This window comes from Sphaerisporangium sp. NPDC005288 (assembly GCF_040607475.1).
Lineage (GTDB): Bacteria > Actinomycetota > Actinomycetes > Streptosporangiales > Streptosporangiaceae > Sphaerisporangium > Sphaerisporangium rhizosphaerae.
Window position 1 is genome coordinate 1 of record NZ_JBEXGT010000021.1, and the last position, 56,838, is coordinate 56,838.

At 70.7% G+C, this 56,838-nt stretch carries 52 protein-coding genes, 2 tRNA genes and 3 pseudogenes (1 of these 57 only partly in view); 36 read left to right on the forward strand and 21 right to left on the reverse strand.

The genetic code is table 11. The features are described 5' to 3' along the window. From ABZU32_RS20585 to ABZU32_RS20600, 4 genes and pseudogenes are all read left to right on the forward strand, one after another. Window positions 1–332: pseudogene (locus tag ABZU32_RS20585) on the forward strand (hypothetical protein); the annotation flags it as partial. 12 nt (window positions 333–344) lie between these two features. Then, a pseudogene (locus ABZU32_RS20590) lies at window positions 345–713 on the forward strand (hypothetical protein); the annotation flags it as partial. Between the two features lie 51 nt (window positions 714–764). Continuing rightward, window positions 765–1,025 (forward strand): helix-turn-helix transcriptional regulator, encoded by a 261-nt coding sequence (locus tag ABZU32_RS20595; protein WP_354924274.1) that lies wholly within the window; start codon window positions 765–767, stop codon window positions 1,023–1,025. A gap of 779 nt (window positions 1,026–1,804) precedes the next feature. Continuing rightward, complete coding sequence (locus ABZU32_RS20600; protein ID WP_354924276.1) at window positions 1,805–2,164, forward strand: hypothetical protein; 360 nt, start codon at window positions 1,805–1,807, stop codon at window positions 2,162–2,164. A 111-nt stretch (window positions 2,165–2,275) separates the two neighbouring features. On the opposite strand, the gene ABZU32_RS20605 is transcribed toward ABZU32_RS20600, so the two are convergent. Next, the gene (locus tag ABZU32_RS20605) at window positions 2,276–3,196 is read right to left on the reverse strand and encodes a hypothetical protein (protein ID WP_354924277.1); all 921 of its coding nucleotides are present in this window, start codon (window positions 3,194–3,196) and stop codon (window positions 2,276–2,278) included. Next, window positions 3,168–3,542 (reverse strand): hypothetical protein, encoded by a 375-nt coding sequence (locus ABZU32_RS20610; RefSeq protein WP_354924279.1) that lies wholly within the window; start codon window positions 3,540–3,542, stop codon window positions 3,168–3,170. Before ABZU32_RS20610 ends, ABZU32_RS20605 begins: the two co-directional genes overlap by 29 nt. Before the next feature lie 548 nt (window positions 3,543–4,090). Between ABZU32_RS20610 and ABZU32_RS20615 the strand changes: the two genes are divergently transcribed. Next, window positions 4,091–4,163 (forward strand) — tRNA-OTHER (locus ABZU32_RS20615). A 1-nt stretch (window position 4,164) separates the two neighbouring features. Here the strand turns inward: ABZU32_RS20615 and ABZU32_RS20620 are convergent. Next, window positions 4,165–4,659 (reverse strand): hypothetical protein, encoded by a 495-nt coding sequence (locus tag ABZU32_RS20620; RefSeq protein ID WP_354924281.1) that lies wholly within the window; start codon window positions 4,657–4,659, stop codon window positions 4,165–4,167. A 90-nt stretch (window positions 4,660–4,749) separates the two neighbouring features. On the opposite strand from ABZU32_RS20620, the gene ABZU32_RS20625 reads away from it, so the two are divergent. Beyond that, a tRNA-Leu gene (locus ABZU32_RS20625) sits at window positions 4,750–4,822 on the forward strand. Window positions 4,823–5,425: 603 nt separating this feature from the next. Here ABZU32_RS20625 and ABZU32_RS20630 read toward each other — a convergent pair. Both ABZU32_RS20630 and ABZU32_RS20635 read right to left on the reverse strand, forming a co-directional pair. Continuing rightward, window positions 5,426–5,626 carry a hypothetical protein gene (locus ABZU32_RS20630; RefSeq protein WP_354924283.1) on the reverse strand — a complete coding sequence of 67 codons (201 nt, stop codon included), beginning with the start codon at window positions 5,624–5,626 and terminating at the stop codon, window positions 5,426–5,428. Further along, a complete protein-coding gene (locus ABZU32_RS20635) occupies window positions 5,619–6,098 on the reverse strand; it encodes a zinc ribbon domain-containing protein (RefSeq protein WP_354924285.1) in 480 nt (159 codons plus the stop codon). Before ABZU32_RS20635 ends, ABZU32_RS20630 begins: the two co-directional genes overlap by 8 nt. On the opposite strand from ABZU32_RS20635, the gene ABZU32_RS20640 reads away from it, so the two are divergent. From ABZU32_RS20640 to ABZU32_RS20675, 8 genes are all read left to right on the forward strand, one after another. Then, entirely contained in the window at window positions 6,056–6,427 is a 372-nt protein-coding gene (locus ABZU32_RS20640) for a hypothetical protein (RefSeq protein ID WP_354924287.1), read from the forward strand. The two genes, ABZU32_RS20635 and ABZU32_RS20640, sit on opposite strands and share 43 nt — an antisense overlap. 293 nt (window positions 6,428–6,720) lie before the next feature. Then, window positions 6,721–6,993 (forward strand): hypothetical protein, encoded by a 273-nt coding sequence (locus ABZU32_RS20645; protein WP_354924289.1) that lies wholly within the window; start codon window positions 6,721–6,723, stop codon window positions 6,991–6,993. Between the two features lie 998 nt (window positions 6,994–7,991). After that, a complete protein-coding gene (locus tag ABZU32_RS20650; RefSeq protein ID WP_354924291.1) occupies window positions 7,992–8,204 on the forward strand; it encodes a hypothetical protein in 213 nt (70 codons plus the stop codon). A gap of 219 nt (window positions 8,205–8,423) precedes the next feature. Then, window positions 8,424–9,701 carry a ParB N-terminal domain-containing protein gene (locus ABZU32_RS20655; RefSeq protein ID WP_354924293.1) on the forward strand — a complete coding sequence of 426 codons (1,278 nt, stop codon included), beginning with the start codon at window positions 8,424–8,426 and terminating at the stop codon, window positions 9,699–9,701. After that, window positions 9,698–10,198 (forward strand): hypothetical protein, encoded by a 501-nt coding sequence (locus tag ABZU32_RS20660; RefSeq protein ID WP_354924295.1) that lies wholly within the window; start codon window positions 9,698–9,700, stop codon window positions 10,196–10,198. The genes ABZU32_RS20655 and ABZU32_RS20660 overlap by 4 nt, the downstream gene beginning before the upstream one ends. A gap of 202 nt (window positions 10,199–10,400) precedes the next feature. Next, the gene (locus ABZU32_RS20665) at window positions 10,401–11,168 is read left to right on the forward strand and encodes a DUF2637 domain-containing protein (protein WP_354924296.1); all 768 of its coding nucleotides are present in this window, start codon (window positions 10,401–10,403) and stop codon (window positions 11,166–11,168) included. A 163-nt stretch (window positions 11,169–11,331) separates the two neighbouring features. After that, window positions 11,332–11,514 (forward strand): helix-turn-helix domain-containing protein, encoded by a 183-nt coding sequence (locus ABZU32_RS20670; protein WP_354924298.1) that lies wholly within the window; start codon window positions 11,332–11,334, stop codon window positions 11,512–11,514. Between the two features lie 4 nt (window positions 11,515–11,518). Beyond that, window positions 11,519–12,844 (forward strand): site-specific integrase, encoded by a 1,326-nt coding sequence (locus ABZU32_RS20675; protein ID WP_354924299.1) that lies wholly within the window; start codon window positions 11,519–11,521, stop codon window positions 12,842–12,844. Here ABZU32_RS20675 and ABZU32_RS20680 read toward each other — a convergent pair. Both ABZU32_RS20680 and ABZU32_RS20685 read right to left on the reverse strand, forming a co-directional pair. Further along, window positions 12,822–14,048 (reverse strand): acyl-CoA dehydrogenase family protein, encoded by a 1,227-nt coding sequence (locus ABZU32_RS20680; protein WP_354924301.1) that lies wholly within the window; start codon window positions 14,046–14,048, stop codon window positions 12,822–12,824. The genes ABZU32_RS20675 and ABZU32_RS20680 overlap by 23 nt on opposite strands. Window positions 14,049–14,379: 331 nt before the next feature. Next, window positions 14,380–15,795 (reverse strand): hypothetical protein, encoded by a 1,416-nt coding sequence (locus ABZU32_RS20685; RefSeq protein ID WP_354836564.1) that lies wholly within the window; start codon window positions 15,793–15,795, stop codon window positions 14,380–14,382. 184 nt (window positions 15,796–15,979) lie between these two features. On the opposite strand from ABZU32_RS20685, the gene ABZU32_RS20690 reads away from it, so the two are divergent. Beyond that, complete coding sequence (locus ABZU32_RS20690) at window positions 15,980–16,615, forward strand: DUF305 domain-containing protein (protein WP_354924303.1); 636 nt, start codon at window positions 15,980–15,982, stop codon at window positions 16,613–16,615. Between the two features lie 109 nt (window positions 16,616–16,724). Beyond that, window positions 16,725–17,768: a nitronate monooxygenase gene (locus tag ABZU32_RS20695; RefSeq protein WP_354836011.1), complete on the forward strand. Its 1,044-nt coding sequence runs from the start codon at window positions 16,725–16,727 to the stop codon at window positions 17,766–17,768. A gap of 90 nt (window positions 17,769–17,858) precedes the next feature. Here ABZU32_RS20695 and ABZU32_RS20700 read toward each other — a convergent pair whose 3' ends face one another. Next, on the reverse strand, window positions 17,859–18,653 hold the full coding sequence (locus ABZU32_RS20700) for a sulfite exporter TauE/SafE family protein (RefSeq protein ID WP_354924305.1): 795 nt from the start codon (window positions 18,651–18,653) through the stop codon (window positions 17,859–17,861). Window positions 18,654–18,934: 281 nt separating this feature from the next. Between ABZU32_RS20700 and ABZU32_RS20705 the strand changes: the two genes are divergently transcribed. The 6 genes from ABZU32_RS20705 (at window position 18,935) to ABZU32_RS20730 (ending at window position 24,915) form a co-directional block, all read left to right on the forward strand. After that, window positions 18,935–19,057 (forward strand): hypothetical protein, encoded by a 123-nt coding sequence (locus ABZU32_RS20705; RefSeq protein ID WP_354924307.1) that lies wholly within the window; start codon window positions 18,935–18,937, stop codon window positions 19,055–19,057. Between the two features lie 14 nt (window positions 19,058–19,071). Further along, window positions 19,072–19,398 carry a hypothetical protein gene (locus ABZU32_RS20710; RefSeq protein WP_354836017.1) on the forward strand — a complete coding sequence of 109 codons (327 nt, stop codon included), beginning with the start codon at window positions 19,072–19,074 and terminating at the stop codon, window positions 19,396–19,398. Window positions 19,399–20,855: 1,457 nt separating this feature from the next. Continuing rightward, window positions 20,856–21,290 (forward strand): hypothetical protein, encoded by a 435-nt coding sequence (locus ABZU32_RS20715; RefSeq protein ID WP_354924309.1) that lies wholly within the window; start codon window positions 20,856–20,858, stop codon window positions 21,288–21,290. Window positions 21,291–21,588: 298 nt separating this feature from the next. Beyond that, window positions 21,589–23,121 (forward strand): glycosyl hydrolase 53 family protein, encoded by a 1,533-nt coding sequence (locus tag ABZU32_RS20720; protein WP_354924311.1) that lies wholly within the window; start codon window positions 21,589–21,591, stop codon window positions 23,119–23,121. 186 nt (window positions 23,122–23,307) lie between these two features. Then, a complete protein-coding gene (locus tag ABZU32_RS20725) occupies window positions 23,308–24,153 on the forward strand; it encodes a class I SAM-dependent methyltransferase (RefSeq protein ID WP_354924313.1) in 846 nt (281 codons plus the stop codon). A 72-nt stretch (window positions 24,154–24,225) separates the two neighbouring features. Further along, a complete protein-coding gene (locus ABZU32_RS20730; RefSeq protein WP_354924315.1) occupies window positions 24,226–24,915 on the forward strand; it encodes a helix-turn-helix domain-containing protein in 690 nt (229 codons plus the stop codon). Window positions 24,916–25,014: 99 nt separating this feature from the next. Here ABZU32_RS20730 and ABZU32_RS20735 read toward each other — a convergent pair. Further along, window positions 25,015–25,074 (reverse strand): annotated as a pseudogene (locus tag ABZU32_RS20735) (hypothetical protein); the annotation flags it as partial. A gap of 226 nt (window positions 25,075–25,300) precedes the next feature. Here ABZU32_RS20735 and ABZU32_RS20740 point away from each other — a divergent pair. Beyond that, window positions 25,301–26,326 (forward strand): methyltransferase, encoded by a 1,026-nt coding sequence (locus ABZU32_RS20740; RefSeq protein ID WP_354924317.1) that lies wholly within the window; start codon window positions 25,301–25,303, stop codon window positions 26,324–26,326. A gap of 224 nt (window positions 26,327–26,550) precedes the next feature. Here ABZU32_RS20740 and ABZU32_RS20745 read toward each other — a convergent pair whose 3' ends face one another. Both ABZU32_RS20745 and ABZU32_RS20750 read right to left on the reverse strand, forming a co-directional pair. Further along, on the reverse strand, window positions 26,551–27,537 hold the full coding sequence (locus tag ABZU32_RS20745; RefSeq protein WP_354924319.1) for a glucosyl-3-phosphoglycerate synthase: 987 nt from the start codon (window positions 27,535–27,537) through the stop codon (window positions 26,551–26,553). 92 nt (window positions 27,538–27,629) lie between these two features. Then, window positions 27,630–29,099: a helix-turn-helix domain-containing protein gene (locus ABZU32_RS20750; RefSeq protein WP_354924321.1), complete on the reverse strand. Its 1,470-nt coding sequence runs from the start codon at window positions 29,097–29,099 to the stop codon at window positions 27,630–27,632. Between the two features lie 333 nt (window positions 29,100–29,432). Here ABZU32_RS20750 and aceA point away from each other — a divergent pair, with 333 nt between their 5' ends. Then, the gene (aceA, locus tag ABZU32_RS20755) at window positions 29,433–30,725 is read left to right on the forward strand and encodes an isocitrate lyase (RefSeq protein ID WP_354836031.1); all 1,293 of its coding nucleotides are present in this window, start codon (window positions 29,433–29,435) and stop codon (window positions 30,723–30,725) included. Between the two features lie 54 nt (window positions 30,726–30,779). On the opposite strand, the gene ABZU32_RS20760 is transcribed toward aceA, so the two are convergent. The 3 genes from ABZU32_RS20760 to ABZU32_RS20770 form a co-directional block, all read right to left on the reverse strand. Further along, window positions 30,780–32,429 (reverse strand): serine/threonine-protein kinase, encoded by a 1,650-nt coding sequence (locus ABZU32_RS20760; RefSeq protein WP_354836033.1) that lies wholly within the window; start codon window positions 32,427–32,429, stop codon window positions 30,780–30,782. A gap of 396 nt (window positions 32,430–32,825) precedes the next feature. Beyond that, window positions 32,826–33,947 (reverse strand): alpha/beta hydrolase, encoded by a 1,122-nt coding sequence (locus tag ABZU32_RS20765; protein WP_354924323.1) that lies wholly within the window; start codon window positions 33,945–33,947, stop codon window positions 32,826–32,828. Window positions 33,948–34,080: 133 nt separating this feature from the next. Further along, the gene (locus ABZU32_RS20770; protein ID WP_354924325.1) at window positions 34,081–34,494 is read right to left on the reverse strand and encodes a MarR family transcriptional regulator; all 414 of its coding nucleotides are present in this window, start codon (window positions 34,492–34,494) and stop codon (window positions 34,081–34,083) included. 156 nt (window positions 34,495–34,650) lie between these two features. Between ABZU32_RS20770 and ABZU32_RS20775 the strand changes: the two genes are divergently transcribed. From ABZU32_RS20775 to ABZU32_RS20790, 4 genes are all read left to right on the forward strand, one after another. Continuing rightward, window positions 34,651–35,556: an LLM class flavin-dependent oxidoreductase gene (locus ABZU32_RS20775; protein ID WP_354924327.1), complete on the forward strand. Its 906-nt coding sequence runs from the start codon at window positions 34,651–34,653 to the stop codon at window positions 35,554–35,556. A gap of 105 nt (window positions 35,557–35,661) precedes the next feature. Next, the gene (locus tag ABZU32_RS20780) at window positions 35,662–36,570 is read left to right on the forward strand and encodes an ABC-2 family transporter protein (protein ID WP_354924328.1); all 909 of its coding nucleotides are present in this window, start codon (window positions 35,662–35,664) and stop codon (window positions 36,568–36,570) included. A 6-nt stretch (window positions 36,571–36,576) separates the two neighbouring features. After that, window positions 36,577–37,374 (forward strand): ABC-2 family transporter protein, encoded by a 798-nt coding sequence (locus ABZU32_RS20785; RefSeq protein WP_354924330.1) that lies wholly within the window; start codon window positions 36,577–36,579, stop codon window positions 37,372–37,374. A 5-nt stretch (window positions 37,375–37,379) separates the two neighbouring features. Further along, window positions 37,380–38,156 carry an ATP-binding cassette domain-containing protein gene (locus ABZU32_RS20790; RefSeq protein ID WP_354924332.1) on the forward strand — a complete coding sequence of 259 codons (777 nt, stop codon included), beginning with the start codon at window positions 37,380–37,382 and terminating at the stop codon, window positions 38,154–38,156. Between the two features lie 126 nt (window positions 38,157–38,282). On the opposite strand, the gene ABZU32_RS20795 is transcribed toward ABZU32_RS20790, so the two are convergent. Then, window positions 38,283–38,795, reverse strand: a complete 513-nt coding sequence (locus tag ABZU32_RS20795) for a hypothetical protein (RefSeq protein ID WP_354836047.1) — start codon at window positions 38,793–38,795, stop codon at window positions 38,283–38,285. Between the two features lie 407 nt (window positions 38,796–39,202). Here ABZU32_RS20795 and ABZU32_RS20800 point away from each other — a divergent pair, with 407 nt between their 5' ends. Next, complete coding sequence (locus ABZU32_RS20800) at window positions 39,203–39,781, forward strand: MFS transporter (RefSeq protein ID WP_354924334.1); 579 nt, start codon at window positions 39,203–39,205, stop codon at window positions 39,779–39,781. A gap of 759 nt (window positions 39,782–40,540) precedes the next feature. Further along, the gene (locus tag ABZU32_RS20805; RefSeq protein WP_354924336.1) at window positions 40,541–41,299 is read left to right on the forward strand and encodes a YcnI family protein; all 759 of its coding nucleotides are present in this window, start codon (window positions 40,541–40,543) and stop codon (window positions 41,297–41,299) included. 159 nt (window positions 41,300–41,458) lie between these two features. Here the strand turns inward: ABZU32_RS20805 and ABZU32_RS20810 are convergent, their stop codons facing one another. From ABZU32_RS20810 to ABZU32_RS20820, 3 genes are read right to left on the reverse strand one after another with little or no spacing between them, the layout of a single operon-like run. Beyond that, window positions 41,459–42,691 (reverse strand): ABC transporter permease, encoded by a 1,233-nt coding sequence (locus ABZU32_RS20810; protein ID WP_354924338.1) that lies wholly within the window; start codon window positions 42,689–42,691, stop codon window positions 41,459–41,461. Next, window positions 42,678–43,694, reverse strand: coding sequence for an ABC transporter ATP-binding protein (locus ABZU32_RS20815; protein ID WP_354924456.1), 1,017 nt, complete (start codon window positions 43,692–43,694; stop codon window positions 42,678–42,680). Before ABZU32_RS20815 ends, ABZU32_RS20810 begins: the two co-directional genes overlap by 14 nt. A gap of 2 nt (window positions 43,695–43,696) precedes the next feature. Then, window positions 43,697–44,848: a DUF2092 domain-containing protein gene (locus ABZU32_RS20820; RefSeq protein ID WP_354924339.1), complete on the reverse strand. Its 1,152-nt coding sequence runs from the start codon at window positions 44,846–44,848 to the stop codon at window positions 43,697–43,699. A gap of 262 nt (window positions 44,849–45,110) precedes the next feature. Between ABZU32_RS20820 and ABZU32_RS20825 the strand changes: the two genes are divergently transcribed. From ABZU32_RS20825 to ABZU32_RS20840, 4 genes are read left to right on the forward strand one after another with little or no spacing between them, the layout of a single operon-like run. After that, window positions 45,111–45,785, forward strand: a complete 675-nt coding sequence (locus tag ABZU32_RS20825) for a response regulator transcription factor (protein WP_354836057.1) — start codon at window positions 45,111–45,113, stop codon at window positions 45,783–45,785. Next, window positions 45,775–47,160: an ATP-binding protein gene (locus tag ABZU32_RS20830; RefSeq protein WP_354924340.1), complete on the forward strand. Its 1,386-nt coding sequence runs from the start codon at window positions 45,775–45,777 to the stop codon at window positions 47,158–47,160. The genes ABZU32_RS20825 and ABZU32_RS20830 overlap by 11 nt, the downstream gene beginning before the upstream one ends. Before the next feature lie 55 nt (window positions 47,161–47,215). Then, window positions 47,216–47,845, forward strand: coding sequence for a helix-turn-helix domain-containing protein (locus ABZU32_RS20835; RefSeq protein WP_354924342.1), 630 nt, complete (start codon window positions 47,216–47,218; stop codon window positions 47,843–47,845). 58 nt (window positions 47,846–47,903) lie between these two features. Beyond that, a complete protein-coding gene (locus ABZU32_RS20840) occupies window positions 47,904–49,328 on the forward strand; it encodes an aspartate aminotransferase family protein (protein ID WP_354836063.1) in 1,425 nt (474 codons plus the stop codon). Here ABZU32_RS20840 and folP read toward each other — a convergent pair. After that, the gene (folP, locus tag ABZU32_RS20845; RefSeq protein ID WP_354924344.1) at window positions 49,319–50,170 is read right to left on the reverse strand and encodes a dihydropteroate synthase; all 852 of its coding nucleotides are present in this window, start codon (window positions 50,168–50,170) and stop codon (window positions 49,319–49,321) included. The two genes, ABZU32_RS20840 and folP, sit on opposite strands and share 10 nt — an antisense overlap. Before the next feature lie 86 nt (window positions 50,171–50,256). Beyond that, the gene (locus ABZU32_RS20850) at window positions 50,257–51,126 is read right to left on the reverse strand and encodes a LysR family transcriptional regulator (protein WP_354924346.1); all 870 of its coding nucleotides are present in this window, start codon (window positions 51,124–51,126) and stop codon (window positions 50,257–50,259) included. A 967-nt stretch (window positions 51,127–52,093) separates the two neighbouring features. Between ABZU32_RS20850 and ABZU32_RS20855 the strand changes: the two genes are divergently transcribed. Then, entirely contained in the window at window positions 52,094–53,068 is a 975-nt protein-coding gene (locus ABZU32_RS20855) for a neutral zinc metallopeptidase (protein WP_354924347.1), read from the forward strand. Window positions 53,069–53,706: 638 nt separating this feature from the next. Beyond that, the gene (locus ABZU32_RS20860; RefSeq protein WP_354924349.1) at window positions 53,707–55,260 is read left to right on the forward strand and encodes an LCP family protein; all 1,554 of its coding nucleotides are present in this window, start codon (window positions 53,707–53,709) and stop codon (window positions 55,258–55,260) included. Between the two features lie 123 nt (window positions 55,261–55,383). Here the strand turns inward: ABZU32_RS20860 and ABZU32_RS20865 are convergent, their stop codons facing one another. Next, window positions 55,384–56,838, reverse strand: partial view of a spermidine synthase gene (locus ABZU32_RS20865; RefSeq protein ID WP_354924350.1) — the 3' portion only. 594 nt of this gene lie beyond the right edge of the window; the window shows 1,455 of its 2,049 coding nt (coding positions 595–2,049); its start codon lies off the right edge, out of view; the stop codon is at window positions 55,384–55,386.

A 56,838-nucleotide genomic window follows, 5' to 3' on the forward strand; every position in this document is an offset into this window, starting at 1 on the left:
CGAGGACGCTTCTTCTTCCCCATGCTCTCCATCATGGACATCCTTCCGGGGACGAACCCCTGATCTCAGATGTCCGTCAAACCGGATCAAGCCCATTCGCCTTCTGGCGCGAGATGAGCTCGAAGATGTGGATGCCGCTGGATGCGCACTGCGAACCAGGTCTGGAAGGCACGTTTCAAGCTCACGTCGCTCTCAGCGGGCTCGGTCTCGTGCAGGCGACCTTGCTGACCGCGCCGTCGCTGACGATCCAGCGTACGCCCCAGCTGATCCGCCGCTCTGACCCCGAAACCTTCTTCGTGACCTGCACCGTCCGGGGTCACGCCATTGGATAACAAGCCGGCCGGCGGGCGGAACTGCGCGTCGGAGATCTGATGCTCCGCGACAGTTCGCATCCCTATCGGACCATGTTCGAGTCGAGGGACCCCAGGGGCGGCCAGGTGCTGTCGCTGCAGTTCCCGCGCTCCTTGCTGCCCCTGCCCGAGCGGGGCCTGCGGGAGCTCAACTCGGTGCCGATCCGGGGTGAGCGGGGCATGGGTGCGCTGGCCTCGCAGTTCCTGCTCCAGTTGGCCCGGCATCTGGAGGAGTTCAGCCCGGCCGAGGCGGCGCGGGTCTCAAGCCTGACCCTCGACGTTCTGACCGCCGCGCTGGCCGGCGCGCTGGACGCCCACAGCGCGGCACCGCCGAGCAGTCGACAACGGGCGTTGCTCGCCTAAATTTACGCCTTCGTCCAGGCGAACCTGGGCGAGGCGGACCTGACTCCGGCCGTGATCGCCGCGGCGCACCATATCTCCCTGCGGTATCTGAACAAGCTGTTCCACGCCGAAGGGCGCACCGTGGCCGGCTGGATCCGCGAGCGCCGTCTGGAGCAGTGCCGGCGTGACCTCGCCGAGCCGCTTCTGGCCGGCTACCCGATCAACGCGATCGCGGCTCGGTGGGGGTTCACCAGCCCGGCGCATTTCAGCCAGGCGTTCCGCAGCGCCTACGGGCTGTCGCCGCGCGATTTCCGCTGGCGGTCCACGAGATAGTGCCCGCAGACTAAACGGGTGTGCGTTCAGCTGTAAGGACAAGTCCGGCCATTGCTTGCATTCTTGGCAATGGAAGCTCGACAAGGCGAGCGTGCGCTATTCAGGCGAAATGTCCGCGTAGTGCCCTGCCGCTGACCTGGCTACTGTCCAGCCAGTGGCCGACCCTTGGGCGAGCGATTGACCGGGGCTGAGTCCCCTCGTCGAAAGGATCAACAATGTTCCGATTTCGGCTAGCAGCCGCTCTTGTCGCCGCGCCCCTGCTCCTCCTCGGCAGTGCGTCCGCCGCGTCTGCGGACCGGTCGCCCGAGGCGAACGGGTGGACCTGCGACGGCGATGTCTGCTTGAGGTACACCCCCGAGGGCGTCGCAGCTCCGCTGGACGCCCATGGGTGCAGCGTCGATACCTGCATCGACGTGTTCGGCGGCGCCTCAAGCTACTCCGTAACCGGCTACGCCGACGACGCGTGGTACGGCCACATGGACGTGTGGGGTCCGGGCATCCCCATTGGCAGCAGCGGAGATGCTTACATGCCCCACACAGGCAGAAGTGGCCGTGGAGCCGGCCAAGTGTGTGCTCAAGGATGGATGGCCCTGGGTGGGGGCCGCTACACGTCGAAGGGCCTCCCCTGCAAGACCGTGAGCTGACCATCGCACGGGCGCCAACTGAGGCTGCTGGCCGACATAGGCTTGGGCCTCGAAGATCGTGCAGGCCGCTGGCGTGTTCGTCCAGCGGCCCCGCACGTCACCCACAACGGCGGCGCGGGCGGGCACGCGGTCCTGATGTACTCCACCTTCGACGGCGCCACCACCCTGACCGCTGCGCTGCCGCGTGACGGCTCGACGGTCGGCGGGTGGGTCGTGCCGCGTGGCGAGAAGCTCGACCACTGGCAGATCGCCATCCTGCACGCCCGGTACGTCGCCCCGCCGCAGACACGGCCCTACCTCGACGGATGGCGCCAGCAACGCCACGCCACGATCCGGAACGAGATGCGCGCCTACCACGTCGACCTCGCCGGCCGGTTCACCCTGCCCGACCTGATGGGCATGCTGTTGTTCCAGGTCCCGCCCGTCCGCTGGTGGATGCTCCGCCCAGCGGACCCCGACAGCTTGCGCAAGTACGAGAAGTACCTGGCACCTTGATCCGCCTGAGCATCGGGGCGCCGGGAAACCGCAGGTCGCACCCGTACCAGTCAGTAACCTTACGAGATAAACCGTGGTGGCCCGACTGGGCAGCCTCCTGGCACAGACCGGTCACGTGTGGACCAGTCCGGCATCTTCCCGCTCGTTGCCGCCGACCACCTGATACACGCCCGGGCGAATCTCGTGAGAACGCGCCCGTATCTCCGCAGTGATCTCGACTGGCCAGATCGTTTCTTGCGTCCATATGACGCCAACAAGTAGGTCCAGATAGGGCACTTGTAGGTCTGACAGGTCCATGCCGGACGCATCGACGGCAGCTTCGTCGAGAACTCGGGTGAGGGCTCTGGCATGGGCCACGGCGCGGGCGATGGCGTGATCGAACTCCCTGGCGGCGGCGCGGGCACCGCTGAAATCGCTCGCGTTGGCGTGGGCGCCGCCGAGGAGGCGGTCGCGGGAGCGGAAGCCGATGCGGTCGAGCTCACGAACGAGGCGGCGGATGAGGTCGAGGTTAGGGAAGAGCATACGGTCGAGGCTGGGAGCGAGGCCGCGGACACGATCAAGGTCGTGGGTGAAGACGATAACGCTGTCATGGAAGCTGACGAGTTCAAGGTCGAAATCGAGGTCGTGTACGACGGCGTTGACGAAGTGGCTGGTGGGAACGCGGACGCGGGCGAGGGCGTGAAGGAGGCCGCGGGTGTAGGCCCGGGAAGTGATTATTGCAGCAACGAGCGAAGCCCCCTCCGAGTGAAAGTCACCAGTTCTCCTGATCGGAGGCTCCAGCACAAGGCTGCCCGTCGTTGCCGCATCCACCGCGAGCACCCCGGCGCTTTCCCATCTAGGTGCGGCGGGCGTGGCTCGGTCGGCGATGAAGTTGACCGTCATGCTGTCGGCAGTGCGTCGCGCTCCGGCTGCCACCAGCAAGCGCGCCAACCAGGGGGAGACCGTCACCCGCAGCCACGGCTGGCCAGGTGCAGCAGCACGGGCGAGCTTTCCGAGCAGGCTGTCAGCTCGCGCCTTCACCACTGTCACCACCCCCAGGGGCAACCTCGGTCGGCTTCTCTTCCGAAACCTTTACCTCGGCTAGCTTGTCGTCCTTTCGTTCAACCACTTCGACGCGGGAAAGCAATCCCCGCACGATCGATGGCGCGCCGAGCCCCATGATGAACGCTGGCCAAGCCCCGGTCATCGCCCCGTGATTAGCGCCGGCAACGAGCGCACCGAGGAGCAGGCCGCATCCGATAACGAAGAACTGCCCCCACACCTGTTCGCGTTCCCAGGGCCAGCGGAAGCTGGCCTCGCTCACCGCGACCATCAACGTCAGCAGCCCAGCGGCCAGCCCGCCGGCCACACCCCAGGCACCCGCCTCCATCAGCCCCATGCGCAGACCGTAACGCCCCCAAAGCTGGCTGTCAGGACACAGCGCGCAACTCGTGACGGCCACGCGTCGAAAGCCGGCCACCTTCAATGGCTATGAGCCGGGAACGTCACGTTCAGCGCGATGGCTGATCCACAGCGGCCCGCGCCTCAACCGCCCGTACCTCGCATACCAGAGCGATGTCGGCCCATTGGCCAGGCGGAACTACCGCGTAACGCCGCTGGACCGGTGCGCGGCGCCGCTCTACCGTTCAAAGAACAAACAGCACAATCTCCTCCGTCACCAGGAACCGACATTGAGTACGTATGCCGTGAACCTGCGGCGCGGCGTCGGTTTTTGGTCACCCTCAGGTCGGAGGATTTTTGTCGACGATAGGGGAGGTAGTGCGGGGCCTTAAATACAGATAGATCACGTTTGGGAGACTCATCCGTTATGCGTAGATCGTCCCGATTGCCGTGTAATTACTTACATACTTTTGCGTTCGCCCTGGAGTAGGCACCATACGCGTAAGCGGCGCACGAGGCACGAGGAGCGTCGCCAGTGGCAACCACACGCTTCTAGCTCATGTCGGGAGAGCGCCCGTCTTAAAACGGGAGGTGCCAGGTTCGAGACCTGGGAGGCGTACCTAATGTTCTTCGATACCTGGAACAGCCAAGGCGCTGACGTCAGCACTTGAATCGACGCGTGCAGCGAACAACGACATGAGGGATATAAGTGCGAGTAGGCCAAGTAGAACGACAAACAGCATGAGGACGAGATCAAGCCAATCTCTAGCCGTGACGATTAGCCAGAAAAAGGAGGGCTCGATGATCTGCCCGGGGAGGTAGAGCCTCAATCTCGTCTCACGATATGTATTGTCACTAAAGCTAAAGAAGATGAAATAGGGCACGGCTAGTACGGGGCCGATCCCGCATAAAATAGCTGCGCCATTCATGGCGAATTCCGGCACGGCCGAGGCATTTCCGCTGATCAGCTTCCACAGTGAAGCGAACCATGGGCCTGACACTGGGTCTGAGATCACAAATTGCCACAGGGAGATCATGAATGCCGTGACTGCCATGAAAGCCTGGGTCCGTTTCCAGCCTTTACGCTCTTGCCTCCTCCGGCGCCGCTCGCTCATGCTCTCAAGTCTGCCTCACGTATGCCGCTCGCACACATCCTTCACCGCTTGTTACCAAACAGCGGCAGAGTGGAGCATCGATTGTTACAAGCCGCTCTAGCCCAATGGCAGAGGCAACGCGCTTAGAACGCGTTCGGTCAGGGTTCGGATCCCTGGGGCGGTACTGGCGGCTGCGAGCATCTCGTATGTATCAAAAGGCCCCTGCCCCTCTCCCGCATCGGAGAGGGGCCGTATCGCCTAGCGTTCTAAGGATTCGGCCTATTCACGCTTCCTTAGCTCTCGCAACCATCTTCGCCATGCGGGTAACTCTGGAGGTTCATTCACCTCCCCGCCTGGCTCGTTCTCCGATTTTTCCGCACTGTCGTCGGTGCGGTAGGTCAGCGCTAGCTCACCAAGAAATCGGTTCTTCCAGCTCATCTTCGCCACGCCGTGAGCGTTGCCCATCTGTATAACTAGAAGGACCCCTAGAAATGTCACCGCGATGACTACGACTACTGGGAGAAGCCACTTCGCGGGGGCGCTGACCGCTTCTGCGATCGCGGCCCCCATGGTGCGCTAGGCCCGGCCGAGGTTCAGAGATCTGATCATCTCTGCCCTTTCTTCTCGTTCCGACCTCTTACAGAGCTGGAGGTTTCCGTTAGCGGCCTAGGGAGCGCCCGGAATCGAGTTCACAGCCCCGGGATGCGGCGCTGGGGATCGCTCCCCCACCGCCTCTCCGGCGTAGGGCCCCTGCAAAGAAAACCCTCCGGAGGTGCATGGGGCCAGGCTACAGGCGCGGCGAACAGCTCACGGCAGAAGTGGCGAGGGTTTCCCCGGTCCCCTGCCACTCGATGCCCGCCGGGCGCATGGGGAGCGATGCGAGATGCTTCCGCCGCTCCACGAGGCTGCTCACGCGGGCCTTGTACTCGTCTTCGCCTCTGGGGTAGTCGTACAGCCCTTGCTCGCGCTCGTCTCGCATGTCAGCCATAGCCTTTGCGACTTGCGTCAACTCGGCGGAGTGGGTCCTCCCCCGGCACGTGGACCTTCACAACACGTTCCAGGTGACCGATCTCGCCGAGGAGCGCGTCCTCTACGTGGGCTTCGAGGTCGGCAGCTTTGATGCTGCCGTTCCCACACGAGACGCTCGTCTCGGCGCGGGAAGCACACCGGTAGGAGAAAGCGCCGTTCCGGCCAGGGTTGCGGTACATGGCCCGGTCGCAGACGGCACAGAAGACGATCCGCAGTAGCGGGGAACCGCACCTACGGTTCCCGGCCCGCTTGTTCGAGTTGCCCTCTAGGGCCGCCTGTAGCCGCTCCCAGTCAGTCAAAGACACCAGGGGTTCGGGCCCGCTGCAACGGCAGCCCGTCAGCGCGCCGTACCACCTTCTTAGCGCCGTCCTTGCCGACGGAGCTGCCCGTGGTGTACATCGACGGCGCCGTGCCGCGGGTGCTGGAGTCACTCTCGCGGGTGGTCGTCAGCACGGCGGAATCTCGCCAGGCGCAAACCTGTGCCGAGGCCGTGCGCGCGTTCACCACGATCGTGGCACGCCTTCGCACCAGCCAGGACAGGGCCTGCTTCGACGAGGCCCTGGACACCGTCCTGCCGGCGGTCATCCAGCATGCCGAGCTGCCGACCCTGCGTGCCGCGCTGGCCGAGCTTCGCGCCGCCATGGACGAGCACGGCCGACACAGCACCCGTGTCACTCAGACCCAGGACCTGTTGACCCTCGCGACGCAACGCCTGCTGCCCAAACCGTCGGACGAGCCGGAAGCCGCCCACCCTCGGTGACTTCACGCAGAGGTGACCGGCATGGCAAGGATCGAGCATCGCTCCCGCTACGGCACCGAGCGCATCGGCTGTCCAGGAGACGGCAGGAAGTCACTAAAGGCGCCCGCGCGGGCGCCGTGGTCAGATCGGCGCCTCATTGCCAGAAACTCCGGCCGGCCTCAGGACTCCCCTACTCTTGAGCTCCTTGTTCGTCGGCTTCCGCCTGGCGCTGGTGTTGGGCCGCGCGGTCACGGTGGAGTTCGACGTCGCCGACACCGGCGTCGGCCATCTGTTGATGCAGGGCGGCGGCGCGCATGGGCGGCATGCAGCCGTCCGGTGCGGGCATCGGACTCCGCCTCCGCCGCCGCCTGGCGTGCCTGCTCGACGCGGGCGATGGCTTGGTGCGCGTCCTGCGCCGTGGAGCCGCCGCCTTGCTCGGCGAGTTCTTCGGCGCGCTGAACGGCCTGGCGGGCACGTTCGCCAGCACGCACGCCCCGCCGATGAGCTTGATCCACCCGCCGGCCCGGCTCTTTGTTGTGCTCGGGAATACGGTTGTCCTACCCCTGCAGTCTCCGCATAGGCGCTGATTGCTGAGTGCTTATAGGGCGCGCCCCTGGCGGCCGGTCCTGGCCGCTCCACCAGGAAGTAATGGAACTCAAGCCGCCGGCCGCCACCATGGCGATGACAGGTGAGCAGGACGGGGGGACGGCCCGCCTGGCCGAGGGGTCCTGCAGCCGCTGGTCGGCTTCGGCTGTACCCATCTGCCCATCGACGACGTCAAGTGACGTAGCCAGGCCCGAACCTTGTGCCAGGGGTCCACATCCTGCATTGAGCCGATCGTCATGCACATGGGAGTGAGGTTCGTGCGTCTTGTCAGGACGGTCTCATTGACCATGCCATATACATGAGTATAAATTATCGCAAGTCAGGAATTCTGGTATACGTGTGGAGTCGTGGCGAAGACGGGCGGTGAGCCCGTCTACCTGCTGTCGAGGATGTCTAGTAGGCAGTCGGCGTGCGGCTTCGCTGTGGGGCAGGGTCCCCATCGAAGAAAAGAGCTTCTGTCAGCATGAGCGCATCCCCCATCGACTGTTCGACGTTTCACTCTCGTGGCCGCCAGCAGGGGGTCACGTACAAGATCTGGATCTGCGGCTGGATCAGCCGTCATGAGGGTCGGCGCGGACCAGTACACCGGGTGTGCTGGACCGTGGCAGGCCACCGGAGAGTCCGGCTGTTTCACTCCCTCGCACTGGCCAGGGACTTCCGGGAACAGCTCCGGGCGGCGGTGATGACGGGCCAGCCCTTCGACCTGAGGAGTGGGTTGCCTCTGGCCCTCGCTCCTCAGACTTGTACCGGTGTGCAGGTGCATCGATCCCGCCGACGCGGAGGTGGAGGAGCGCATGATTGACCTCTCCTTCGACCACATCCGAAAGCAACTGGCCGAGTGCAGCGACGGCGAGGCGCTGCTGGCCGACGGCCTGGAGGACGCGCTGATCGGCACGGTCGAGGGCTGGTCGGCAACTCCCGGCGGGTCGTCGCCCTGTATGACCTGTCGCTCTGTGTCCGGGTCCTCATGGGCTGGGGCATGGACGAGGAGGAAGCCGACGAGTACATCGGTTACAACGTCACCGGCGCCTACGTCGGTCCCTCCACTCCCGTCTTCGCCGTGATTCACCGGCAGCCGCTGATCGTCTCGTGCGATGACCGGGACCTTAGCGCGGAGCAGGGGAACCCGCCGTCATCGGGCTTCCCAGGCGATGTCCCTTCCCATCCCGCCAGCCAGAGCATGCGCCGGTGAGCCCGGGTCCCCTGCCCGGCTTGTGAGGCTGCGACGCTCTTGCCGCGCCCGCAACCGACTCTCGCTGCGCTCGCCCCGGCACGGCCCGCCGGGTTGCGTTCCCGGCCGCGCGCGTCGCGGAGGTCTCGAGCCGGGCAGGGGCCGGATCTCATGTCCCCCGGCCGCCGCGAGAAACAGTGGCGGCCGTTCGGCCCGGCTCCAAGAGCCTGTGGAGGGCGCATGAACGAAGTGGCCGTCAATCTCAACACAGCGGATGCCCCGGTCACCGATGTCGACATCCCGGCCGCGCCTATCGCTGATGCCGAGGGCCTGCAGGGCGGGGAAACCGTCTATACCGAGCGGCCGATGATCCCGGTCGACCTGCTGGTGGCTCATCCGGGCAATGTCCGCCAGGACCGGCAGGCCAGTGAGGAGTTCTGCCGGTCGGTGGCCGCGGCGGGGATCATCACCCCGCTGGAGATCACCGTCGAGCCGGACGGTGGGTACCGGGTGGTGGACGGCAACGTCCGTCTGGACGCCGCGCTGAAGATCGGCCTGCTGGCCGTGCCGTACTTCTTCTCCACAGACACCGCCAACGACGAGGGCCTGCAGTACCTGCACATGCTCATCACCAGCAGGTTCCGCACCAGCCTGTCGGTGCACGAGGAGGCCCATGCCCTGTTCTCGGCCTCGCAGGCCGGGATGACACGGACCCAGATCCGCAGAATGACCGGCCTATCCTCCCGCGAGGTCAAAGCCGGGGTACGCGCCGGCGGTCTCAACGGCGCGGCCAAACACTTGGCCGCGAGGATGGACTACGAGTGGACACTGGAGGAGCTGGCGCTGCTCAAGCCGTTCGAGGACGACCCCGAAGCGCTGGAAGCCATCCACCGCAGGTGGTACGGGCCGCTCAAGTACACCGTGCAACGTCTGCTGGACGAGCGAGAGGCCAAGTCCTGCCGCGCCAAGATGATCGACGATCTGGAGCAGTCCGGGATCACGATAACCGCCGACCTGCCCGACGGCGCCATGCCGCTGCGCCGGCTGATGAACGGTGACCAGGAGATGGACCTCGACGCGCACGCGAGCTGTCCGGGCCGGGGCGCCTGGATTGCCCCATGGACCGGCGCCTCCCCCAATCACTACTGCCTCGACCCGGTCGCGTACGGTCATGTGTTCGCCGAGACCGGCACCATCACCCCGCCGCCCCCGGCTGAACCCTCGCCCGCCGCGCAGGCGGCGGAGCCGGCCGATCGCAAGATCGTGATCGAGGGGAACAAGGCGTGGGCTGCCGCCGGCACGGTACGCCAGCAGTGGTTGCGCGAGTTCTTGTCGCACAAGACTCCACCCAAGAACGTCGCCGCCACCATCGCCCGTTTCGTGACCGAGCAGCTCGTCACCATGCCCGAGCCGTTGTGCCGCGCACTGGCCGGAGCGCGCCACTCGGAGTTGTTCCAGACCTTCGGCGACCCTGCCGCTCAGACCGTCGCAAAAGCAGCCAGCAGGGCCTGTGGATGATCTCGCTGGTACCGATCGCGACCGCCTACGAGCGTGAGATCACCGGAGACGGTGAACGGCGTAACACCTGGCGCGAGGACAAGTACTCCCCCTGCACCCGAACCGACGCCGGGGTCTGGCTGCGGTTCATCACCGAGATCGGCGCCTCACACGGCTACGAACCCAGCCCGATCGAGAAGGCCGTCGCCGACGGCGTCCCCTACCGCGGTGACAACCCCGCCGATGCCCCCTCCAGCGAAGCCGACACCGAGGAGATCGGCTCTGCGGCGGCACCCGCCGCACCGGAGTCATATAACGAGCCCGACGACCCGACCTCAGGCATCTCCGAACCGGCCCCAGGCGCAACCGATGTGTCCGACCGCTCCTCGGATCTAGACCGATTCTCAGCACCGGGCACCGCTGCTGAACCGGACGCCGCCACGGATCCCGACGTCGCGACAGCCGAGGTCCGGTCCGACGGAGCCGGCACCGCTGACCTGCGGGCGAAAGTCGCATAACTCCACATGCCTCGCCGGCAGAGAGCGGTACCGCCCCAAGGGCCGTCCTCTGCCGCCGGGCTCTCCCCGTCGTCCGATTCCGAGCCGTCCTCCGGCGCAGAGCTCGTCGCGACGCGTTCCCCGCCCCGATCCCGAACACGCCGTCAACCGCTCCCGGCTCGCCAGGAGCTTCCCCCCTGTCCCGAACACCTGGAGCGCCTGCTTGACCAACGACCCCGCACAGCCCGCCCAAGCCGTCCCAACCGCAGAACCGGTGCTCCCGCGCCGCGACACCGCCACTGAGACCGCCGGAGACCGCCTGATCCGCTGGGGAGCGGCGTTCTCGGTACTCGTAGTGACCGGAATCGCAGCTGTCATCAGCTACGGACACGCCTACCGGCTCGTCACCCACTACGGGGAGATCGGCACCACCGCCCAAGCCCTGCCGCTCACCGTCGACGGCCTGGTGGCCACCTGCTCCCTAGTGATCCTGCACTACACCCGAAAGAGACGCCGGGCACCCTGGCACGCCTGGGGCCTGCTGATCATCGGCGTGTGCGCCACCGTCGGCGCCAACGTCGCCAACGGTCTCGGGCACGGCATCGTCGGAGCCATCGTCGCCGGCTGGCCAGCCCTGGTAGCGGTCGGCTCCTTCGAGCTGCTGATCCGCCTTCTGCGCGACGGCCGCCCAACCTCCATACAGCGGCCAACCGACCACACGCCGGTCACCAAAACCGCGGAAGACCATGCTCCGACGCACTCATCGGACGGCGGTACGGCAGCCGCGCCGCCGCCGATCCACGACCCGGATGTCCGCGCGGCGATCGCGCTCTACACCGACGAGCTCAGCAACGGCGAGATCCCTTCCATCCGCCGGATCAAACGCGACCTGCGAGTCGGCCATCCCAAGGCGACACGCATCTACACGGCCCTGGCCCAGCCCACCAACACCACCTCCCAGAACGGACATACACATGCCACATACATATGAGTATTTCCAACGGCCATCCATACACGCCAGCACACCGGAGGCTGTCAGCTTGACCGACCACCGCACCGACCCCACCCCGACACCCCTTCCATCGCCGCCTCGCACCCATCGTCGCCACCTTCACGCTCAACCCGACAGATCAATCGCCGGCGGCGGGGTACCCGTGATCACGACCTTCTCCGAGCGGCTGTGGGGTGTCGAGGAGGTGTCCAACTTCCTCGGTGTGCCCGTCGCCACGCTCTATGTGTGGCGTCATCGGCGTCAGGGGCCGAAGGGCCGGCGAGTCGGGCGTTTCCTGCGCTACGCGCCTGAGGACGTTCGCGCCTGGTTCCTGGAGCAGGAGTAGCCGCTTGGCCTTCGTCAAAGACCTCTGGATGAAGACCGTTCGCCTGCCTGACGGGCGCAGCACGAAAGTCAGATCCGCCCGTCACGGCAAGGGCAAGCGCTGGTTGGCGGTATGGGAAACCCCGGACGGTCGCGAGCAGTCCGAAGCCTTCGACCGCAAAGCCGATGCCGAGAAGAAGGTGTCGGTCATGCAGGCCGACATCGCTCGAGGGGACTACATCGACCCCAACGCCGGAAAGCAGCTCCTCGGCGACTTCGGGGGCCGATGGCTCAGCTCGCGGATGGTCGATCCCTCCACCGCCATCCGGTACGAGTACATCTACCGTCTTCACGTTGAGCCGGTGTTCGCCCGGCGCCAGATCAGAAGCATCAAGCCGTCCGAGATCCAAGCCTGGATCAGTGACCTGAGCCAGCGCGTCGGCACCTCCACCATCCAAACCTCCTTCCTGGTCCTGCAAGGCATCTTGGATCTGGCCGTGGCCGACGAGGCGCTGAAGAGGAGCCCGGCGAAGTCGCCGATCGTCCAGGTGCCCAAGCGCGCGACCGAGGAGATCCACGCATGGAGTGATCAGCGGGTGCGCGCGATCATCGACGCCCATCCTGATCTGCTGCGCGCCCTGCCGATCGTCGCGGCCGGCTGCGGCCTACGGCAGGGCGAGCTGTTCGGCCTCGCGCTAGAAGATCTGGATTTCGGGGAGAAACTCGTCCGGGTGCGGCGGCAGATCAAGAAGCTCGGTACGCAGTACGTCTACGCGCTGCCGAAGAACGATCGCGAGCGAGTGGTGCCGCTGCCGGATTGGGTAGCGGAGGCGCTTCGCGTGCACATCCACAAGTACAAGGCGTTGGTGTGCTCCCTGCCGTGGGAACAGCTGAACGGCAGGCTGCGCACACATAACCTGCTGTTCCGCTGGACGGATGACCAGTTCATCAAGGCGCGGAGCTACAGCGAAACCGTCTGGAAGCCTGCCCTGGTCGCCGCCGGCGTCATTCCTGTCCCCGACAAGGACCCCAGGTCACGGCGGCGGTTCGAGACCACGCGAAAGGAAGGGCTGCACCAGCTTCGGCACTACTACGCCAGCATCGCCCTCGTCGGCGGTGTCTCCATCAAGGAACTCGCCGAGTACCTCGGGCATGCCGATCCGGGCTTCACTCTGCGGACCTACGCGCACCTGATGCCCGGCTCACACGACCGCGCCCGGCGAGCCGTCGACGACCGGCTGTTCCGCCCCCGCACCGTGTCTGACGGAACAGCGACGGAACAGCGACGGAACAGGGGGTCGACGCGGGATGCTCGCCGGCAGGCCGGAGTCACTGAACCTGCAGGCCAGTGACGGCGCGGCCTATCAAAAGGCGCTGGATTTCGGACGTGCCCTCGAAGATGGTGTAGATCTTGGCGTCGCGGTGGAAGCGTTCGACGGGGTGGTCGCGGGTGTAGCCGGCGCCGCCGAGGATCTGGATGGCCTGTTCGGTGACCCACACCGCGCTCTCCCCGGCGACCAGTTTGGACATCGAGCCCTCCGCCTGGTCGAAGGGGCGGCCGTTGCGGGCCATCCAGGCGGCGCGCCAGGTCATCAGGCGGGCGATGTCCACGCGCGTCGCCATCTCGGCGAGCAGGAAGGCGACGGCCTGGTTCTGGCCGATCTTGCGGCCGAACTGCTCGCGCTCGCGGGCGTAGTCGCGGGCGTATTCGTAGGCGGCGCGCGCGATGCCGACGGCCATGGCGGCGACGGTGGGCCTGGTGGTCTCGAAGGTGCGCATGGCGGCCTGCTCGCCGCTGCGGCCGCCCTCGCGGACGCGGGCCAGGCGGGCGTCGAGCTTCTCCTTGCCGCCCAGCAGGCAGCGGCCGGGCACGCGCACGTCGGAAAGGACGACCTCGGCGGTGTGGGAGGCGCGGATGCCGTGCTTCCTGAACTTCTGCCCCTGCGACAGCCCCGGGGTGCCGGGCGGGACGACGAAGGACGCCTGGCCGCGGGTGCGCAGGTCAGGGTCGACGGAGGCCACGATGACGTGGACGTCGGCGATGCCGCCGTTGGTGGCCCAGGTCTTGACGCCGTTGAGCACCCACCCGTCCTTGGCCTGGTCGTACACGGCGCGGGTGCGGATGGCGCCGATGTCGGAGCCGGCGTCGGGCTCTGAGGCGCAGAAGGCGCCGAGCTTGACCTCGTCGGCGGTGCCGAACATCTGGGGCAGCCACTCCCCCATCTGCTCGGAGGTGCCGTTGGAGGCGAGCGCCGCGGCGGCCAGGCCGGTGCCGACGATGGACAGCCCGATGCCGGCGTCACCCCAGAAGATCTCCTCAAAGGCGACCGGGATGCCGAGACCGCTCGGCTCGAACCACTGCTGGGCGAAGAAGTCGAGCGAGTACAGCCCGATCTTCGCGGCCTCCTGGATGATCGGCCAGGGGGTCTCCTCGCGCTCGTCCCATTCGGCACCGGCGGGACGGATCACGGTGGCGGCGAAGTCGTGGACCCAGTCGCGTACCTCGCGGAGGTCCGCGCTCGGTTCCGGGCAGAAATCGCTCGCGCTCTCAGCCATCGTGACAACTCCTCAGGGCAACGGACCAGACGATCGGTGTCGCGGACGTATATTCCCACGACAGCGGGCGTTACCAACGGTAACATCCGAGCGCTGTCACCCTACCCGCATCCCGCCGCCCGGCCGGTGCGAACGGCGGCCGGCTCGGGCATGCCGAAGGACGGCCAGGGCTGGTCCGCCCGGGCCGTCCTTCGGTGGATGCGTCTTCGCGCCGCGGCGCGCGGGGCGACCCCCGTGCGCCGGGACGCCGGCGGGCGGGCCCGCGCGCACGGCGCGACGCCCGCGCAGGGCGCGGGACGCCCGGAGGCGTCCCGCGCGTCATGCCGGCCGGTCAGTCCTCGTCGGCGCTCCAGATCCAGTTGCCGTGGCCGCGGTCGCGGTACGAACCCTGGGTCTGCACGTTGAGGCGGTCGACGTGGACGCCCTTGGCGGGGTTGGTCCGCGGGTCGTCGATCTTGATGACGTCGAAGCCCCTGTTGAAGTCGCTGGCGTAGATGTAGCCGTTGTAGTAGTAGGCCGACCAGAAGCCGCCCGAGCCCTCGGCGGCGGGCCCGCGCTCGAAGTAGCCGATCTCAGCGGGGTGGGCCGAGTCGGTGAAGTCCCAGATCGAGGCGCCGCCCTGGTACCACGCCTGCACCATGATGTCGCGGCCCTTGACCGGGATCAGCGAGCCGTTGTGCGCGACGCAGTTCTCGGTGTCGGCCTGGTAGCGCGGGATCTTGTAGTAGTTCTTGAAGACCAGCCGGCCCCCGACGATGTCGTAGATCGCGTCCGCGCCGCGGTTCGGGCCGACGACCGCGTTGCAGGTGGCCGCGCCGCCGCCGCCGAGCTCGTCGGTGAACACGACCTTCGTGCCGGCGTTGTTGAAGGTGGCCGAGTGCCAGAAGGCGAAGTTCGGGTCGGTCACCCGCGCGGTCACCTTGGGGTTCTCCGGGTCCCTGATGTCGAACAGCACGCCGTCGCCCATGCACGCGCCGGCCGCGATGCCCTTCTCGGCGTAGACGGTGATGTCGTGGCAGCCGCTGGTGGGGACCAGCAGGCCCGGCTGGGTCTCGTTGCCGCCGTCGGGGAACACGACGGGCGTGGCCACCACCGAGGCGGACACCGGGTCACGCAGCGGGACCTTGACGATCGAGATCTTGTCGTGCGGCGGCTGGCAGTCGGGGTAGGTCGCCGACGGGCTGTAGGAGGAGATGTACAGGTAGACGTTGCCGCGCCGCTTGTCGGGCACCAGCGTGTGGGTGTGCGACCCGCAGTTGGTCTCGACCGACTTGATGTACCTGGGGTTGGCCTTGTCGCTCACGTCGAAGATGCGGATGCCTTCCCAGGACTCCTTCACCGACGCCGGCTGCGCCGCGCTGTTGCAGGAGTCGTCCGAGCGGGAGGAGTCGACCGAGGCGAACAGCAGGTTCCCGTAGACCGACAGGTCCATCTGGGATCCCGGGCACACCACCGAGCTGACCACGGAGGCCTTCTTGGGGTTCTTGATGTCGTAGATGGAGAAGCCACCGTAGTTGCCGACGAAGGCGTAGTCGCCCTGGAAGGCGATGTCGGTGTTGATGGTGGCGGCGATGGCCGCGGGTTTCGGGACGTTCGCCACATGCTGGACGTTCGGGCTCATGACGATCTGGTCGGTGCCCGGGATGTCCGCTGCCTGGGCCGGGACCGTCGCCAGCAGCATCGCCGCGACCGAGCCCGCCAGGACGAGGAACCGGCCGGTCAGGCCGCCTCTGCGGGGGGTGGACAACACCTCAGGACCCTCCTTGGTGCTTTTTGCCAGAGGTGAACACAGTTGAGGAGATCATGTCCCAAACTCCGCGGTGTTGCCATAGTCCACTTTGTCAGCAAAATGTGCCAACATTCCGTCTTTACCCCAAACTCCGCGCTGGGTTAGGGTGCAGCCGCACAGCAGAGATCTTCAAGGAGGCCGGGTGCGCTTCGCGCTCCTCATCGCCGCCGGTGTGGCCGCGCTCACCGTGACCGGCTGCTCGGGAGGCTCCGCGACGCCGGTCGCGACCTCCACCGTCCCCGTCATCGTCCCCGGCAAGCCGGGCGAGGCGGCCAAGACCCTTCCCCCGGGAGCGACCGTCACCGCCGTCCCCTCCCCCACGGCCAACGCGGCGGACGTGGTCTTCATGCAGGACATGGTCGTCCACCACCGCCAGGCGCTCGACATGAGCGCCCTGGCCGCCACCCGCGCGGCGTCCGGGGAGGTGAAGCGCATCGCGGCCCGGATATCGGACACGCAGGGGCCGGAGATCAACGCGATGATCCGATGGCTCCAGCAGCAGGGCCAGCGCGTCCCCGACCACCACACGGCCCACCACGACGCCATGCCCGGCATGGCCACCGAGCGGCAGCTCTCCGACCTGCGGGCCGCCTCCGGCGCCGGCTTCGACCGCCTCTACCTGCAGCTGATGACCGCCCACCACATGGGCGCCGTCACCATGGCCGCCGGCGAGATGGAGAAGGGCTCGCACATCACCGTGCAGGAGCTGGCCGAGGACATCTCGGTCACCCAGACGGCCGAGATCCAGCGCATGCGCCGCATCCGCCCCGGCGGGTGAGCCTCGGCGTATCCGCCGGGACGGGTGAGCCCCGGCGTATCCGCGGGATGTGACCCATCTCTCCGGGGCGGCCGGGGAGGCCCGGACGACCCGCGGTTAGAGTGATCAGGTGGACCTCGCGGCTCTCGCCCTGCCCATCGTGCAGGCTCCTCTCGCCGGCGGCCCCTCGACTCCGGAGCTGGCCGCCGCGGTCTCGTCGGCCGGCGGCCTCGGGTTCCTGGCCGCCGGTTACCGCTCCTCGGACGATCTGCGTTCCGACATCGCCTCCGTGCGCGCCCGCACGGACGCGCCGTTCGGCGTCAACCTGTTCGTCCCCTCCAAGGGCGAGGTCGACCGGGCGGCCGTCGACGCCTACGCCGGGCGCCTGCGCGGCGAGTCCGAGCGGTACGGCGTGGCGCTCGGCGTGCCGGCGGACGACGACGACGGCTGGCAGGCCAAGCTCGCGGTCGTCACCGCCGAGCGGGTGCCTGTGGTGTCGTTCACCTTCGGGCTGCCCGCGCGCGAGGTGATCGACGAGGTGCGCGCCGCCGGTGCGCGGGTCATCGTGACGATCACCACTCCCGAGGAGGCGTCGGCCGCGCACGACGCCGGAGCGGACGCGCTGGCGGCCCAGGGCATCGAGGCCGGCGGTCACCGCGGCGGCTTCACCGACGACGGCGGGGACTACGGCCTGCTCGTGCTCCTGAGGCTGACCCTGCGCGCAACGCCGCTGCCCGTGATCGCCGCCGGGGGCATCGCCGACGGCGCCGGCATCGCGGCCGTCCTGACGGCGGGCGCCGTCGCCGCCCAGCTCGGCACCGCCTTCCTGCGCACCCCGGAGGCCGGCACCAGTCCCGCGCACCGCCAGGCGCTGAGCTCCTACGACCGCACGGCCGTCACCCGGGCGTTCACCGGCAGGCGGGCCCGGGGGCTGGTCAACCGCTTCCTCCAGGAGCACTCGGGCGAGGCGCCCTCGGCGTATCCGCAGGTCCATCACCTGACCGCGCCGCTGCGGGCGGCGGCGCGCAAGGCCGGCGACGCCGACACCATCAACCTGTGGGCGGGGCAGGGCTTCCCGTTCGCCGAGGAGATCCCCGCCGCGGAGCTCGTGCGCCGGCTCGCCTCGGAGGCCGAGGAGGCCCTCAAGCGCGCCGCCCGCCGCTCCTTCGGCTGACGGTTCGCCGGTCGCGGTCCGCCGGAGGCGTCCAGGCCGACTCGGAGGCCTCGGTCACCGGAGGCGTCCAGGCCGATTCGGAGCCCTCGGTCAGCGGTAGGCGTCCAGGCCGAGTTTGGCGGCGACGAGCAGGCCGCAGACGGCGGCGGCGTAGCGCAGGCTCGCCCCGGGCAGCCGGCGGGCCAGCACGGGGCCGAGCCGCCCTCCGACCAGGAATCCCGCCGCGAGCGGCAGCACGGCGGCCCACTGAACCGGTCCGAACACGGCGAACCCGATGGCGGCCACGGCGTTCGCCAGCCCGGACAGCACGTTCTTGAAGGCGTTGAGCCGGACCGGCGCCTCGCGCACCATCGACGCGAGCACGGCGAACATCAGGATTCCGCCGGCCGCCCCGAAATATCCGACGTACATGGCGACGGCGAACACCCCCGCGCGCAGCAGCCGGTTCCCTCCTCCGCCCGGCGCGTCCGCTGACCCGTCCGGCCTCGGCGGACGGAACAGCAGCAGTGACGCGGCGGCGATCAGGCAGGGAGCGATCATCTCGAACATCCGGGACGGCGTCACCAGCAGCAGCGCCGCGCCGACGACCCCGCCCGCCATCGACATGGTCCCGAGCGGGAGCAGCCGCCCGCTCTGACCGGCGAGTTCGGGTCGCGACCCGGCCGCCGCGCCGAGAGCGGTGAACACCAGCGAGACGGTGTTGGTGACGTTGGCGCTCAGCGGCGACAGCCCGAACGCCAGCAGGGCCGGGTAGGAGACGATCGACGCCAGGCTCACCACCGTGCTCACCAGACCGGCCGCCACCCCGACCGTCACCAGCCCCAGCGCGTCCGTGATCGTCACGGCCACCACCCAACCACGGCCGGCGTGACCCTCGACCGCCACCCCCACCTCCTCGGCCTTCCCGCCTCCTCGGCCTCCGGTTCGCCGGGTCCTCGGCTCCTCGGTGGCCCGGACCGGTGACCGGCGAGGCCGGACGGCGCGGGCCAGGTGCGCCGGCGCGAGGTCCGGCGCGGCGCCGGGCACGGTGTCCAGTGCGGATTGTGGCAGGAAACGGTCAGCCGACGGCAGCTTACTGCCTTTCATTTCTCTGTTCCGCGGCCCGGAGAAAGCGCAGAGTTGGTGGTGCGAGAACAAATCCCCAGACCACGGAAAAGGAACCGGAAATGCAGAGCCAGACTCCCTTCCCCGCGAACGGCGCACCCGCCGCGGCCGCCCCGCACGGGCGCGTCCGTCGCCTCGCCGCACCCGTCCGAACGCTCGCCGCGGCGGGCACCACCTGGGACTGAAGGGAGGAACGGCCATGCTCGTCGTGCTGACGATGCGCCCGGCCCGAGGGCGCAAGATGGACGCGAACGTCGACGGGAAACGACTGCTGGCGCTGCTGCCGAAACAATGGGAAAAGGAGTTCAAACAGGCCGCCGGTTTCGTCGCCATTCGCATCGAGACCGATGAGAACATCAGGTCCGCGCAGATCCACGCGCAGGTGGTGTCGGTGCTCACCAATCCCGAACTCGGCCCCTGGCGGCTGGTCTCCTACGAGACGCTGCTCCGCGACCACCGCCCGCCCCGGGCGACCGTACCGGTGGCGCCGGCCCGAAGGGCGGACCAGCGTGCCCAGTGGAACTGACCGCGGCCCGCCGGGCCCCACGACCTCACCGGCCATCGGACACGGTACGCGGCGACCCGGCCGAAAGGAGGCGGCCACGCGGCGACGAGCCCCGTTGAAGCCCACGACCAGGAACAGGAGAAGCACCGGCGACTGACGGATCCGACGGAAAGTGAGGGATGAACCGGACGGGCGGCGCACGACCAGGAACGGAGTCACGACCGGACGACGAGGGACGAGACAGATCATCCGCGGGCATCGACCGATCCCCGTACATACGACTAGAGCATTTGGAGGTGGTTCGCGGAACCGGCGACACGGCCATGAGATGAAGGCCGGAGGCCCAAGGCCGGTCCGCCGGGAGGACATCACATCGCGCGTACGAGGTTCACCCCGCACAGCGAACGTCAGGTCGCGACCACAGGCGGCGTCACAGGCGCAAGATCGGATTGCCCGGGCGCATGAACTCACATGGTCGGCACGAGAACGTCGCGAGCGGAAGCCGAGTCGCGAACACACGAGAAAATCCGGCGGATCACGAACGACAGGAGGCGGGCACAAGCGCGAGGTCATCACATGTGCGAGATGAACCTGGGAGGCACAACGTCAGACCTTCCCCCGAGCAGGTCGCCGGCATGAAACGCATCGACACACGAGATCAGAACGGGAGACACAACGCCCGACTTTCTTCATCCGAGCAGGTCGCCGGCATGAGAACGGAGCGCGCACGCGAGATCAGACAGGGAGATGGAACGTCAGGATTCGATCATCTGAGCAGGTCGCCGACATGAGATCAGGAACGCACACGTGAGATCACCCTGAGAGGTACGAGGTCAGGTTTCGATCACCCTGGCGGTTGGCCGGTATGAGGTCGGATTGCGAGCAGGAGTGACGGCGAAAGGAGCATTCGCGAGGTGGGTCCCGGCGCCGCCCTGGCAGGTCCAGCGGCGATCGCCGGGGCCCGGGCAGACCGACCCGCACGCTCGGACCAGAAGCACTTCCCCCTTACGACGAATGTGATGGATGACAATGATCTTCGCGGTTATCGATGAGAACCACCGTCGAGCGGGGAGCCTCCTCGCTTCTCGCGACCGGCGCGCCGGACGGGCGTGGAGCACTCGCCCGTGGGCGCCTCATGACGCGCGGCGACGTCACGGCCGGCACCCTCGGCTGTGCGGGAGGCGTCCCCGCCTCTGGACGGGCCACGCACGAGGCCGCGGCCACAGTGGACGGCTCTTCGCCCGCCCCGGGCGCGTCCGCGGCCGCGTCCTGCGACTGCTGGGGCGGCGCACGAGAGTCCGTATCCCGCGACCCCGCGGCCGGCGCTCACGACCACGGGGAGGGTTCTAACGGCCGACGCGGGCGGCGCGAACACGACGGGGATGGCAAGCCGGCATGCCCAGTGAAGCCGGGTGAGCCGGGCGAGCAAGATGAGCGGAGTGAGCGGATGATGCCGAGAAAGGGGTGCGGCGGAGCATATGAACGGTAGCGCCGCGGCGGTCGCGAGTGCCGTCACCTTCCTGTGGCTGGGAATGGTCCTGGCCATCTCCTTCCTTGAGGCGCCGCTGAAGTTCCGCGCTCCGGGGGTGACGCTGCCGCTCGGCCTGGGCATCGGCCGCCTGGTGTTCCGGGCCCTGAACCGGGTCGAGGCGGCGCTGGCGGCGGCGCTGGTCGTGGCGGGCGTGACAGGCCGTCCCCCGGTGACGCCGGCCGCCGCCGGGCTGGTCGCGGTGGCGGCGCTGGCCGTCCAGCTCGCCGCGGTGCGACCGGGGCTGAACCGCCGTTCCGACCGGGTGCTGGCGGGCGAGGAAGCTCCCCGCTCCCGGGCGCACCACGCGTACATCGCGCTGGAGCTGGTCAAGGTCGTGGCACTGCTGGTCCTGGGGGTGTCACTGCTCGCGGCCCTGTCCTGATCGCCGGCGTCATCGGCCGAGGATGCACCGCCGACTCGGCGTGCCACCGGCGCGGGCCCGTTGCGAGACACCGGACGGGAGCTCGCGGCGACAACGTCCGCCCCACCTCCGGTGGCCGACATCGACCAGGTCTTCTGTGAACGTACACAGATGGAAATGCCCGCCAGAAGCCCGTCAGGCCGCTGACGTCGTGGTTAGCGCGGGCGCTGACCTGACTGTTTCCGGACGTCTTCCCAAGCTCGTCGGGGCACATTACCGTGCACGTTCACAGAATCGTCCTTTCCCTGACGGAGGACCTATGAGAAGGACGTTGGCGGCGGTGTCGTGCGGCGCCGCGCTGCTGTTCCCGATGGTGGCGGTGACGCCGGCGCGGGCCGCGACGACGGTGACGAACGGAGGGTTCGAGTCCTCCGGCACCGGGGTGGCGAGCCCTCCGGGATGGACGACGTCCGGCACGGCGTCCGCCGACTACACCGAGACCGGCGGGCGTTCCGGCTCCTACCGGCTCACCCACTGGTCGTCGTCGGCGTACACGGTGAAGACGTCGCAGACGCTCACCGGCCTGGCCGCCGGCCCCTACACGCTCAGCCTGTACGTCAAGAACGGCGGCGGGCAGGGGTCGGTGTACGCGGGCCTGGAGAACTGCGGCGGTCCGGCCGCGCAGACGGCGCTGCCGGTGACCGCCGACTGGCTGAAGCTCGTCGTGTCGGCGAACGTCTCCGGCGGTTCCTGCACGATCAGCCTGTACTCCAGCGCCTCGGCCGGGAACTGGGCCAGTTTCGACGACGTCTCGTTCGCGGCGGGCGCGAGCAACCTGTCCATCAAGGGGGCGGACGTCTCGACGCTGGCCAAGTCCGAGGCGTACGGCGGCGTCTACTACGGGTCCGACGGGGCGAGGCGGGACGCACTGTCGGTGCTGAGGTCCTCTGGCGCGAACTACGCGCGGCTGAAGGTCTGGGTGCGCCCGGCGGACGGCTACAACGACAAGGCGCACGTGCTGGCCATGGCGCGGCGGGTGAAGGCCCTGGGCATGGGCCTGCTCGTGGACTTCCACTACTCCGACCGCTGGGCCGACCCCGGCACGCAGACCAAGCCCGCGTCGTGGGCCTCTCTGCCGTTCGACCAGCTCAGGCAGGCCGTGTACGACCACACCTACGACGTGCTGAACGCGCTGAAGGCACAGGGCACGACGGCCGACATGGCGCAGATCGGCAACGAGATCAACGACGGCATGCTGTGGGAGGACGGCCGGGCCTCGGCGAACTTCGGCAGGCTCGCCCAACTGCTCAACGCCGGGTCGGACGCGGTCAGGGCCGTGTCGTCGTCGACGAAGGTGGTCGTCCACCTGGCCGAGGGCGGCAACAACTCGCTCTTCCGCTGGTTCTTCGACAACGCCAGGAACAACGGCGTGCGCTACGACGTCATCGGCGCCTCCTACTATTCGTACTGGCACGGCACCCTCGCCGCCATGCAGGCCAACCTCCTCGACATCAGGTCCAGGTACGGCAAGCCGGTGTTCCTCGCCGAGACGGCCTACCCCTTCACGACGGGCAACGACGACGGCGAGCCCAACATCATCACGGCCGCCACCCCCTACACCGGCTACCCGGCGACGCAGGCGGGCCAGGCGGCCATGTTCCGCGACGTGCTGAGCACGGCGCAGGCGGCGGGCGCGCTCGGCGCCTTCTACTGGGAGCCGACCTGGACGGCCGTCACCGGGAACGGCTGGGACCCCGAGAACCCCGGCTCGGGCAACGGCTGGGACAACCAGGCCCTGTTCGACTTCAACAACCGGCCGACCGCCGCCATGGCCCAGTTCGCCCATCCCTGACCCGGCCGCGCCGCCAGAACCCCGACACGTCGAGCCGCCGCCGGCGGGAGCCCATGAGGCCCCGCCGGCGGCGGCTCGCGCCGTTTCCGGATGCTACAGTCATGAACATGCGTTCATGAACGATCGTTCATGACCGGGTGGCCGGGAGCACAGGAGCTTCCGGGCCGACGGGAGGGACGTACGCCGATGACCTCGATCGTCAACACCGCGCAGGCCGAGGCGTGGAACGGGTACGAGGGCTCACACTGGGCCGACAACCACGACCGCTACGACGCGGTCAACAACGGCTTCAACGACCATCTGCTCCGTGCTGCCGCCATCGGTGAGCACGACCAGGTGCTGGACGTCGGCTGCGGCAACGGCCAGGTGACCCGGCTGGCCGCGCGGCGCGCCCCGCTGGGCGCGGCCACGGGGCTCGACCTGTCGGCGCCGATGCTCAGGCGGGCACGAGCGCTCGCCGACACCGAAGGCGTGCGGAACCTCACATTCGAGCAGGGGGACGCCCAGGTGCACCCCTTCCCCGAAGGCGCCTACGACGTGGCCATCAGCCGGTTCGGCGTCATGTTCTTCGCAGACCCGGTGGCGGCGTTCGCCAACATCGGCCGTGCACTGCGCCCGGGCGGGCGCGTCGCCTTCCTCGCCCTGCAGACGATGGACCGGAACGACCTCGGCCGGGTCTTCGCCGGACTGCGGGCTCTGCTCCCCTCGACCGCCGCCGTCGAGGAGGCCCACGGCCCGGGGCCCGACTCACTCGCCGACCCGGCGCGGGTGCGGCAGATCTTCACCGCCGCGGGCTTCTCCGACGTCGCCTGCACGCCTGTCGAGGCTCCCCAGGTCTGGGGACGCGACACCGAGGACGCGGCCGCGTTCCTCGGCGACTGGGGCCCTGTGCACCATTGGCTCGGCCAGGTGGACGCCGCGGCGGCGGCCAAGGTACGCCGGGCGCTCGCCGAGGCGCTGGCCCCCTTCGAGCAGGACGGCGCCGTCCGCCTCAACGGCGCCGCCCTGCTCATCACCGCCCTCCACCCCTGACCCGTCCCCGATCCGACACCCCGCGCCGCCCCCGATCACCGGCGGGGGCGGCGGTCAATACGATGTGGCGTGATGTCTCCGAGAAAAGCGGCCGTGCTGCGTGACGGCGGCGGGCAGAGCCTGCGCGACCACCTGATCGCCACCGCCGAACGCCTGATCGCCGAGGGCGGCACCGCGAGCCTCACCGTGCGCGCCATCGCCCGGGAGGCGCGGGTCGCCGACGGCGTGCTGTACAACCACTTCGCCGACAAGGAAGAGCTGCTCGCGCTCGGCCTGCACGCGCACGTCCGCAGCGTCGAGACGGCGCTGGGCGAACCGCCGCGCACGGCCGGTGAGGGCACGGTGGCCGCGAACCTGCGCGCCTACATCGCCTACAGCCTGGCGCTGCACATCGCGATCATGCCTGCCTTCGCCGGTCTGCTGGGCCGTCCTCAGGTGCTGGCGAATTTCGAGCGGCTGTCCAACCCGATGGCCGGCGGGCGCGGCCTGCGCGCCGACCTGGCCGGCTACCTGCGCGCCGAGCAGCGCCTCGGCCGCCTGTCCCCCGGCGCCGACGTGGACGCCGCCGCCACGATGATCATCGGCGCGTGCCACGACCTGGTCCTCCCGCGCCTGTTCACCGGCGCGCCGGCGACGCCCGTCCCCGACGACCTCATCGACGCCCTCGTCACGACCATCATGCACGGCATCACCCCCACCCCCTGCCGCCCCTCACCCGACGCCACGACCAAGGACGGCGAGCGCGACAACGAAGCGACGTGACTCCTGGGCCCCCCGCGTAGAGGGTGGTGGGTCAGGCCACGAATACGGCCGGCTTCGGAAATCGTGGTCCGCGACTTCTACTCGGCACGGCCGAACCGGTCACCTTTCACCCCCGTCGATGAAGGCGTCCCACTCAGCGTGAGCGAAGAACAACTTTGGACCGTCCGGATCCTTGGGATCACGAACGGCGACCCCCCGGAATGATCGGCCTCGTGGCCGGTACCAGCGGCGGCACCCTTCAGTTCCGCGATCTCAACGCAGTCACCGCCATTGTCGCCAGAGAAACCGGACGGTTATCCCTCTGTCGACGACGCCTCACGGCTCGCACAATGATTGCGACGACGATCGCGCCGTCCACGTGCCGGGGACGAATCGGAGGCGTTTCATGGCCGCCAGTGATGACCACCACGCCGCGCTCGATCGACAGACGGGGCCCTTCGACACACTGACCGCGGCGCTCGGGGGCCTGTTCGTCGGGCACTGTCTGGGCGCCGTGGCCAGGTTCAGCGTCGCCGACGCGCTCGACGACACGCCGCGGACGGCCCAGGAGCTGGCCGAAGTCACCGGGGCGAATCCCGAGGCCCTCAGTCGTGTGCTTCGCCTCCTCGCTGCCCATGGCGTCTTCGCCGTCGGCGACGACCGCTTCACCCACACCGGCGCGTCGCGAATGCTCCGTTCCGACCATCCCCAGTCTTGGCGTGACTTCGTGGCAACATTCGGAACCGAACGTACTGCGAAGCAACTGGGTTACTTCGACTACTCACTCCAGACTGGACTCCCGGCCACGAACAAGCTGAATCCGGACGGGTTCTTCGCCATCCTTCAGAGTGATCCCGAGGCGGGCCGGGTCTTCGACGCCGCGATGGTCTCAAAGGCGCGTATCCAGGTCGCGAGTGTCCTGGCCGCCTACGACTTCTCGGACTGCGGAACGATCGCCGACATCGGCGGCGGCCAAGGACACCTACTGCGGGCGGTGGTGGACGCGGCCGAGCGAACCACGGGCATCCTTTTCGACCTGCCCCCGGTGATCGAGCGTGCCGCGGAGATCGCCTCCGATCGGCTCACGCTGCAAGCCGGCGACTTCTTCAAGGACCCGCTGCCGGTCTGCGACACCTACATGCTCATGGACGTGATCCACGACTGGGACGTCGAGCGGGCCACGGCGATCCTGGCCGCCGTACGGAAGGCCGCTCCGCCGCATGCGCGGCTGTTGTTGGTGGAGAGCGTCATCCCCGACGACCCTGGGCCCGACTGGTCCAAAGCCATGGACATCATGATGCTCATCCACACCGGGGGCAGGCAACGCACCCGCAGCGAACACGAGTCGCTGTTGCAGACCTGCGGTTTCCGGCTCGAGCGGGTCGTCGCGACGACATCAGATATGTCGATCCTCGAGGCGGTGTGTGCCTGACCGGGCACTCATTTTTGGTCCGCGTCGAGCGGGATCCTGGCCGATCCCTTGGGAGGGTCGAAACCAGCCAGATCGGGGTGTTCCTCGGCTACGCCTGCGCGGCCGGTCGGGCGCTGCCGGATGTCCGGCTCTGCCTGCCGCGGTTCCTGGGTCGCCGACCGGGCCGGTGTGCGGCCGCCGGTATCCCCGCCGATATCGAGTTCGCGACGTTGTCGGGGCCGCGGTTATGGGGGTGTCGGGCGGCAGGTGAGGAGGTTGGGGAGGTGGGAGGCGGCGTATTCGGGGATCTCGGCCATCGGAGGGCGTTCGGGGGCGGCGACGTCGCGGTCGATCGGCAGGTGGCCGGCCTCGCCGCGGCGGAACTGGGTCAGCCCGGAGGCGGGGACGTGCATGGGCACGATCTTGCGCTGGCGTTCCAGGCGCGCCCACGCCGTGTGCATGATCTGCCCGGCCATGACGCCCAGGGCCTCGGTGGACTGGTGGGAGTGCACCCGCCTTCCGAGGTCCACCTGGGCGAGCGCGTCCAGGCCGGCGTACTCCAGCAGGTCGACGAGCAGGCCGAGTTCCACGCCGTACCCGGTCGCGAACGGCACGCGTTCCAGCACCTCGCGGCGACCCGCGTACTCCCCCGCGAGCGGCTGGACGAAGCCGGCGAGCAGCGGCCAGTGCAGATTCAACATCGGGCGGGCGACCAGCTCGGTGACGCGCCCGCCCCCGCTCTGCGCCTCGCGTAGCGGCCGGTCGTAGCACCCCTTTACGTACACCACGGACGGGTCGGCGAGCAGGGGGCCGAGCAGGCCGGTGACGAAGCCGGTGCCGAACTCGCGCAGGTCGGCGTCGATGAACACCAGCAGGTCGCCGGAGGTGACGGCCAACGACTTCCACAGCACGTCGCCCTTGCCGTCCATCGGCGCCACGGCGGGCAGGATCTCGTCCTGGGCGAAGACCTTGGCCCCCGCCTGCACGGCGCGGGCGGCGGTGTCGTCGGTGGAGCGCGAGTCGATGACGACGAGCTCGTCGACGAGCGGGACGTCCTCCACCAGGTCGCGGCGGATCGCCGAGACGATCTCGCCGACGGTTGCGGCCTCGTTCCTGGCCGGGAGGACGACGCTGATCCTGGTGTCGCCCTTCGCGGCGATCAGGTCGCCGACCGGCCAGTCGGCCGATGCCGTCGTACGGTCGCGCAGCCACGTCTTCACCTCAGGCAGCACGCGATCCCCCCGTCGCCTCCCATCACCTGACGTATCACTTTAAGCGGCGCGATCGCCTCCTTTGGCGGCGCGGCCGTACCGGCGCCGCCGGGTCAGGGGCCGGCGTGGCGTTCGAGGAAGGAGTAGACGTCGGCCTCGTCCACGCCGGGGAACGAGCCCGGGGGCAGGGCCGCCAGCACGTGGGAGTTGCCCCGCGCCGAGGGCCAGGCGTAGCCCTCCCAGCGCTGGGTCAGCTCGGCCGGAGGGCGGCGGCAGCAGTCTCCGGACGGGCAGTTCGACTTGGTCCTGTTGGTGGTCTCCCGGCCCCGGAACCAGCGGGACTCGCGGTAGGGCACGCCGAGCGTGATGGCGAAGTCACGCTCGCGCGAGGGGTCGACGTGGGCGATGCAGAAGTAGGTGCCGGTGGGCGAGTCGGAGTACTGGTGGTACACCGAGAAGCGGTCGGGTGACAGGAAGACCTGGCGCCCTGACCAGCGCAGGCACATCCGCTGCCCCTCTATGGCGCCCTGCTCGTCGGCGGGGAAGACGATGCCGTCGTTCTCGTAGGCCTTGTAGATGATGCCGCCCGCGTCGTTGCGGACGAAGTGGCACGCCAGGTCCAGGTGGTGGGTCGCCAGGTTGGTGAAGCGGTGCGCGGCCATCTCGTAGGAGACGGCGAACACGTCCCGCAGGTCCTCCACCGACAGCGCGCGGTCGCGCTTGGCCTCCTGCAGGTAGGGGACGGCGGCCGTCTCGGGCACCAGGACGGCGGCGGCGAAGTAGTTGGCCTCGGTGCGCTGACGCAGGAAGTCGGCGAAGTCGCGGGGCTTGTGGTGCCCGAGCGCGAGGTGGCCGAGGGTCTGCAGCAGGATCGTGCGCGGAGTGTGCATGCCGAGCTGCTCGTGCTGGACGTAGATGCGCCGGTTGCGCAGGTCGGTGATCGACCGCACCGAGCGGGGAAGGTCCTGCGCGGTCCGCACGGTGAAGCCGAAGTGGGTCACCAGCGCCTGCACGGTGCCCTGCGACAGCGCGCCGGTGCGGTAGCCCACGGCGGCCAGCGCCTCGGCCGCGGCGGTCTCGATCTCGGCGAAGTAGTTGCCCTGCTCACGCTGCTTGCGCCGCAGCTCGGCGTTGGCCGCCCTGGCCTCCTCGGGGGTGGCGGTGCCCTTGGCCTCGCGCGAGCGCAGCTCCTCGTACAGCCCGACGATGTGCTCCAGGACGTCGCTCGGCACCCGGGCGGAGACCTTCAGCCGGGGCAGGCCGATCGAGGCGTAGACGGGGTCGCGCTGCGCCTCCTCCAGGGCGATCTCGAGCTGCGCGCGGCGGCTCGGAGCCTGGCGGCGCAGCAGTTCCTCGACCGGGACGCCGAGCGCGACGGCGAGCGCCTTGAGCAGCGACAGCTTGGGCTCGCGCTTTCCGTTCTCCAGCAGGGAGAGCTGGCTCGGGGCGCGCCCGACGCGTTCGCCGAGCTCCGACAGGGTGAGCCCGCGCTGCTTGCGCAGGTGCTTCAGCCGCTGGCCGAACGCGAGGAGGTCGAGCTCCTGCGTCAAAGACAGCGGTTCTTCTCCCACCAAAGACGCCATAGCACGATCCTAAACGCAAATTCCACCGTTCTTCCAGCCTTACCCGGGTACCTGGGCCGCTCGCGCCGCGGCCGTGCGCTCCTGTCCCGTTCGCGCCGCCACCCGACCGCTCCCGCGCGGGCCAGCGGCGGACCCGGCGACCGCGACAGTGATCCAGAGCGGATGGATTGGTCTAGTCCATAGTGAAAACTTTGCGTTTCTTGCCACGTGAATACTGCCGAGTATTCATCAGATCCGAAAATTCTGACAGCTTTCACGCGATCACTCTTGTTCTGGCGGCTCGAACCATCGCAGACTCGAACCAAGCCCCCAGAGGACGCCGAAGGAGTCAGAATGGAAGATCGCCTCAAGGGAGCTGCAGATGAGCTGCGGCGCGACTGGGAGAGCGACCCGCGCTGGAAGGACGTCGAGCGGACCTACACGGCCGAGGACGTCGTCCGCCTGCGCGGCACCGTGCAGGAGGAGCACACTCTCGCCCGTCTCGGCGCCGAGCGGCTGTGGTCACTCCTGCGGACCGACGAGTACGTGCACGCACTGGGCGCCCTCACCGGCAACCAGGCCGTGCAGCAGGTCAAGGCGGGCCTGAAGGCCATCTACCTGTCCGGCTGGCAGGTCGCGGCGGACGCCAACCTCGGCGGGCAGACCTACCCCGACCAGAGCCTGTACCCGGCCAACTCGGTGCCCGCCGTGGTGCGCCGGATCAACAACGCGCTGATGCGCGCCGACCAGATCACCTGGTCGGAGGGCGAGGCGGACGCTCCGCACTGGATGGCCCCCATCGTCGCCGACGCCGAGGCCGGCTTCGGCGGCGTCCTCAACGCCTTCGAGCTGATGAAGGGCATGATCGCCGCGGGCGCGGCGGGCGTGCACTGGGAGGACCAGCTCGCCTCGGAGAAGAAGTGCGGCCACCTCGGCGGCAAGGTGCTGATCCCGACCGGCCAGCACATCAAGACCCTCAACGCGGCCCGCCTCGCGGCGGACGTGTGCGACGTGCCGACCCTGATCATCGCGCGGACCGACGCCCAGGCCGCGACGCTCCTGACCAGCGACGTCGACGCCCGCGACCAGGCGTTCACCACCGGCGAGCGCACTCCCGAGGGCTTCTACCGCGTGCGCAACGGCGTGGACGCCTGCATCGCCCGCGGCCTGGCCTACGCCCCGTACTCCGACCTGCTGTGGATGGAGACCTCCACACCCGACCTGGACGTGGCGCGGCGCTTCGCGGAGGCGATCAAGGACCGCTTCCCCGACCAGATGCTCGCCTACAACTGCTCGCCGTCGTTCAACTGGAAGCAGCACCTGGACGACTCGACCATCGCCAAGTTCCAGCGCGAGCTCGGCCACATGGGCTACCGCTTCCAGTTCATCACCCTGGCGGGCTTCCACTCGCTGAACTACTCGATGTACCACCTCGCGCGCGGCTACGCCGAGGAGGGCATGCCCGCCTACGTCGAGCTGCAGGAGGCGGAGTTCGCCGCCGAGCGGCAGGGCTACACCGCGACGCGCCACCAGCGCGAGGTGGGCACCGGCTACTTCGACCTGGTCAGCACCGCCGTCGCACCGGACTCCTCGACGGTGGCGCTCAAGGGCTCGACCGAGGCCGAGCAGTTCGCCCGCCCGCACTAGGTTCGGGCGGCACGGGGCGGTCAGGCCGGCAGGGCGGTAGGACGGCGCGGGCGGTCAGGCCGAGGGGGAGGAGTCGCTGAGGGTGGGAGTGGGCTGCGGCGGCGTCGGCTCCGGCGACTCGCCGTCCCCCCACTCCGGGACCTGGCTGATGCTGATCGTCGGCTTGGGGCTCTTGGTGGGCTTCGGATCGCCGGTGCCGCCGGGCGGACGCGGGCTGGGCGGGCACGGCTTCTCCTTGCCGCGCTTGTTCCGGCACGGCTGAGGCTCGTCGGGCACCTGGGGCCGGGGCGTCGTGCGCTTGGGGGACGGCGACGGCGGCGGCGAGGGGACGGGGGTCTGCCAGGTGGCCGTCGGCGCCCCCTCCGGTCCCTCGGTGCGGCGCGCCGAGGGCGACCCCGGCGGGTTCGGCGTGGTGGTGAACGCCGGCGGGCGCCCGGGGGCGGTGGCGGTGCCGGACGGGGACCCGTAGTCGGTGCCGCGCACGACGGGCCCCGAGGTGTCCAGCACCTCGACCGGGACGCGCGACCCCTGGATCGGCACGGCGACCGGCACCCTGCCGGGGCGGTTCGCGCTCTCGTCGATGCGGGTCGCGCCGGTGCTCGCCGCCACGACAGTCACCGCGGCGATCGACACCGTGGCGAGCGCCGCGAAGCCGGCGTGCGAGGCGTGCCCGCGCCGGGCCGCCGCCCGCCGCGCCGCCCGCGCGCCCGTGGTGGGCGCGCCGTCCTGCCGCTCGTCCTCACCGGCGCCGGCGAGCTTGAGGTGCCGCGCGCCCATCGGGTACGGGACGGGCGCCCAGATCTCCTCCAGCACGGCGGTCACGGCCTCACGGCGGTCCCAGGAACGGTCGACTCCCCCGGCGTCCAGCAGCCATCCGAGCAGCGCCGCGGCCCCGGGCCGGTCGCCGGGCTCCTTGGCCAGCGCGGCCGAGACCGGGTCCCACAGCAGCTTGGGCACCGAGGACAGCCGGGGCTGCTCGACCAGGATGCGCCGCGTGAGCACGTCGGCCTCGCCAGCGCCGAACGGGTGGTGGCCGGTCGCGGCGTAGGCGACCAGGCAGCCCCAGGCGAACACGTCGGAGGCCGGGATCGCCGGGCCGCCGGTGAGGCGCTCGGGCGCCACCCAGCCGGGGCTGCCCATGACCTGCCCGGCCTGCGTGTGCGCGACGGCGGCGTCGAGGTCCCTGGCGATGCCGAAGTCGATGATCCGCGGCCCCCTGGGCGAGAGCAGCACGTTGCCGGGCTTGAGGTCGCGGTGGACGAAGCCGGCCTCGTGGATGGCCACCAGCGCGGCCGCGGCCCCGAGGGCGACGCCGTAGGCGAGGTCGGGCGTGAGCGGCCCCCGCACGGCGACCACCTGGGACAGAGACGGGCCGGGGATGTACTCGGTCACCAGGTAGGGCCGGTCGCGGTCGGTGCCGTCCTCCTCGACGGCGGCGGTGCAGAACGGCACCACGCGGCGGGAGAACTCGACCTCCTCGGCGAAGCGCGCGCGCAGCGTCGGGTCGCCGAGATGGACCGAATGCGGGGTCTTGAGCGCGACCAGGCCGCCCTCGGGCCGCTCGGCCAGGTAGACCACGCCCATGCCACCGGCGCCGAGCCTGCCGAGCAGGAGGTAGCGCCCGATGATCACCGGGTCGCCCACCGTCAGCGGCCGAACGCCTGGAGGCGTCCCGCTCGGGACGCCTGCTCCGCCACGTGCCATCCGGAGATGACCTCCCTTCGGGGTACGGCACAGGCCACTGTGTCTCCCCGTGAGGACATCTGGCGTGAACTAGTTGAAAGCGGCATGAGAGGTAAGGTGACTGATCCCTGCAGGTAAGGAAGCGGTGTGCCGCCTGTGACGGCAGGGACCGCTGTGAGCTGCCGACTGCCCGGCACGCCCCCTCTCACCCGGCACCCTGACGGCCGGTCGGACCCGGTCGGACCCGGTCGTGCGGGGTCGGCCGGCGGCGCTGGAAACCGGGCTCCTCGGCCGTGCGAGACTCCGGCGCTCGCCGTTTCAGGCGGCGCGGGAACCCGGTGCCCCTGCGGCGCGAGAACCGGCGACCTCGCGGCGCGGGAACCGGTGACCCTGCGGCACCGGAACCGGGGCCCGCGTTCAGGCGGCGGCGGTGGACCCGGGACCCTCAGGCACGCTGGCCCCGGCCACCGCGGACCGGACGGCCGCCGACCCGACGGCCGCGGACCCGGCCACCGCCGACCCGGCCACCGTGGACCCCGCCACCGCGGACCCGACGGCCGTGGCGCCGGACGGCTCGCTCGCGACGGAGGCGGCGACGGCGTCGAGGAACCGCCCGATGTGGCGGAAGACCATCTGCGCCTCCGGGACGACGTCCGCCAGCATCGCGAACACGTGCGGCATGCGGCGCCACTCCTCGTAGGTCACCTTCACCCCGGCCCGGCGCGCCTGGAGGGCGACGCGGCGGTCCTCGTCGCGCAGCACCTCGGTGGACCCGGTCACGACCATCATGGGCGGCAGGCCGGTGTAGTCCCCGTACACGGGCGAGACCAGCGGGTCATGGCAGTCCAGGCCCGCGGTCCAGCGGCGCGCGAGCCAGTCGACCCGGCCGGCGGACAGCATCGGGTCGGCCCAGCGGTTGGCCCTGCGCCGCACGTCCGACAGGTCGGCCCACGGCGACAGGCAGATCGCGGCGCCGGGCAGCGGCATGCCGCGGTCGCGCAACGCGAGCAGCGTGGCCAGGGTGAGGTGCCCGCCGGCGGAGTCGCCGGCGACGATGACGTCCTGCGGGGCGAAGCCGCGGTCGAGCAGGCCCTGGTAGGCGTCCAGGGCGTCGGCCAGCGACTCCGGCAGCGAGTGGATCGGCCCCTGGCGGTAGTCGAGGGCGAAGACCGGACGGCGCGCGACCGCCGACAGGCGCCAGGTGATCGGGCGGTGCGTCGCCGGGGAGCAGAAGAAATAGGCGCCGCCGTGGAAGTAGAGCACCACCTTGCTCTCGTCCAGGTCGTCGCCGGCCCGCACCCACTCGGAGCCGCAGGGCGGCTCCCCGTCCACCTTGTCGATCGTCACATGGCCCGGCACCGGGAGCGGCAGCCGCTGGCTCAGCTCGACGACCCGCGAGACGCAGCTGATGCCCAGGCCGTGCCTGACCAGAAGCGCCGACAGGGGTTTGGTGGTCCCGCGCATCAGCGTGTTGAACAGTGCGGCCCGCCAGCTGACGGGGTACGCGGGCTGGATGTCTACGTCGATCTCCCGAGACATCACGAACCTCCACCGGGCGATACCAATCAGAACGCCGTTCTATGCCGACGCGTATACCCCGGTTTACATGACGTTTACACGGTACGTCGAGAGGCAAACGGAAGATTTGACCTGGTAGGGGGCTATAAGGGCGTCAGGTGAGGTTCTGCCGGATCTCTCCGAGGAAGCGCAGGAACTGCTCGCGCTCCGCCGCGTCGAGGGTGCGCAGGGCCCGCTCGCTCAGCCGCGCCATCTCCTCGTCGATCACGCTCTCGAGCTCGCGGCCGCGGTCGGTCAGCAGCAGCCGCACGAGGCGCGCGTCGGTCGGATGCGGCTCGCGGCGCAGCAGGCCGGCGGTCTCCATGCGGGTGGCCGCACGGGTGACGGTGGGCGTGGAGAGCTCCAGCAGCCGGGCGATCTCGCCGGGGGCCATGCCGTCGTTCTCCCACAGGCACCGCAGGATGAACTGCTGGCCCGAGCGCACGCCATGGCGGTTGTAGGCGGCCTCGGACGCCAGCGCCATCGCCCGCTTGGCCGTCCAGAACGCGGTCTGGAAGTCGGTGGCCACCTCTCCCCTCCTGCCGATCGTGCCGGGATCTCCCGCAACGTACCAGGAAGGCTTGACGGTCTTTCGTTAGCTGACTAACGTAATCCGCTGCCCGGCTAACGTTAGTCGGCTTACGTTCAGCGCGGGCGTCCGCCGTCCGCGTGCGAAAGGCGCCCCATGACCGACCAACCGCGGGTGAGCTTCGGCCTCAAGACCGTCCCCTCGCACACCACCTATGACGACATCCTGCGGGTCTGGCAGGAGGCCGACGCCATCCCCCTCATCGAGCACGCCTGGCTGTGGGACCACATGCTGCCGCTGTTCGGCGACCCCGGCGGGCCGATCTACGAGGGGTGGACGCTGCTCGCCGCCCTGGCCGCCCGCACCGAGCGGCTGCGCCTCGGGCTGATGGTCACCAGCAACCTCACCCGCCCGCCGGCCGTGCTCGCCAAGATCGCCGCGACCGTGGACGTGATCTCCGGCGGCCGCCTGGTCCTCGGCATCGGCGTCGGCGGCACCCACCAGCCCGGCGACATCTCCGTGCCCCGCGAGTACGACGCCTACGGCCTGACCGCCGTCTCCCCCGCGGAGGGCGTCGCCCGGCTCGCGGAGTCCTGCACGATCATCCGGCGCATGTGGACCGAGGACGTCTTCGACTTCGAGGGGCGCCACTACCGGCTCAAGGGCACCCGCTGCGCGCCCAAGCCGGTGCAGCGGCCCGGCCCGCCCGTCATGATCGGCGGCTGGGGGATCCGGACGCTGCGCGTCGTGGCAGAGCACGCCGACATCTGGAACATCCCCGCCCATCCGCACAACACCGTCGCCTACGTCAAGGAGCGCGGCGCCGTCCTGGACGAGCACTGCGCCGCCATCGGGCGCGACCCGGCGGAGATCATCCGGTCGGCCCAGATGGTGGCCGACTACGACGACCCGGCCGCCACGCGGGGCACGGCCCTGGAGCTCATCGACGCCGGCGTCACCCACATCGCCCTCGGCCTGCGCACCCCCTACCCCGAGGGCGTCGCCCACTGGGCCACCGACCACGTCATCGCCCCCGTACTCGCCCAGACCGCTCACTCTTGAGCCCCGGGGCGACCGGGCCGTGAGGGCCTGTCATCGGCGGACGAGGGACGGCTGCACCTCTGCCTGGGACCGGTGACGACCGGCCTGCCCGGCCCTCGTGGCCGGGTGGCCCTTCGTAGACGCCGTCACGCGGTCCGGTGCGGCGGCCCGGACGGCGCGGAAAATGCCGATGATCTGTACGGCGCGGCTGGTTACAATGCGAGTCCAGCCGTCACCGGAGGTGCCGCCTTCGCGCTCTATCTCACCATCTTCCGATACGGTTTCCGCCGTCACGCCACCTACTGGGGCGCGGCGCTCGCCGGGGCCTTCACCAACACGGTGTTCGGTTTCCTGCGCGCGTACGTGCTCATCGCCCTGTGGCACGCCCGGCCCGGCCTGGCCGGGTACGACGTCACCGACGCGATCACCTTCTGCTTCCTCACCCAGGGGTTCATCGGCCCCATGGAACTGTTCGGCGGCGGTCTCGATCTCGCCCAGCGGGTGCGCACCGGCGACGTCGCCCTCGACCTGTCGCGCCCCGCGTCGCTCCAGATGTGGGCCCTCGCCGACGACCTCGGCCGGGCGGTGTTCCTGTTCGTCGCCCGCAGCGTCCCGCCCACGCTGGTCGGCGCGGTGGTCTTCGGCATCCACCTCCCCGGTGACGCGGCCACCTGGGCGGCGTTCTCCGCCTCGATGACGCTGGGCGTCGTCGTCAGCTTCGGCCTGCGCTACCTGGTCGCGATGTCGACGTTCTGGATCGTGGACGACCGTGGCGTCCAGTCGCTGTCGCTGGTCATGACGATGTTCTTCAGCGGCATGACCCTGCCGCTGGTACTGTTCCCCGGCTGGCTCGGCACGCTGGCCGACGCGCTGCCGTGGGCGGCGATGGTGCAGGTGCCGGCCGACGTCTTCCTCGGCAAGCGCGACGTCCTCGGCGCGCTCGCCTTCCAGGCCGCCTGGGTGGCGGCGCTCCTCGCGGCGGGCGCCGCGGTCACCCGTACCGCCCGCCGCAAAGTCGTCATCCAGGGCGGGTGAGGCGGCGTGCTCGAACCGGTCAGGACGTACGTGCTGCTCGCGGTCACCTGGATCCGCGCCGCGGCCCAATATCCGTTGTCGATGGTGATGCTCGTCATCGGCTCGTTCCTCGTCACCGGCCTGGAGCTCGCGGCGATCGCGCTGATCTTCACCCACACCGCCTCGCTCGGCGGCTTCACCCTGCCCGAGGTGATGTTCCTGTACGGCACCTCGGGCACGTCCTTCGCACTCGCCGACCTGCTGTTCGGCAACGTGGACAAGCTGAGCCAGCACGTCAAGGCGGGCACGTTCGACGCGATGCTGATCCGGCCGGCCAGCCCGTTCGTGCAGATGGCCGTGGACCGGTTCAGCTTCCAGCGCTTCGGACGCACCGCCCAGGCGGTCACCGTGCTCGCCATCGCGCTCCCCCAGTTGCACGTGCCCTGGCAGCGGGCGTGGATGGTCCCGCTCATGGTGCTGTGCGGCATCGTGCTGTTCGCCGCCATCTGGACCCTCGGCGGCGCGCTGCAGTTCCTGCTCACGGACGCGCCCGAGATCGCCAACGCCTTCACGTACGGCGGCGGCCAGCTCACGCAGTTCCCGCTCACCGTCTTCGGCACCGACCTGGTGCGCGCGGTCACCTTCATCGTGCCGCTGGCCTTCGTCAACTGGCAGCCCGGCCTCTACGTCCTGGACCGCGCCGACCCGCTCGGCCTGCCGTACTGGTTGCGCTTCATGGGGCCGGCCGCCGCTCTCACGCTGGCCTGCCTGGCCGGGCTCGCCTGGCGGGCCGGGCTGCGCCGCTACCGTTCCACCGGGAGTTGACCACAGTGATCACAGTCGACGGCGTCGGCCGTTCCTTCACCGTCCGGAGCGGACGGGGACTGCTGCGCGGCGGGACGCGCGTGGTGCACGCCGTCCGGGACCTGTCGTTCGAGGTGGCCGCCGGGGAGTTCGTCGGCTACCTCGGCCCGAACGGCGCCGGCAAGTCCACCACGATCAAGATGCTGACCGGCATCCTCGCCCCGACCAGCGGAAAGATCGAGGTCGCCGGCCTCGATCCGTCCCGCCGCCGCACGGCACTCGCCCGTCGCATCGGCGTGGTCTTCGGGCAGCGGACGACGTTGTGGTGGGATCTGCCGTTGCGAGACAGCTTCACCCTGATCCGGCACCTTTACAAAGTAGATCGCGAGGAGCACCGCAGGCGACTGGCCGAACTGTCGGAGGTGCTCGAACTGGGCTCGTTCCTCGACAAGCCGGTCCGCCAGCTCAGCCTCGGCCAGCGCATGCGGGGCGACATCGCAGCGGCGCTGCTGCACGATCCGGCCGTCCTGGTGCTGGACGAGCCGACCATCGGGCTCGACGTGGTGAGCAAGGCGGCGGTCCGCGGCTTCCTGCGCGACCTCAACGCCGAACGCGGGACGACCGTGCTGCTGACCACCCACGACCTCGGGGACATCGAGCGGCTCTGCCGCCGGGTCATGCTCATCGACCACGGGAGCCTCGCCTTCGACGGCACCGTGGACGATCTCATGGCCACCGCCCCGGACGAGACCTCCATCGAGGACGTCGTCACCCGCCTCTACACCCGCCGCCTCCCCCTGTGACCCGCCCGCCACCGGCGGCCGCGCTCGCCGCGCGTCCTGCGAGCCCGCCTGCACCCGTAGCCCCGGCAGGTCAGGGGGCGGTCATGACCGAGTTGCTCGTCCCCGGAAGCGCGCCACGACCGCCGGTCAGTAGTAACCTCCGGCAGCCTGCGGGGTCTCCTCCTCATAGCCGTCGTCCAGGTCGCGCCGGCGCCCCGCCCAGCGGGAAGGCATCAGCACCGGGATGAACAACGCGATGCCCAGCATCGCGAACACCCCCTTGCCCAGCAGGTCCTGCATGCCCTTGCCCGCCTGGACGACCATCGGGTGCATCGACGGAGCGGTGGGGGCGAGCCCGAGCGCGCGGTGCACGTCGAGGGTGTAGATCACCGTCCAGGCCAGCAGCACCATGGACGGGACGAACGTCGCCAGCGGCGAGACCCGGCTCGCCACGACCAGACCCAGCACGAGGCCGGCCACCAGCATCGCGCCGAGGCCGACCAGCGCCGGGGTGTCGCGCACCGGGTCGACCGCGCCCGCCGCCATGCTCCTGGCCGCGTCCTGGGACGCCCAGCCGGTGCCTGCAAGCAGGACCGCGGTCACGACGACGCCGAGCAGAAGTCCCAGGAAGTGCCGCACGGCCACCACCACGCCCTTCACAGAACCAATGAACGCGGGCAACAGTAGCGACAAATACCGCCAAACGGCAGACGTCAGACGCACACCGAGAGACCACCCACCAGCGCCGCACCCTCACCCGCCCACCAGGGGCTCACCCATCCGGACAGGCGAGCGTCATTCTGGAAGCGACCGGCGTATGCACAGGAACCTCAGCCCTCCACCGCCCCACCGAGGCGAAAGACGGGTCTGGCCGCTCCATCCGGACAAGCAGGCACAGCCCGTGCCGGCGAGACCAGCGGGCGCCCGGTCAGGGAAAGCCAGGTCAGGGGAAACCAGCCGGGTCAGCGGAAGCAGCCCGGGCGGGGCAGCCGGGGCCGCGGGGGCACCCCAGTCCTGGGGTGGGGTGGGGACAACCGGACTCACGGCATGGCACGATGTGGGGCGTCATGCGTGCCCGCCTTCCCCTGCGCCTGGCGCGGTCGGCCGTCTTCACGGTCGTCTGCGTGGGCCTCGCCGTGCTCGGCCACCGGGCCGCCGGCGGGACGGGGCCCGCCACGTGGGCGGTGGCGGGCGGATCGGCCGGCGTGACGCTCGCCGCGACGCTGATCGCCGGGCGGGAGCGCTCGCCACGGACGATCATCGGTTTCCTGATCGCCGCCCAGGTCGTCCTGCACGAACTGTTCGGCGCCTCGGGTGGCGCGGGTTCCCCTCTCAGCCTCCACGTCTCCCACGGCCAAGGGCTCGGCGCGGGTCTCGGCATGGTCATCGCCCACCTCACGGCCACGCTGATGACCGGCTGGTGGCTGGCCCAGGGCGAGTCGGCCCTGTGGTCGGTACTGCGCCGGATGGGCACCCGCGCCCTGGTCGGGCTGTCCCGGCTGCTGACACTGCTGGGCGGGGACCCCGCCGCCCTCCTCCCCCGACCGACCGGACGCGGTCCCCGCCGCCTCGCGCCGCCCCCGGCTCGCGAGGCTCTCCGCCACACGGTCACCAGGCGCGGTCCACCACTTCCCGCCACCCGCTGACCCTTCGCGGCCCGGACACCGCCCCGAAGACCCTCACCGGCGCCCCGTCCGCCCCCTCGACGGCCATATGACCTCGTCAGACCGCATCACCTCGCCAGACCACATGACCTCGCCAGACCACGGATGAACCAACCGGCCACCGGCATCGGCCCCCGATCCGGCCGGCCCACCGGTGGCTCGCCCAACGGTCACCCGGCGCGATCGGCATAGGTCCGGTCCCAGGCGGGTCCGTGACCGTGCGGCTGACTGGCCCTCCGTCACGTGGCCTCACGGATGGACGAGCCGTCTCTCGCGCGGCCAACGGTGGACGGGCCCTCCGTCACGTGGCCTCGCGGCGGTGGACGGAACCACCCTCACGTGGCCTTGCGGATGGACGGAACCTCCGTTTCATGGCCTCACGGATGGACGAGCCGTCTCTCGCGCGGCCAACGGTGGACGGGCCCTCCGTCACGTGGCCTCGCGGGCGGTGGACGGATCCTCCCTCGCGTGGCCTTGCGGGCGGTAGTTGGATCGTCCGTCCCGTGACCTCGCGAATGGGCGGTCCTCCGTCGCGTGGCCCTCAAGGGTGAGCGGCTCTTTGTGGAGCGCCCTGGCCGGCACTTCCATCGTGCCGCCCCGAAAGTGGTCCGTGTGGCGCGCCTGTCCACCGGGCGTTGTCGAGGGGCCGGCGTCTTCCTCGGCCACCGTGGCCGCGCGCGCCGTCCGGTGCCGCCGGCGGCCTGCACCCCTTGTCTTTCCTCGATGAAGTGGAGTCCTCACATGTCGTTCACCGCAGTCGCGCGTCGCGGCGTCGTCGTCGCAGCCGGCGCACTCGCCCTCGTCACGGGTCTCGCCCTGCCCGCCCTCGCCCATGTCACCATCAACCCCGGCACCGCCGAGAAGGGCGGATTCACCAAGGTCGCCTTCCGCGTTCCCAACGAGCGGGACAACGCCTCCACCACCAAGCTCGTGATCGACCTCCCGGTCGACCACCCGCTGCCGTTCGTGTCGGTCCGCCCGGTGCCCGGCTGGAAGGCCGAGGTCACCGAGACCAAGCTCCCCAAGGCCGTGCCGTCCAAGTACGGCGACATCACCGAGGCCGTCACCAGGATCACCTGGAGCGGCGGGAAGATCGGCCCGAAGCAGTTCCAGGAGTTCGAGGTGTCCATGGGCTTCCTTCCCGAGGACACCGACCAGTTGCTGTTCCCGGCGACCCAGACCTACTCCAACGGTGAGGTCGTGAAGTGGGCCGACGAGCCGAAAGCGGACGGATCGGAGGCCGAGCACCCCGTCCCGACGCTCAAGCTGGTCGCCGCGGGCACACAGGAGGATGACCACCACGGGGCGGCCTCCGCGAGCCCCGCGGCCTCCACCGCCCCGGCCGTGGCGGTGGAGGCGTCCGGTCCCGGCGCACACGACGAAGCCGACTCCGACGGGACCGCGCGACTGCTCGGCGGCATCGGCATCGCCGTCGGCCTGGCCGGCGTGGCCACCGGCGTCATCGGCCTGCGCCGCGGCCGCCGCCCCTCCGAACACTGACGACGCCTCCGGACGCTCACGACCGTGACCGTGACCGTGACCGTGACCGCGGCCAGGTCGGCCATGGAACCGCGGGCGGAGCCGTGGGCAGGCGCACCGCAGTTGGGAAGCGGGGCCCTGGATGGGCGCGCCAGGGGGATGAGCCTCTGGCGCGCCTGGTCAGCTGGTGATGTCGCGGCCGGTGAAGTGGGCCCAGGCGATCGAGAGGGCGATCAGGATGTAGGCGCCGTACACCAGCAGGCCCTGGGTCATTCCCTCGGTCGCTATCGGGTCGCGCAGAGCGCCGTCGAAGGAGCTCCACCAGTAGGTCAGAAGGTACGGCCGCGCCGGCTCGAGCTGCGGGATGGCGCTGAGCACGTGCGAGAACACCACGCCCACGATGGTCGCCGCCACCGCGCCGATCGGCACCTCGGTCAGCGTCGAGACGGCCAGGCCGACCGCTCCGAGCGCCGCCATGCCGGCGGCGGTGTACCCGGTGACGATGAGGACGCGCACCAGCCCCTCGCCGACGGAGATCGTCGACCCGGACAGCAACGTGATCGGGCCGACCGGGAAGAGCACCAGCCCGGTGACCAGCGCGCCCGCGGCGACGACCGAGGTGGCCACCAGCGCGTAGACGGTCACGTTGGCGAACTTGACGGCCAGCAGGCGGGTGCGCCCGGCGGGAGCGGTGAGCAGGTAGCGAAGGGTGCCACCTCCGGCCTCCCCCGCGATCGCGTCACCGGCGACCACCGAGACCGACAGCGGGAGCAGCATCACCAGCAGCAGCGACAAGGCCACGAAGGTCAGCATGAGCCCGTTCCCGGCGACCTGCGTGATCAGCGAGGGCATCTCCTCGTCGACATCCCCGCCGAACGCCCGCAGCACGACGCCGATGAGCGCCGGGACGCAGGCCAGGACGATGAGCATCGCGATGTTGCGGGGCTTGCGGAAGGTCAGCCCGAGCTCTGAGCCGAGCAACCGCAACATCGCCCGCCCTGGAGACGGCCGCCCACGCCCCTGAGGCGGACGACCGGCGGAGCCCTCGGTCACGCCGACCGCACCCGCGGCAGCCGGGACCTCATGGGCGGCGGACGACCCGCCCGCCCCGTCGGAGAAACCACCACCCACGGCGGACACCTCCCCGCCGACCGCGACCCCACCGGCAACGGAAGACCCGCCCACCCCGTCGGAGGAGCCACCGTGCGTGGCGGGCAGGTCGGCGGCGGGTGGGGGCTGGTGAGGAAGAGGTGAGGTGGCCCCGCCCCCGGGGGCATCGCCGGGCGGGGCGGAGGTGCCGGCGGCGGGTGCGGCCTGGCGGGGCAGGGTCGTGGCGTTGGTCCCGTGGAGGGTGTCGGCGTGTGGCGAAGACAGGGTGGCGGGGGTGCGGGGGGTGGCGTCAGGCGTCGACATCGAAACCTTCTCCTGTGAGGCTGACGAAGACCTCTTCGAGGCTCGGCCGTTCGACGGTGAAGCCGCGCACGGCGACGCCGTCGGTGACGAGCAGGGCGCAGACCCGTTCAGGGGCGTGCTCGCCGAGCAGCGCCGTGACCCGCTCGGCCTCCCCGGGCTCGGCCGTGGCGCGCACCTCGGCCAGGCCGAGACGGCGCAGGACGGCGGCGGCCTGGGCGACGTGCGGGGTGTCCACGCGCACACGCGGCGCGTGGCCGGCCCGTAGCCCGGCGATGGGCCCCTGGGTGACCAGCCGGCCGGAGCGCATGACGCCGACGTGGGTGCACATGTGCTCGACCTCGGTCAGCAGGTGGGAGGAGACGAAGACGGTGGTGCCGTCGGCGGCGACGTCCTTGATGAGCGAACGGACCTCGCGGGTGCCCTGAGGATCCAGGCCGTTGGTCGGCTCGTCCAGGACGAGCAGCTCGCGCGGCCCGAGGAGGGCGCCGGCGATGGCCAGGCGCTGGCGCATGCCCAGGGAGTAGGCGCGGTACCTCTTGCGGGCCGCCGCCCCGAGCCCGACCCGTTCGAGCGCGGCGCCGACGCGGGCGGACACCGTGCGCGGGTCGGCGGCCGGGTCGGCGGCGTCGTACCGGCGGAGGTTCGCCTCGCCGGACAGGTAGGGGTAGAAGGCGGGCCCCTCCACCAGGGCGCCGATCTTGGGGAGCGTGGCGGCGAGACCGGCCGGCATCGGCCGGCCGAGCACGTCGCAGCCGCCGCTCGTGGGCTGGACCAGGCCGAGCAGCATGCGGATCGTGGTGGTCTTGCCCGACCCGTTCGGGCCGAGGAAGCCGAACACCGAGCCGCGGGGCACGGCGAGGTGGAGGTCGTCGACGGCGACCTGGCCGCCGCGGAAGCGCTTGGTCAGCCCGCGGGCGACGATCGCGCAGTCGCCCGCGAAGGCCGTCTGGTGGGCCGCCCGAGGGGGCGCCGCCTCGTGCGCCCCCTCGCCCGTCGTCACCATGGTCACCTGCGTCCGGCCGCCTCGGTCAGCGCCTCGGGCGTGACCGCGCCGATCAGCAGCCGGCCGTCGTCGGTCAGCAGCGCCGAGACCAGCTTGCTCTCGATCACCCTGCCGCTCCCCCACGGCCCGGAGACCCGCTTGGCGGACTTCAGCAGCGAGTCGGCGAGTTTGCTCGGATCGGTGTCGCCGAACTTGCCGGCGCCGAGCCGCTTGGACGGGGTGGACGGGGCCAGGTTCTCAGGGGAGAACGGCAGCTCGGCGATGGTGCCCCAGCCGGTGCCGTGGGTGCGCGCCCCCGCCTTCGCCTGCTGACCGGCCTTGGCGCCGGCCACGACCTCGTCACCGGGACCCCCGTCCCCGGCGCCGAGCGTCTTGTCCTCGACCTTGGCCCCGGCGGGCGGCGTGAAGGCGAAGTTCTCCGGCGCGGGAGTGGTGAAGGCGACCTGGGTGAAGCCCACCTCGAACGCCGGCTCGGCGGTGCCCTTGGCGTAGACCTGGACGCGCAGCGGGATGTAGGTCTCGCCGTCGAGCGCGACGGTGACCTTGCCGACCAGGGACGTGGCGACCTTGGGCGTGAGCACGAGCTGGTAGGCGGCGCGCCCGGCGACATGCTGGCCGTTCTCGACGCCGACCGCCGTGTCCTGGCCGGCCGCCTTGAGCAGCTCGCCGGCCAGATCTTCCGGCGTGCGCGCGGTGGGCAGCACCGACGGGGTGGGGATGGCGTGTGCCCCGGCCGGGCCGTCGAGCTTGTAGCGGGTGGCGGTGTTGGTGCCGCTCTGCCACAGCCACGCCTCGCCGTGGCCGGTGGAGATCAGGTCGGTCTCGCTCATCTGGCCGGGCAGGGCGAGCCGCACGCGGTCGTCGCCGCCGTACCAGACCTTCAAGGTGTGGGAGCCGGACAGCAGGGCGAACGGGGAGCTGCTCACGCCCGTGGTCGCCGGCAGGGCCGGCAGGCCGAGGGAGGCGGTCTCCACGACGGTGCCCGACATGGCGGGGGGCTCGGCGCGGCTCGCGTTCTTGGCGACCTCGGCGAGCAACTGCTGGGCGGTGCGCTCGGGCAGCGCCGGGTCGCCCTGGACGGCGGCGATCACCGGCCCGGTGCCCACGGCTGCGCCCACCACCACGACGGCGGCGATGGGGACGCCCCACCTCACGGCGCGTGATCTTCTCGACTGGGACGGCATGTCACTCCTCAACGGTAGTCGGCGGCGGGGGGCCCGCCGCTCGCGATCCGATACCGGAAGACTGCCGCGCGGGTCCTGTGCCCAGGCTGAGACGGCCTGAGAGGCTTCTCAGGAGCCGCCCGGGGCGGCCCGCGCCGCAGCTCGCGGGCGCTACCGCCGGTTCCGGCCTCTCAGCGGGATCTCAGCCGGGACGGGCCAAGATAGGGGGACACATCGGCTGGGAGGGTGAGCAATGCGCGTGCTCGTCGTGGAGGACGAGAGGCGGATGGCCGCCGCGCTGCGGCGCGGGCTGCGCGCCGAGGGCTTCGCGGTCGATCTGGCCTACGACGGCGAGGAGGGCCTGCACCTGGCCCGTGAGGGCGACTACGACGTGGTCGTGCTCGACATCATGCTGCCCCGGCTGTCGGGTTACAACGTGTGCAAGCGGCTGCGCGCGGAGGAGAACTGGGTGCCGATCCTGATGCTGTCGGCCAAGGACGGCGAGTACGACATGGCCGACGGCCTCGATCTCGGAGCCGACGACTACCTGACCAAGCCGTTCTCGTACGTGGTGCTGGTGGCGCGGCTGCGCGCCCTGCTGCGGCGCGGCGCCCGCCGCCGGCCGCCGGTGCTGCGCTCGGGCGACCTCACCCTCGACCCGGCCCGGCGGTCGGTGTCGCGCGACGGCACGCCCATCGAACTGACGCCCCGCGAGTTCGGCCTGCTGGAGTACCTGCTGCGCCGCCCCGGCGAGGTGGTGTCCAAGGCCGAGATCCTCGAGCACGTCTGGGACACCTACGACACCGATCCGAACGTGGTCGAGGTCTACGTCGGCTACCTGCGCAGGAAGATCGACGTCCCGTTCGGGCGCAACGCCCTGCAGACGGTGCGCGGCGCGGGCTACCGTCTGGTCGGCGATGGCGGCTGACCCCCTGGCGTGGTGGCGGCGCAGGAGCCTGCGGTTCCGGCTGACCGCGGCGGCCTCGGCGGTGCTCGCGGTGGCCCTGACGGCGGCGGCGTCGCTGCTGGTGGGCGTGCTCGGCCGGGCGCTGATCGGCTCCACCGACGGCATCGCCTACCAGCGGGCCCGCGAGGTGGCCGCCCTCGCCGACGACGGCCGGCTGTCCGACCCGGTCGCCGTCGCGGACGGCACGATCATCCAGGTGCTCGACGCGCATGGGCGCATCACCCACGTGACCGCCGGCGCCGACCGGCTGGTGCCGCTGGTGAGCGCCCGCGACCGCGCCACCTCGCCCGGTGAGGGGCGGGGCCGGTTCGTGGACGGCGACCTGTACGGCATCCCCGGGCCGCTGCGCGTGGTGGTGGTGCACGCCGACGAGGGCCGCACGGTGATCGCCGCCCGCTCGTTCAAGGACGTCGCCGACAGCCTCACCACGACCGTGCACATGCTGGTCATCGGCACTCCGATGCTCCTGGTGCTGCTCGGCGCGGCCGGCTGGCTGATCATCGGCCGCACGCTGCGCCCGATCACCGCGCTGCGCCGGGGCGCCGCCGAGATCAGCGGCACCGCCCGCGCGCACCGCCTGCCGGTGCCCGTGGCGCGCGACGAGGTGCAGGAGCTGGCGATCACGCTGAACGGCATGCTGGCCCGGCTGGAGGGCGCGGAGGCCTCGCAGCGGGCCCTCATCTCCGACGCGGCCCACGAGCTGCGCAGTCCCCTGGCCAGCATCCGCCTGCAACTGGAGGTCGCGCTCGGCCACCCTCCCGACGAGCAGGAGTGGCGCGAGACGGCCGAGGGGGTGCTGGAGGACACCTTGCGCCTGAGCCGCCTGGCCGAAGGGCTGCTCACGCTGGCGCGGCTGGACGAGCACCGCCGCCCGGCCCGCAGGCAGCCGGTGGACCTTGCCGAGCTGGTCGGCGCGACGGCCGGGCGCTACGACCCGGCCATGGTGAAGATCACGAGGGTCGAGCCCGCGGTCGTCGAGGGCGACGCCCTGGACCTCGGACGGGTGCTGGTCAACCTGCTGGACAACGCCGTGCGCCACGCCTGTGCCCATGTCGCCGTCGAGCTGCGCGCCCGCGGCGGCGAGGCCGAGGTCACGGTGACCGACGACGGCCCGGGCATCCCCGAGGCCGACCGCGAGCGGGTGTTCAACCGGTTCACCCGGCTCGACAGCGCCCGCAGCAGCGACGACGGCGGGGCCGGCCTGGGCCTGGCGATCGTGCGCGAGACCGTGCGCGCGCACGGCGGGGCGGTGCGCCTGGAGGACGCCGGGCCGGGGGTGCGTGCGGTCGTCCGGCTGCCGCTGAGCCGGCCCGTTCCAGGGCGCGCAAAACCATGACATGGTTCCATCAAGCGATCGCCCCGGCACGGATGGTGAGCATAGCGTCGGTTCTATGACCTCCGAGCGGGACAGCGACCGCGAGCTGCTGATGCGCGCCGCCATCAAGCTGTTCGCGGCCTTCGGCTACGACGGGACGTCCTTGCAGCAGATCGCCGACACCGCCGGGTTCGACCTCGCCACCGTGGAAGAGATCGTGGGTCACAAGCGCGATCTCTACCTGGCGGTCGTGCGGCGGCTGTTCGAGCAGGAGCGGGCCGCGCGCGAGGCGGTCATGACGCAGTTCTCGACCGAGACGCCCGAGAAGACGGTGGAGTCGCTGCACCGGCTGCTGGACGACTATACGGAGTACACGCTCAGCAACCCGGAGCGGACGCAGTTGTGGGTGCACCGCTCCCTGCTGGACGCCGCCGACCTGGCCGAGCTTGAGGAACAGTTCATCCAGCCGATTTTGCAGATGGTGCTCGAGGGGGTCCAGCCGGCGCTGGAGAAGGGGTACATGGACCCGGAGGTCGACCTTGAGCTCGGGCTGTGGACGGTGATCTGGATGGTGCAGGGCATCACGACCCAGGCAACGGTGATGGGGCACATCCCCGGGCCGCCCGACGCCTGGCTGCTGGAGCGGTTCAAGCGGCATCTGCACCTGTTGATCGACCGCCTGTTCCGCCTGCCCGGAACCTCGTGATAACGTCCCACGCCGATCACGTGCGGCGACGCCGCACCATCTGGCGAGGGAGAACCGCGTGCTTCCCGAGAACGGCCGGACCTCCGAAGACCTGCTGGCGGAGATCTCCCTGCTGAGACGGCACGACCTGCAGGTGCGCGGCGGCAAGGTCACCGCCTACGTCTACGACACCGGGCGCCCGGAGGTGCACGACGCCGCGGCCCGCGCCTACTTCGAGATGCTCGAGGTCAACACCCTCGACCCCACCGCCTTCCCGAGCGCCGTCGCGATGGAGCGGCAGGTCGTGGGCGCGGTGGCCGGCCTGCTCGGCGGGGGGCCCGGCACGCCGGGCATCTTCACCAGCGGAGGCACCGAGTCGATCATGCTCGCGATGAAGGCCGCCCGGGACGCCCGTCCCGTCGCCGGACGTCCCCGCGTGGTCGTGCCGGTCACGGCGCACCCCGCCTTCCACAAGGCGGCGCACTACCTCGGCCTGGAAGTGGCGCCGGTGCCCGTGGACCCCGCCACCTTCCGCGCGGTCCCCGAGGCCGTGGCCGAGGCGATCACCCCGGACACGGTGCTGGTGGTGGCCTCGGCCCCGTCCTATCCGCAGGGGGTCGTCGACCCGGTCGCCGACATCGCGGCGATCGCGGCCGGACGCGGGGTGCTGTGCCACGTGGACGCCTGCGTGGGCGGCTGGTTGCTGCCCTGGCTGGCGGAGGCGGGGGCGAGCGTCCCGCCGTTCGACCTGTCGGTGCCGGGGGTGACGTCCATATCCTGCGACCTGCACAAGTTCGGCTACGCCCCGAAGGGCGCCTCGGTCGTGCTGTTCTCCGACCCCGCCCTGCGCCGCGCCGCCTACTTCGCCTCGGCCGCCTGGCCCGGCTACACGGTGATCAACGCGACCGTGCAGAGCTCGAAGTCGGCCGGGCCGCTCGGCGGCGCGTGGGCGACGCTGAACGCCCTGGGCCGCGAGGGCTACCTGGCCCTGGCCCGCGACACCCTGACCGCGACCCGGCGGCTGGCCGAGGGCATCGGCGCCATCCCGGGCCTGCGGGTCCTCGGTGAGCCGGAGGCCTCGCTGGTGGCCTTCGCGGGGGACGACGTGGACGTGTTCGTGCTGTCGGACGAGGCGCGCAAGCTCGGCTGGTTCCTGCAGCCGCAGCTTTCCTACGCCGGCATCCCGGCCAACCTGCACGTGACGGTGACCGGGGTGACCCTGGCGGGCGTGGAGGCGATGCTGGAGGTGATCGCCGCGTCCGCGGAGGCGGCGCGGGCGGCGGGCCCGCCGCGGGTCCCGGAGGGCCTGGCCGAGATCCTGGCCACCCTCGACCTGGACGCGATCGACGACGCCACCTTCACCGAGCTGGCCGCCTCGGTCGGCATCGACCTCGGCGGGGAGGGCCAGCCGGAGATGGCGGTGGTCAACGCGGTGCTGGACGCGCTGCCGGCCCCGGCTCGCGAGGCCATCCTGACCCGGTTCCTGTCGGTGATCTACAGCTGACCGCCCGGCCGGGGGCGCAGCGCGCCGACGGTGGCGAGCGCGGCGCGGGCCGAGGCGGCGTCGTGGACGCGGAAGACCCGCGCCCCCTGCCAGGCGGAGACGGCGAGCGTGGCGATCGTCCCGGCGTGGCGCTCGTCCACGGGGAGACCGCCGAGCGTCTCGCCCACGAAGTCCTTGTTGGAGACCGCGACCAGCACCGGCCAGCCGGTGTCCACCAGCTCTCCGAGCCGGCGGCCGACCTCCAGGGAGTGCCAGGTGTTCTTGCCGAAGTCGTGCGCGGGGTCGATCAGGATGGCGTCCTCGCGCACCCCGGCGCGCACGGCCCGCTCGGCCAGGGCGACGGTGTGGGAGACGACGTCGGCGACCACGTCGCGGTAGCCGATGCGGTGCGGGCGGGTCCTCGGGATCACCCCGCCGGCGTGGGCGCACACCAGCCCGATGCCGTGCTTGGCCGCGACCTCGGCCAGGCCGGGGTCCGGTCCGCCCCAGGTGTCGTTGAGCAGGTCGGCGCCGGCGCCGGCCACCACCTCGCCGACCTCGGCCCGCCAGGTGTCCACGCTGATCACCAGGTCGGGGTGCGCCTCGCGCACGGCCGCCACCAGGCCGGCGACCCTGCGGATCTCCTCGGCGGGGTCCACGGTGTCGCCCGGGCCGGCCTTCACCCCGCCGATGTCCACGATGTCGGCACCGGCGGCGACCGCCTCGCCGACGGCGGCCAGGGCGGCGTCGAAGCCGAACGTCCTGCCCCGGTCGTAGAAGGAGTCGGGGGTGCGGTTCACGACGGCCATGACGGCGTGTTCGCCCGGCCGGAACTCGCGGTCGCGCAGGCGCAGAGTATGCATCGCCGCAAGCGTACGCCAGCTCCCCGCCGGCCGCGTCCGCACCGGCGGAGGCCGGCGCGAGCCGTTCGGGAACGCTCCAAAACGGCTCAGACGGCTGATCCGCTCTCGGCCACGGTGAGGAAGTCCTGCGCCATCGCGGGGATGCGCCTGCGCGTGTGCACCAGGGCGATGATGCGGCGCAGCGGCGGGTCCAGGGAGCGGACGACCAGCCCGGCCCTGAGGGCCTGGTCGGCCATCGTGCGGTAGCCGAGCAGGGACGCCGAGGCGGTGCGGACCGTGACGGGCCAGCCGCCGCGCTCGTCGGTCTCGGCGACCACGACCGGCCGCACGCCGTGGGTGGCGAACAGCTGCTCGAACTCCCGGCGCCGGGCGCTGCCGGGCTGGGGCAGGACGATGCGCATGCCGTTCAGGCGGCTCATCGCGACCGACCCGGGAAGGTCGAGGCCGGGCGGGGAGATGAGCACGATCTCCTGGCGTTCCAGGGGGTGGCTCACCAGGTCGGCCGGCACGGGCAGGTCGGTCAGGCCCAGGTCGGCGCGCTGCTCCCTGACCGCGTTCACCACGCCGTCGCGCCCGTCGCACCGGACGATCTGCACCCGCACCCCCGGGTGCTCGGAGACGTAGGCGGGCAGGAGCCGCCCGGCCAGCGCCGGCTCCAGGCTCGGCGGCGAGGCGACGCGCAGCTCGCCGGCGCCCGAATGGGTGTGCGTGGCCAGCGCCTCGATCTCGTGCACCGCGTCCAACGCTTCCTTGGCGAGTTTGACGACGCGGCGTCCCTGCGCCGTCACGACCACTCCCCGGCCGGAACGCGCGAAAAGCGTCATGCCGAGTTCCCGTTCGAGGTCGCGAATCGCGCGGGAAAGCGCGGGCTGCGCGATGTAAAGCGATCGTGCCGCGTCGGTCATGGTGCGGTGCTCCGCAGTGGCGACCACATAACGCAGCTGCTGCAGATTCATGCATCGAAGCTAGGGCAGACCGGTCCGGCGATTCCGGACTATCGCAGAGATCACCTTGGATGATTTCAGAATGTAACCAGATACCGCGACATCCGTGACTACTGGGAATTGAGTACAGTTCTGCCCAAAATGATGCAGAATGTGGATCTTGTGACGGGGGAGAACGCTCGGTCTGGTGGGGCCGAGAAGGGGGCAGCCGGAAATGGCGAGTAACGGTCAGTATCCGAATCAATCGTCACCCGGCGGACGCCATCCGTATCCGCCTCCGCAAGAACCGGCATGGAACGGGCCGCCCGGCGGCTCCCCCGCCGCGCCGCCGCCCCCTCACCCGGACGCCCCGGACGGCGGGTGGCAGCCGCGTGACTCCCGGCAGCCGCCTCCCGGCTACCCGCCCCAGGGGTACCCGCCGCAGGCGCCGCCGGGCTCGCGTCCGGCGCCCGGCGGCCCTCCCGCGCCGGGCCAGGGGCAGCCGCCGGGGCCGCAACAGCCGTACCGTCAGCCGTATCCGCCGCCGGGACCGGGGGCGCCGCCTCCGCAGGGCCCGCCGCATCCCGCCGCGCCGCCCCCGGGGGGCGGCCCGCATCCCGGAGGGGGACCGTATCCGGGAGGGGGCCCCTATCCCGGGGGAGGGCCGTACCCGGGAGGAGGTCGGTACCCCGGAGGGGGCCCGCATCCCGGAGGAGGGCAGTACCCGCCGGGTGGCGGCCAGGCGCCGTACGCGCCGGGCGGGCAGCCGCAGCCGACCGGCCGGCCGCCGTTCCAGGGGACGCCTCCGTACCCGGGCGGCCAGGCGCCGTACCCGGGAGGGCAGGGACCCCACCCGGGAGGGCAGGGGCCGCTGCCGTCGCCCTCGCCCGGGTGGACGCCGCCCGGGCCGCCCCGGGGACCGCACGGGCCCTACGGGCCGAACTGGCGCCCACCCAAGCGCAAGTCCAGCGGCGCGGCGGTCGCCGGCGGCCTTCTCGGCGTGATCGCCGCGGTGTTCGTGCTGCTGGTCATCGGCTCGGCGGCGTTGAAGAGCGCCCGGCACGCCGAGCCGCCCTCGCCGGTGGCGATCCCGACGTTCGCGGTTCCCACGTTCTCCCCGTACACCCCCAAGCCGTTCCCGACCTCGACCTCCGCCCCGACCTCGAACCCCCGGCCGACCAGGTCGTCCAGCGACTCCTCGACGTCCTCCGACACCGGCACGACGACCTCCCGGCCGCGGCTGAACACGACCCTGACCGGCAACACCCTCTACCGGGCCGGCAGCCTGCCGCGGACCGCCTGCCGGGCCACGTCGACCAACGTCTTCAACGACGCTCAGCTGAAGTCGCTGATCCTGAAGACGGGGCAGTGCATGAGCCGGACGTGGTCGGCCGCGCTCGGGCGGGTCGGCATCGACTTCGCACCGCCGCACTACGCGATCACGGCGCGCGGCGGACGGGGCGCGTGCGGCGACTTCCCGCAGCGGGGCAGCATCGTCCCCTACTACTGCCCGCGCAACACGACGATCTACGCCTCGACGTCGGCGATGTCGCGCGGACGGGGCAACCAGCGCGGATACGGCTCGCTGTCGAGCTGGCACGGGGCGATCATCGGCATGATGGCCCACGAGTACGGCCACCACGTGCAGCAGTTGTCGGGGCTGGCGAACTCCTGGTGGAGCAAGACGCTGTCCTCGCGCACGCTGAGCGGCAGGCTGGCCCTGAGCCGCCGGTACGAGCTGCAGGCCAACTGCTTCAGCGGCATGTGGATGCGGTCGGTGGCCACCAGCTACCCGATCCCGCCGGTCCGCCGCAACAACCTGTTCTACTTCTTCTCCAACGTCGGCGACTGGCCGGGGTATCCGCGCGACCACGGCAGCCCGCCCAACAGCGGCCGGTGGTTCCGGCAGGGGTACGAGCGGACCAAGGCCTACCAGTGCAACACCTGGCTGGCCTCCTCCTCCTCGACCTCCTAGCCCGACGTCACGGTGGTCGGAGCATCAAAGGCGGCCCTCCCGGCGCGGAAGCGGACCGACCGCGCCGGGAGGCCGTGGGCCCGCCGTCACGGGCGACCGTGCCGAGGGCCCGCGGATGGCCGCCGAACGGCTGTGGCTTCAGCTGCTTGTTACCGTCCGATTCCCCAATATTGGCTTTGCGTCAGTGATGTCCAGGTATGGGGGTTAGAATCCTGGGCATCCGTGAACCCGCGGGGGGGCCAATGATGGGTTTCTCCTGGTTGACGGGAGAATCCAACCGTCATGAGGGAGCACGTGTGACCACGCCTCTTGGCCGTACCGCGGGAGAGGCGGACGGGGACGGCTCCGGCCAACCCGCGCCGGCGAACGGCTCCGCGCCACCCGTCTCCCGAGAGGGCCACGCGCCACCGGCTTCCTCCGAAGAGCACAGGCGATCCGCGTCCGCCGAGGGCCGCGCCCGGACGAGGTCCGGCCGTGAAGGCGACCCGCAGGATCCGCCCGCCGGGGACTCCGGAGATCGGGCCTCCGCCACGGACGCCCCGGCCCGGCAGCCCGCCACGAACGCCACAGGCCGGCCGTCCGCCACGGGCGCCCCGACCCGGCCGTCCGCCACGGGTGCGCCGGCCCGGCCGTCCGCGGTGGACGGCTCCGCGGGAAGCACAGGCGGCTCCGCGCGGGACTCCGAGGAGCGCAAGGCGGCCCTCCCCCGCTTCGCCAAGCCCCCGACGACCGGCTCGGTCATCGGCTGGACACTGCTGTCCACCGTCGTCCCGGGCGCGGCGCACCTGCGGGCCGGTCAGCGGCGCACCGGGTTCATCCTGCTCGGCGTCTTCGGCGCCCTCCTGGCGGCCGCCGTGATCTTCGCGGTGGTCATCGACGCCAATCTGGGCCTGGCCGTCAAGGACGGCGTCTGGGTGACCATCGTGGTCGCCGCCACGATCGGCGCGCTCGCCTGGTTCGCCCTGGTCATCACCTCCTACATCGCCCTCGGCCCCGACCGGCTCCCGCAGTCGGGGCAGGTGATCTCGGGCATCGTGGTCGGCATCCTGTGCGTGGGCGTGATGGGGCCCTTCGCCCTCACGGCCGGAGGCATGCTGACCGTGCGGCAGACCACCAACGACATCTTCCAGCCCGAACCGGGCACGAGCGTGGCCCCCGTCAAGCAGGAGGACCCGTGGAACGGCCGCCGCAGGGTCAACTTCCTGCTCATCGGCGGTGACGCCGCGGGCGACCGCACGGGCGTGCGCACCGACAGCATGACGGTGGCCAGCGTCGACGTCCGCACCGGCAACTCGGTCATGTTCAGCCTGCCGCGCAACCTGCAGTTCGTGCACTTCCCCAAGGGCGACCCGCTCGCCGCGCGGTTCCCGAACGGGTTCACCGGCGACTCTGGCCAGGGCCTGCTCAACGAGGTCTGGCAGTACGCCGAGGACCACCTCGGCAAGGGCAGGGGCCCGCGCGAGCTCAAGAGCGCCATCGGCTACACCCTCGGGATCAAGGTCGACTACTACGCGATCGTCGACATGTACGGGTTCGCCGCGCTCATCGACGCGATCGGCGGGCTGAAGATCCGCGTCGAGCAGGACATCAGGTGGGGCGGCCACTTCGGCACCGCGGGCACGATCAAGGCCGGGTACCAGCGGCTCGACGGCGAGCACGTGCTCTGGTACGGCCGCTCGCGGGTCGACAGCGACGACTTCTCGCGCATGTCCCGGCAGCGCTGCGTGATGGGCGCCCTGCTCAACCAGGCGACGCCCAGCGTGGTGCTCGCCAACTTCGGCAAGATCGCCACCGCGACGCGGCACCTGTTCCGCACCGACATCCCGCGCGACCTGCTGGAGCACCTCGTGCCGCTGGCGGTGAAGGTCAAGGACGCCAAGACCACCAGCCTGCAGTTCGTGCCGCCCACCATCTGGCCGGGCGCCGCCGACTGGATGAAGATCCGGCGGCTCACCGCGCAGGCGGTCAAGGAGTCAGAGCGCACCGGGTCCGGCACCGTGGCCGCGGGCGCGACCGCCGCCGCGGCCGCGTCGGGGACCACCGGCGCGAGCGCGACGCCCTCCGGCGGCGGTTCCTCGGCGACGCCGTCCACCTCGCGCTCGGCGACGGCCCCCACTCCGGTCAGGACGCCGACGCCCAACCGGCAGAGCAAGGCGGCCGCCAAGAGCCTCAAGGAAGCCTGCGGCTTCTGACCCCCGCCGCTTCCGACGCCCGCCGTCGGCCACGCCCGGCCGGCGCGGGCGTCCGCCGATGCGACGACGGCCGTCCGCCTTCCGAGCGGACGGCCGTCATGGCGGAGCAGGGGGCCCGGGCGCCTACAGGGCCCGTGCGGTGCGGGGCAGCAGGGCGAAGGCGCCCAGATAGAGCAGGCCGGCGACCACCAGCAGCCCCTCGTAGCCGATGACGAGCGAGAGGTACTCCAGGCACCCGCCGAGGATGGCGCCCAGCAGGTTGGCGCCGAAGGCGACCGTGGCGTCGGAGGTGTCGGCGAACCGCTTGGCGAACACGACGTTGGCCGCGAAGATGGGCAGGAAGGCGACCACCACCGCGCAGACCACCCTCAGCGGCACCGGCAGCCCGAGCAGCCAGGAGTTCGGCACCAGCGCGGCCAGCACCAGGCCGCCGAGCAGGATGGCGTACATCACCGGCAGCGGCGGCGTGCGGAAGCGCCGCGTCACCTCCACCGCGGCCAGCACCGCCACGAGCACCCCGGCGAAGACGATGGCGTTGACCACCCAGGTGGTGCCGAAAAGCAGCGCGAACCCGGTGACGTTCTTGGTCTCCAGCAGCAGGAACGACACCCCGAGCAGGAACAGGTCGGCGTAGGGGCGCATCCTGCGGAACGGCCCGGCGACCGCGCGCACCGCGACGATGCTGACCAGCAGGATCAGGCCGAGCGCGATCAGGTAGATGGACGGGATGTCGCGCCCGTGCAGGTAGAGGAAGGGACGGTCGTCCACGGCCGGGGGCGGGGTGTCGGCCTTGGCGCCGGCCCATTCGGAGGCGCAGCGCTGGGCGTCCGCCGTGACGCCCGCGGTGATGACCGCCTGCTGCCCCGAGCCGACCTCGTCGACGCACGGCTTGTGGCCGAAGGCGGCCTGGGCGGTGGAGGCGAGCCGGTCGACCAGCCACTGTTCGCGGTAGTAGTTGTACATGGAGAACGCGCCGCCCGGCTTGAGGTGGTCGTGCGCGGCGCGCATGGCCTGCTGGGTGAACAGGTAGCTCTCCAGGCGCAGCGAGCTCGCGCCGGACACCAGGGTGAGCGAGTCGGGCAGGGCGAACAGGATGAGGTCGTACTTCTTGTCGGTGCGTTCGAGGTAGGCGCGGCCGTCGGTGATGTGGGTGGTGACACGCGGGTCCTGGTAGGGCCGGTCGGGGTGGTAGACGCCGCCCAGCTCTCTCAGCTTGGGGTCGATCTCGACCGCGTCGACGTGCTTGGCGCCCTTGGACAGCGCGATGGCCACGTCGGTCCCGCTGCCCGCGCCGACGATGAGCACGTCGTCGAGGTTCGCCGCCGACGCCGCGCGCTCGTAGGGCAGGGCGTACTGGCGCTCCCACTGCAGCCGGGCGGCGGCGGGGATGGCCTGCTGGTGCGGGATGCCGTTGACCGCGATGTCCATGATCGGCACATCGCCGAGGAAGTGCTGCTGGTAGGTGACCTTGTAGTACGGCGACCACAGCGCGCCCGCGGTGAAGGTCTCCACCGCCAGGGCCGCGATGACGACCAGGGAGGGGAAGGTGACCAACCCCAGGTAGCGGCCGATGGAGCG

Coding starts and splice junctions, on each gene's coding strand:
- ABZU32_RS20610 (WP_354924279.1), bottom strand. CDS start 3,542: ATGGGGCTGATGGAGGCGGGTGCCTGGGGTGTGGCCGGCGGGCTGGCC.
- ABZU32_RS20725 (WP_354924313.1), top strand. CDS start 23,308: ATGACCTCGATCGTCAACACCGCGCAGGCCGAGGCGTGGAACGGGTAC.
- ABZU32_RS20765 (WP_354924323.1), bottom strand. CDS start 33,947: ATGTCTCGGGAGATCGACGTAGACATCCAGCCCGCGTACCCCGTCAGC.
- ABZU32_RS20645 (WP_354924289.1), top strand. CDS start 6,721: ATGGGCGGCATGCAGCCGTCCGGTGCGGGCATCGGACTCCGCCTCCGC.
- ABZU32_RS20720 (WP_354924311.1), top strand. CDS start 21,589: ATGAGAAGGACGTTGGCGGCGGTGTCGTGCGGCGCCGCGCTGCTGTTC.
- ABZU32_RS20655 (WP_354924293.1), top strand. CDS start 8,424: ATGAACGAAGTGGCCGTCAATCTCAACACAGCGGATGCCCCGGTCACC.
- ABZU32_RS20705 (WP_354924307.1), top strand. CDS start 18,935: ATGCAGAGCCAGACTCCCTTCCCCGCGAACGGCGCACCCGCCGCGGCC.
- ABZU32_RS20815 (WP_354924456.1), bottom strand. CDS start 43,694: ATGGTGACGACGGGCGAGGGGGCGCACGAGGCGGCGCCCCCTCGGGCG.
- ABZU32_RS20650 (WP_354924291.1), top strand. CDS start 7,992: ATGGACGAGGAGGAAGCCGACGAGTACATCGGTTACAACGTCACCGGC.
- folP (WP_354924344.1), bottom strand. CDS start 50,170: ATGCATACTCTGCGCCTGCGCGACCGCGAGTTCCGGCCGGGCGAACAC.
- ABZU32_RS20810 (WP_354924338.1), bottom strand. CDS start 42,691: ATGTCGACGCCTGACGCCACCCCCCGCACCCCCGCCACCCTGTCTTCG.
- ABZU32_RS20680 (WP_354924301.1), bottom strand. CDS start 14,048: ATGGCTGAGAGCGCGAGCGATTTCTGCCCGGAACCGAGCGCGGACCTC.
- ABZU32_RS20775 (WP_354924327.1), top strand. CDS start 34,651: ATGACCGACCAACCGCGGGTGAGCTTCGGCCTCAAGACCGTCCCCTCG.
- ABZU32_RS20805 (WP_354924336.1), top strand. CDS start 40,541: ATGTCGTTCACCGCAGTCGCGCGTCGCGGCGTCGTCGTCGCAGCCGGC.
- ABZU32_RS20630 (WP_354924283.1), bottom strand. CDS start 5,626: ATGGCTGACATGCGAGACGAGCGCGAGCAAGGGCTGTACGACTACCCC.
- ABZU32_RS20750 (WP_354924321.1), bottom strand. CDS start 29,099: ATGGCGTCTTTGGTGGGAGAAGAACCGCTGTCTTTGACGCAGGAGCTC.
- ABZU32_RS20660 (WP_354924295.1), top strand. CDS start 9,698: ATGATCTCGCTGGTACCGATCGCGACCGCCTACGAGCGTGAGATCACC.
- ABZU32_RS20835 (WP_354924342.1), top strand. CDS start 47,216: ATGACCTCCGAGCGGGACAGCGACCGCGAGCTGCTGATGCGCGCCGCC.
- ABZU32_RS20740 (WP_354924317.1), top strand. CDS start 25,301: ATGGCCGCCAGTGATGACCACCACGCCGCGCTCGATCGACAGACGGGG.
- ABZU32_RS20800 (WP_354924334.1), top strand. CDS start 39,203: ATGCGTGCCCGCCTTCCCCTGCGCCTGGCGCGGTCGGCCGTCTTCACG.
- ABZU32_RS20825 (WP_354836057.1), top strand. CDS start 45,111: ATGCGCGTGCTCGTCGTGGAGGACGAGAGGCGGATGGCCGCCGCGCTG.
- ABZU32_RS20620 (WP_354924281.1), bottom strand. CDS start 4,659: ATGAGCGAGCGGCGCCGGAGGAGGCAAGAGCGTAAAGGCTGGAAACGG.
- aceA (WP_354836031.1), top strand. CDS start 29,433: ATGGAAGATCGCCTCAAGGGAGCTGCAGATGAGCTGCGGCGCGACTGG.
- ABZU32_RS20730 (WP_354924315.1), top strand. CDS start 24,226: ATGTCTCCGAGAAAAGCGGCCGTGCTGCGTGACGGCGGCGGGCAGAGC.
- ABZU32_RS20830 (WP_354924340.1), top strand. CDS start 45,775: ATGGCGGCTGACCCCCTGGCGTGGTGGCGGCGCAGGAGCCTGCGGTTC.
- ABZU32_RS20850 (WP_354924346.1), bottom strand. CDS start 51,126: ATGAATCTGCAGCAGCTGCGTTATGTGGTCGCCACTGCGGAGCACCGC.
- ABZU32_RS20760 (WP_354836033.1), bottom strand. CDS start 32,429: ATGGCACGTGGCGGAGCAGGCGTCCCGAGCGGGACGCCTCCAGGCGTT.
- ABZU32_RS20600 (WP_354924276.1), top strand. CDS start 1,805: ATGTACTCCACCTTCGACGGCGCCACCACCCTGACCGCTGCGCTGCCG.
- ABZU32_RS20710 (WP_354836017.1), top strand. CDS start 19,072: ATGCTCGTCGTGCTGACGATGCGCCCGGCCCGAGGGCGCAAGATGGAC.
- ABZU32_RS20715 (WP_354924309.1), top strand. CDS start 20,856: ATGAACGGTAGCGCCGCGGCGGTCGCGAGTGCCGTCACCTTCCTGTGG.